Below are 57,671 nucleotides of genomic sequence, written 5' to 3'. Positions count from 1 at the left end.
CCATCTTCCCTTGGAAGGTCGCTCGTTCTGCGAGAGTTGTTCGCCAGGGCCACAGTTCGGTGCGAAGCCCCCCCTCCGTCGGTTTTCCCGTGGCGTAGTCATACGGAAAATAGATCTGCTCGTCGGGCGCCGCCGACCAATCACGGACGATGTCGCCAAGGACGAGCGGGCGGAGTTGGCCAAGCAGATGAGGAATTGGCGGTTTCCAAGTCATCGGCCTCATGTACGCCTCGTCGGCACCTGCACGAATTGACCCACCAATTGGCGTCTGAACTACGGCCGAGAGCCGACGCGTCGCCACCTCGATGAGATGGAGGAGCGGGGAGGCTGCCCCTCCTGCCAGGCTCCAGGGGTGCTTGGCGAGAGACGTGCGGCCAAGGTCTATGACGGAGATGTAGGCACCCTCATATTCGTCATCCTTGACATGGTTCACGATGGAGGACCAGACGAGCCCTCTTGCCGGATCGCTCGGCTGGCCAGGCTCTCCGCGGACGCCGAGCACCGCCCGAACCGACGCGCCCTCGGGCGACTGATTGCGACCAACGATGATGACCGTCGGTGTGCCATGCCCGGGGATGTAGGCGCCCGACGTGTCCGCGACGAGCCGAAGGTCTTTCCGGGCCAGGAATTTCTCGATCAGAGGCGCCCCGAACTCGCGCTTCATGAACGAGTTTGAGGTGATCTGCCCGGTCCAGCCGGCGGGAAAGTCGCCATCTCCGCGCTTCGCCAGTTGGAAGAAGCGCTCCATGAAAGGCACGGTGAGGGCATAGGTCCGATGGCAGGAGGCGTAGAGTTCGCGGTAAGTTGCGTTGAGCTTCTTGTCCTTGACGGTGATGTATGGCGGATTGCCGACGACCACGTCGTAGCGTCCGGGGGTCAGGATCGTGCGCAGTAGCGACAAGTCCTCACTGGCATAAGCGAATCCGCCGACTTCGGAGTCAAAGTCGAAGCCCTCGAACTCGAACGACCGCTGGTGTCCCCCGTGCAGGAGCGAGTCGCCCGCGGCAAGGTTTAGCTCGAAGGCTGGGGCGTTTTCGAGGGAGGTCTCACCGCACGCCTGGAGCGCGGCGACGATGAGTCGGAATCGCGCGATCGCGACGGCGAACGGGTTGAGGTCGACGCCGTGCACTGCCTTCAGCGCTTCGGCGACTCTCGCTCGCACGTTCAACCCGGGAGCGTGTGCCGCCCACCTGCGGTTGAGGCGGGCGAAGGCTCCGAGCAGGAAGTGTCCCGATCCGCAGGTGGGGTCGATCAGAGTGAACCCATCCAAGGGTCGCTCGGCCAGGGCAGGTTCCATCGTCTGGTCGAGGATGAACTCCTCGACAAACTCCGGGGTCTGCAGGAGCGCGTAGGTCTTCTTCGCGTAGTCCGAAAGATCCTGATAGAGGTCACCGAGGAAGCGCGTCGACAACTCGGCGTCGGTGAAATCCCAGATGAGCGCGCCGTCCTCGGAAGACTGACGCCAGAAGTTCACAAGTCGCTGCGCGGCCGGACCTGACGGGCTGACGCTCCACAGGGGTGAGTGCGACTCGACCAAGGAACGCGTGGCGTGCACCGTCCGCAGATGCTCGATCGCTTGCTCCAGCCACTCGCGGCTGGTGTGTTCGGGGTTCAACCGAAAATAGCTGAGCTCGGCATCGAGCGCTTCCTGTCGGCGGTCGGCTGGACCGCTGATCCACACCGGCTGAAGCAGGCGGTTGTCCTCACAGAACCGAATAAACACCGTGGTCAGCACCCACGCGACGGCGGCCTGGGTCACGCGATCGTCACGCCACGCCTGCCACGACATCGACGTTCGTTCCTGTTCGGTGGCCTGGCGGTGCTCGCGAGTCCACTTCGCGCGCACCTCGGGCTGGCTCTCCACACGAGCGCGGAGGTCGTCTTCTAACGACAGGACAACCTTTTTCAGCTCAGACGTCAGCGCTGACGAAACAGGCACGTGCTCTACTCCTTCGAGGCGGCGCTGACGCGCGACATGACTGCGTCGATCCACTCGTGGTCGACGCGAACGAACTGGGCAGGTGAGTCGAGGGGGATCGGGCGACCATCGAGCAATGCACCCCAATTCGCCGGCAGCTGCGGAACCACGAGCCACACCGCCCGATTGCGAGGAGCTGCGAGCTCAGTCCACCGGGTGAGCATCGCCAGGTTCCCGTAACGAGCCAGAGGGGCTGCCTCGGCAATGACGACAGGCCCATCCCCGCCAGCGGCGACCGCCTCTTGCACGGCACCTTCCACCGTGGGCCACACCCTGGTCATCAAAGCGGCGAGACCCTGGCGCTCCCTGCTGTCGGGCGTCGCGGCGTCAGCGGCGAGCACAGTCTCCCACGGGAGTCCAGCCCGCTCCGACTCTGCTCGGAGCGCTTCCAGCAGCACGTCGGTGAGGTCGACGATAGTCGCGGAGTATCGGTCCTCGGCCGTTCTGGTGAATCGCGACAGCGATTCACCGGCGGGCACCCCGACCGCCAAGAAGGATCGACTGCTGATCGACTGTTCGAGCCGACGATCTGCCTGGCCGATCGGAGCTGCGAGATTCGTTTGGGGCGTCACCCGGGTTGCCCGACGCGACTCCAAACCGGTTGTGTCGGACGTCGGAAGGGGCGTCCGGTAGGTGTTGAGCCGATCGTCGAAGACCAGGTGAAGCCCGGCCTCATGCAACAGCCGGTCGAGTTCCGGCCGCGAGGGAAGGGCGGCAAGCGCGGGAAAACGGACATTGACGCGTCGCCGTACTTCCTCGGGGGTCATTTCCCCGGCGGCGAACCCCTGGAAGGTCAAACGGACGGCCGTCACCGGGCTGAGGTCGCGGTGGTGGAGGTCTCCGGCCGCGGTTGTGGCGGCATAGGTGCTCGTGGCAGCTGCCAGTCGAGTCAACCGCTCTGGCGACGTCAGGGAAGCCGAATTGACGTTCTTGGAGACCGTCTCGAGTCGCTTCAACGCGCGCTCCGCCGGCACGACGCTGTTGTGGGTCGAATCCGCCGAAACCAGAGCGTCGGCCTCCCGGCCCAGCCCCTCGGCAACGTCAAGCAGTGCCTGCTCCGTTGCCAGCAGCGTCACCCGGCCGTCGCGGCGCCGAGTCACGACGGCGCTCAGGTCATCGTCGTCTGCCAGACGCCGAGCACGTACTCGTTCAAGCGTCCAGCGCAGCACCCCCGCAATGAGTTGCTCGTCAGGGGTGGGGTCGTCGGAAGGGTCAATGATCGACGCCACGACCTTCACGGCCTCGGCGTAGGTCAGGACGCCGCCGTGAGCGGCCAGTTCAGCCGTGAGGCCCTCGGCGAGCTCGTCGAGTAGCTCACGCGACTTGGCATCTTGGGCCCAAACGTGCTGAAGCTCAGCGAACAACTGGCTGATGCGCCCCGCCGTCACATCAAGCGTCGCGGCGAGCTGAGCATGTGTGGCAAACGCGTCCGATGGTTCACCAAACCCAAATACGAGACGCACCAGGGGTATTCGCGTCTTCGCACCAGGCCCATCCAGGGCATCTAGGAGTGTCTGAGCAGAGTCTTCCGCCGTGCGTGTGCTGGCGGTTCGCGACGGTCTGACCTGGGAGCCGAGGCGTTTACGCCAAGCCTTCACCCGACGACTGACCTGAAGGCGGGTGGCGTTGCGCACGCCCGGCATCCGCGAGATGACAACGCTGTCGAGCGCGAGCAGGTCTGCCACCGTCACGAGCGCATACGGCTCGACTGCGGACAGAGCCCGGGGGGTCAAGCCGGCTTCGGGGAGGGGTGTCGTGAGCTCTGCTGCCTCCGCCAGGGCATCTGCATTCTCGTCGGCTTCGGTCGTCGCCTCGTCGGTAAAGACGCCGCTCCAGGCCGCACGCATCTCCTGAGCAGTGTGGTGGCGCTTACTGACATCGCGGGCGAGGGCGACCCGGAAGAATGCTGTGAGTCCCCCTGCCAGGGACGGATCGAACATTTCGGGGCTGATCGTTGCCTCGTCGGGAATGGTTGCCGGGTCTGCCTGCCCGTCCCCGTAGGCAGGGGTGGCGCCGGTTGCCATTTCGAAGAGCACCACCGCCGCCGAGTAACGCTCGGCAGCGGAGTCGAAGCGATCGCGCTGCCCGCCCAGGAACGGGTCGAGGTAAGGCGGTGTGCCGGCCGAGGTGGCCGATGCTGCTGCGCGGGTCAGCGAAAAGTCAAACAGGACAAGGTGTTTCGTGCGGTCGCTACGAGATTCGAGGACGCCGAGGTTTGAGGGTTTGATGTCGCGATGGTCGATACCTGCATTGTCCAATGTGACGACCGCGTCGAGAAGGTCTTGGCCGAATCGCTGAAGCAGGTCGATGGAGAGCCGGTCACGGGCGCGCAACGCATCGGTGAGTGTTTCGGTGCCGGCACTTTCCAGCAACAACGCGCGTCGTTCACCCACTGAAAGCGGACCATCGACAAGCTTCACAAGGCGAGGGCTGCGTAGGCCACGCAACACCTCCGCCTCGTCCACCAGGCGCGCGGCGGCATCGTCGTTGAGCGCGACTTTCAGGACCCGCTCAGGCGTTCCTTCTGGTGCGAGGAGGTCTCGTACCAGAAGCCCTACCGCCGTCGAGCCCTTTCCGAGGCGCTGAATCAGTTCGAAGCGACCCGAGAGCACAGCCCCTGGAAGGGCATCCAGCGGGTCGTCATCGGAGTCATCGGGTGTTGCTGCGGCTCGTTCCGCCTGGGCAAGGAGCTGCAGAAAGGCGCTCACGTCGCCAAGCCGCTTGGTCGGTGAGGGGTTGGTCGCCCGAAGAATCGCGTTTCGCAGTTCGCTTGAAACATGGGAAAGTTCGACCGAAACGTCGAGTCCGTCCTGGGCCCGGAGCCGATCGCGCAGCCCGATGGCGCTGCTTGCCGCGCCACGTCCGGTAAGGATGTAGAACGCGAGGGCGCCGAGACCGAAGACGTCCAGCCGCACGCGATCGGCCGCGGCGTTCCAAACGCCCTCGGGAGCGCGGAACGACGAGGACGCCCACTGCTCGGCGTCGCTTTCGTCGCTCATGCCCGCGCTCGAGGCACCCGTCTGGGCACCCATGAGCGAGGTCACGCCCGGCCCAAGTGAGGTTCCGCCGTCGACAACGCCTGACCCATGCCAGTCGCTGACCTTGACCTTCACCTCGTCGTCGGTTGCCAGCTCGCGCACCCAAACAGCTCGGGGTGTAAGCGACCGGTGTACAACCTTGTTGGAGTGCGCGTACTGCAGCGCCTCGCCGATCTGCCGAACGACCGACAGCTGGGTGGTCAGAGGGAGCTGGCCTTCGCGGTCGGCCATCCACAGATCGAGGCGGCGCCACTGGTCGTCGTGGTCGTACACGAGACCGACGCCGAGGTCGGAGTCGACAATGTCGCGGGGGCAGACCAAGCCGTCGTGGTGAAGCCGCGACATGATGCGGAACTCGTGGTCGGCAAGCATTCGGACCCGTTGACGTTCGCTTTCCGCTGCGTCGGCGGGAGTCGTCTGGAAGCGGATGCGCGCCTGCTCCTGGTGGGCGACGCGGTGCGAAGCGAACCACTCCTGCCACCCGGATCCTTCATCAACGGCAGCCGAATCGGTGATGACCCAGGAGCCAGCCTCGCGCTCCCGGCGTTGAACGAGGCCGAGCCGTGCGATGAGCTGGGCGAGAATCTCCTCCTGGTTCGCGCCAATCGGCTTGTGCCGCGGTGGCGCCAACAGCAGCTCGGAGATGCCAGGCAGGTGCGAGTGGGTCGACCCATCAAGGCCGTAGAGCCCGAGCTTCGAGCTCTCCGAGAGCTCACACCGGAGGTTGGGGTGATGGAGGAAGACCGACTCCTTGACGAACGGAACGATCTCCCGAGGGTCGACGCCGTGCGCGCCGCGCTCCCGTGCCCAGTTGTCGAGTTCGGTGACCAGCTTGCTCTTGAAGTACTGCGCCTTGCGGCGAGCAAGCTTGAGCGGCGAATCCTCGGCACGTTTGCCGGCTCGCAACCAGCGATGATCGTCGCCGTGCAGCACGCCGGAGTAGTACTTCATCTCGACGAGATGCAGGGTGTCGCGGGTGAGGACGAGCAGATCGACCTCATGCCAGCGACCCTGGCCATCACGGAACTCAAAGTTGGACCACGCCCGGAACGGTGGCTCGTCGGGGAGCAGTCTGCGGACGATCTGGAGGCCCTCGGCCTCATGGGTGAACTGCGACGGACTGACCTCAGTCCAACGGTCACCCGCCATCGTGTCCCCCTTGCGGTGCTTGTCCTCGGGCGACCCTATCCGACGTGGTCCGTGGGCGTGCCGACCGCCACGAGGTGCCGTCTTTGGCTCTCAACCCGGGCCATACGACGTCGCAGGCTCATCCGGCACTAACCTCATCCGGTGCCAACCTGGCCAGTGCTGCACGTGCACCATCCTGGATCGAGCCGAGGCGCGATCGATGGTCGGACCGCGTCGAACGCGCGCCGTGGATGGCGTCTGCCATGGCATCGATGCGCTGAAACTCGGGGGAGAGCGTCTCATCCAAGCCTGCTCGCACGGTGCGCAGCGCATTCGCAGAGATGTCGTCGGCTTGGGCGAGGACTTCCTGGGTGATGTTGCGGCGACGCTCCGCCCGTGCCCGCTCCGTCGCGACGGCGTCACGCTCGCCGGCGTAGACGTCGTACAACTGGCTCCCGACTGCGATGACAGCGCCACCGACCTTGACGGCTCTTCCGATCGTGTTGGCGGTCCTCGCCGCTTCCCATGGCTTGAACTTCTTTCCGAATGTATGCCCGAGGCTTAAGACGATCTTGTGACCGTTGCTCTGCGAAGCTGCCTTCACCCCGTCGCCCGCGCCCCACATCTGATGGAACTTCTTGAGGTGTTCAGACAGATCACCTGCCCAGCGAGGGGCTGAGCGCTGGGACGTGGTGGAGCCAGCACGGACCGATACCTCGTCCATACCGAGAGCTTCCGCCTGCACGTCCCCGAGCCGAACGGCTACCCGTCCATACGGCGATGCCTCAATCTCGAGGACCTCGGATGCGAGGTCGTCAAACTGGGCCTGGAGGGTGTCTTGAACGGAGCTCTCGAAGCTCGTCAGCGCTGTCCTCAACTGCTTATTAAGGTCCGCCACTTCGTCCTGAACCTTCTCGTCGGTGACGGTGCCATGATCGTCGGCCGTCTCAATGGCGTCAGCGAAGCGGGTCGCAGCCCGCACCGCGTCACCGCGGAACTGCGCTACCTGCGCCTCTAGCTGGCCGTCGAGATGAATGCGCTTCTTCGAAAGCGCGGATCGTTGCCTTGCCAGCACTGTGAGGGACGCCTGCTCGTCAGGGTCGTCTACTAAGGATGCGGAGGCTTCGATCGAGATTGCCAGCAGCTGTTGCAATGGCTGGCTCACGCGCCCGATGGTCCCGTGATCTCGAGCGAAGCCGTTGATGCGGTCGGCCACCAAGGCGAGATTGGACGCTTCGATAAACGCAGCCGAGTCGGCGGGCGCAGAGGTGGCCAAGTCGAGGCCGTCGAGGTAGTACTGGGCATCGCACTCAACCCACGGAACTTTGTCGAATGGCCCGAGCGCTTCGAGGATCGCTTGCTCACGCACGCCGGGTGCCGGCGTTGGCATCGTTCCAGCCTTCGTGATCACCATCAGCGTCTGACGGGATTTTCCCAGCCGGCCAAGAACATCACGCAGGTGAGCGACAAGCGTGTCATCGAACAACTCGACCGGCACGGCAAACAACACGAGGTCCGCGGACTGCAAGGCTTGCTCGGCGAGCTCGTCATGGTGGGGGCGGCCGGCATGGACACCGGGTGTGTCAACGAGCCTCACATCGCCATCCCAGTCGTACTCAGTGACGGAATCTGTTGTCACCCCAGACCCAATGGGCACATTGAACGTCCGATCGGTGAGCGCCTCGATGAGGGTCGACTTGCCGCTGCTGTGGTAGCCGGTGAAGACAAGTAGCGGAACGGCGTGGTCTTCTACTGCGAGCCGATCGAGGAGAGGCTCCCCCTGGGCTGGGTCGATCTCCCTCAATAGCTGCCTGAGCTCGTCTCCAAGCATTCTCGTGGTCGCCGACGACTCCTTAAAGAGGTTGTCATTCATGCGATTCTGCGCCTTTCTTGGTCGTCGTGATCTGAACGCTCTTACCGATGTGTGTGGCGAGGGCATCTCCCCAAGTTTCGGCGATCGCGGGTGGGATATCAGTGTCAATGTGGACGTGCGCAGACTGGGCCGATGCCTCCAGCAAATTGACTGGGGCATCGATGAGGCTCAGGGTGTAGCTGAGCGCACTCGCTGCTTCACCACGGAGAGGTGGCGCTTTGCCGCCGCTGAGCTTCTCGCCGATGTCTGGTGGATACAGCCAGGCTTCGTGGAAGCCCGTCTCGGTCAGCTCGGTCAGGATGCATACGCCCGGCACCCGCGTCGACCGCCTCACTGAGTGAGCGAGCCGCTCGCGTCCGGCGATGCGGAGCAGTGCCTTCGTGGTCTGCAGGTCCAGTTCGGTGAGCGTTGCGTGTAACTTGTTGCGGTGGTCAGCCAGGCGGGCAGCAGCGTCGTCGAGGGCGCCGGCGTCTGACTCGGCTCGCCTCTGCTGATCGGTGAGGGTGTCGCTGAGCTTCCCGAGACTTTGGCCGATCGCTTCCACATAGGCCTTGGAAAACTGATCGAGGATTGGCCCGACTTTTTCTGCGAGCTGCTGGCGCCTCCTACGAAGTACTTCGGGCTTCCCGAGGACGGTTTGGTTGATGCGATCGTTTAGCCGACTCGCAGCGATCGAAATGACGGGCGTTGCGACGGTGCTGGTTATGGCTGCCGCCTTGACTCCGGCAGCAAGGCCGCCTGGCCCGGCGACAACGGCGCCGATGGCGCTGATGACTGCGACGCTGACCAGTGCCACCGTGGCTCGCAGGGCGCGGTTGCCCCAGACTGAGCCGAAGTCTGATAGGTCGATTGAGCCGAAATCGTTGAGCGGTACGCTCGCCCACTCGCTCTCTGCAGCTTCCGTCGCCGACCGAATATCGGCTGCAAGCTTGGCGGATCGCGTCTTGAGCAGCGGCTCGATCTCCTCCTTCAAGGTAGAAAGTTCTGCCTTCCACTCTCCCTCCAGTGTCGGACCGAAGTCTGTGGCCTGCAGGTGCCAGTCGCGTCTCTTGCCCACCGCTCTCTTGACGTCGGCCACCATCTCCTCGCCGGCGGTATGAACGACGCGTCGCAGACGGGAGTGAAGGTCTGCCGTCTTCTGGCGGTCGTGCTCTGCCTGTGCGCGGAGGGTCGCCATGTCGCTCCCGAGCGACCGCTCAAGTTCCGCAGCGCCTTGGCGCTGGGCGTCAACCAAGCGAAGTGCGCGGCGACTCTCGCTATGTGCGCGCTGTTCCTGCAGCAGGGCGTCCGTGAGGTCGTTGATCCGGCTCGCTGCGTGAAGCTCGACCCTCGCCTCCGGGTCAGCCAGCGCTGCTTCGGCCGCGAGCGCGTGCACGTAGACCACCCCAAGCGCGCGCACGCTCGCCTGAGCAAGATGTGCCTCGATCTCCACCACGAGGGCGTCCTTCTGGCCGAACACTCGTTCCGGGAAACGAAGCAGATTTAGCCGGCCCACGCCTTCCAACGCTTGTCTGCAGTTGAGGACAACAATGATCGGCTTGCCGATTAGGCCCAGCTGTCGCAACGCGACCGCCGATTCTTCCTGAACGGAGTCGCTGCTGTTGACCCACAGCACGACGTCCGCCTCGCGTGCGGCGTCGAGAGCCAAGGCCGTGTCGTCGACGCCCTCGTAGGCGCCGACCCCGGGGGTATCGACGATCTCGATCGCATCAGACACAGCCGCGGTGACCGCGAGAACATCCCGGGAGAACCGTTGCCGTCCGTCCCCGACGCGGTCGAAGTGAGAACCGGTGAGTGCAGCGAGCAGCGACGACTTGCCAGCCATCGTCCGGCCCATCAAGACCACCCGCATGGGCGTCGTCGGATCCCCGGACCGGTCCGTTGTCGGCGGACGGGCAGGTTCGTCCCCGCGAGTCACCTGTGGGGGCAGGCCGGCTTCCGCTCGGTCACGAACGGCTTGAATCTCAATCTCGTTTACGGTCCCTTGGAAATCGGCGACCGCATTCAGCAGGCCAGGCCACGGATCGGAGACTTCCGGCTCTTCGCCGAAGAGCATCGGGAGTGCGGACGGCATCCACTCATAACGAGACGGGGTGGCGGGCATGGACGCATCTTGGTGCACAGGTCAGACAATCGGGGTGTAGTTCGGAGAAGTACGCCAGGAATCGCGCTCGCTAGCCGCGACCAAACCAACTGCTGCACTTGGTGTTGTGCGCGCGCAGCCACTCGGCGTCTGGATGGGCCGCCTGGTCGTTTGGTAGCCGGAGCTGTTGGCCGTGTAGACCGGCGTATTCCTGCGACGCTCGAACCGCAGGCGCCAGGTGCACTCGATGCTCCGGGCCAATGGTTAGCAAGTGCAGATCGAACAGCGTGTGGATGTCCGACCTGAGCAGAAGAGCGTTCGTCACGACATTGGTGTGCGGCCCCTTGTACTCCATGATGTGCGCTGCCTCCAGGATCGGCAGCACGTCGGTGCCGGTTACCGCACATCGCTCGCCGTAGGCCCGGACCGCGTCGGCGCGGAACTTGCCGCTGCCTTGCCTGCGCACTACATCTGCCGGGACGCGGATGCGATTGTCGGACGCCATGTCCTCCACCGACACCAGCCCGGTCTCGTCGGTGCTCCACACCGGGTCGGCGTGGAGGGCGACACCAGCCCGGTCTCGTCGGTGCTCCACACCGGGTCGGCGTGGAGGGCGACACCAGCGACCTGAGACTCGAGCCATCGCATGGAATCGGGATCGGTGATGTGCGGCTTGGTGTGCAATGCCGGAGCACCCGCGTTCTTAGCAACTTCTTTCCCGGTCGGCTGCCCCGCGGACGTCGCGTGCTCGAGCACGAAGTTGAATCGGAACCGGTAGTTGCTCCGCTTCGCGTCGTCGATGTTCCAGGGCATTTCAGTGCCCGGCAGCGTTTCATGGAGGTCGTCGAGCACACGCACGCTCCCGACGAAGCTCTCGCCGGACTGCCAGAAGTAGACGACGTCCCCGGCGCGGATATCGCGCCGTGACGTCATGTCCCAGAACGAGTTCTCGCAGGCGATCCGCCAGTGCTCGGGGTTCTCCCGGTCGATGGCGACGATCCAAGCGGTAGACATGCTGCTCCTCGGAGAAGAGCGGGGAGGCATGTCCTAGGTCGAAAGCCTGTCGATCCGCGGTGTGGTGAATTTAGTTGTCAGACAAGAGATCTCATATAGAGCATCGTTTCGGCGTCGGTCGAGTAGATGCCCACCCCGCGCAAGCCGCGGGTGAGCAGCACTTTGTAGACGTGCCGCACGAGCCGGTCGAACTGCTGGTCGGGAACGCGGGTGCGGTTCTTGAAGTCCGGGTCACGGTTCGCCGACCGCACGGTCAGCCACCTGTCGTTGCGGCGCACCAGGTCGGGGCCGATGATTACGCCGGCATAGTCGTACTCAAAACCCTGCGCGGTGTAGATGCAGCCGACCTGGCCGAAGCCGGCCGGGTCGGTGGCCCACAGGGCGGCGGCGGGCGCGCCACCGACCGAGCGGTCGCCCTTCAGATTCCACGGACGTGCCCAATCACCGATCCGGACGTCGGGCACGAGGGTCTGGTCGGGCCGCGGATCGCTCCACGGCCAGCAGTAGCCGGCGGCGATCCGGGCGGAGTAGCCGGCGTCCTGCTTGCTCCGCAGCCACGCGTCGAGTTCCTCGGGCGACCCCATCGCGTGAACCTCGAACCGGTCGGTGCCCGGCCACGCCTGGTCACCCTGCTCGAGCTCGAGCAGGCGCTTCACCCAGGTGATGTACTCCTTCGACCCACCCGACCGGAACTGTCCGTCGAGATCGACCCGCAGCACGTCGATCCCGCGTGCGCGTGCCGCGTCCTCGATGTCCTCGACGGTTCCGAGCTCACCAGGACGCACCACTTGGTACTGGTCGAGGAGAAACACCGGAACCCGTGCGGCACTGAGCAGTTCGTCGACCTGAGGCCGCCCGGTCCGGAACTGCGCCTTCGTGAATCTGTTGGCGGACGTCTGCCGGATGCGGTGAGCCTCGTCGAGGATCAGGCAGTCGAGGTCGTTGGGTTCGGCAGCCATGAACGAGTTGAAGTACTGGAACGCCTTCTGCACGCGTGGTGCGCGCCGGCCGGCGACCTTGCGCAGCGTCTGGGTGAACGACCGCGAACCGGTGGCGTGCACCACCGTCCGGCCTTGTCGGGCGAGTTCGCCCATGAGCGAGAGGGCAATGACGCTCTTGCCGCTGCCGGGACCGCCCGAGACGATCACTGCGGTCTTGGTGTTGCGGCGGCGAGCGTCGTTCACGCAGTGGAGCACGTAGTTGTAGGCGTCGAGCTGCTCGTCCAGCAGCACGAACTGCTCGCGGTGCTGCACCTCGTCGGCAGCAAGCGCCATGAGCTGCTTCGACGGCGCGATGCCGCTGCCGCTCAGCCGGTCTGCAGCCTCGGCGCCGCTGGTCGGAGCAAAGGTCGAACGCAGCAACTCCTGGAACTCGCCGCGTCGCTGGCCGGTGATGAGGCGTCCGAAACCATCGGACGGCTTCGCGAGGAGATCATGCACGTCGGAGTCGGTCGCGTTGTGCAAGTATGCGATTCCGCGGACGCTCTGTTCCTTGCCGCGCAGTGTCATCACGAAGTCGGTCAGGTATTCACAGTAGCCGCGCACCTGATCGATCGGGTGGCTCACCGGTCGGGCGTAGCCGGGAACGCTCACGAGGTCATCGCTGTCCTCGAACATCGTGGCGTCGGTCCACTGCTTCAGTTCGACCACCAGGTAGGTCGGTTCGCCGTTCGAGTCCACCCCGGCGAGCACCACATCGGCGCGCTTGCTCGTCAGTGGCAGTTGGTACTCGATGAGCATCTCGACATCAGACCGACCTGCGCTCACGAGATCGGCCGCGAGCGCGGGGAGGCTCCGGCTCCACGACCTGCGCTCAGCGGGCGACGGCCACTGACCCGTTCGCGTCGCCAACTGCTCGGCCAGGCGCTCCTCCAGGTATTGCTCAGCGACGGAGAAGCTGCCAGCAGACTGGCGTAGCAGCGACGACATCTTTGGCTCCCGGGCAGCACGACAAAGGCGTGCGGGGGAGCGTGTCCATCAAGGAAGCTCGTCGATCCGCGTTGACGTGGGCACTCTATGACAAACGACTTCCTCGGAGATGACCTCGCCTCGGGTAAGGGTCAGTGGTGCCCGATAGCGTCTGCTTTGAACGACCGGGGACAAGGGGCACCATGGTTCGCAACTCGACAACGCACGCACAGCGCACCGACCTGACGACGGGGGCTCTTCCGAGTTGCGGTGGGGGTGAGAGGCGCGCCGGTATGAGCTTGGCTGCGGGGTGAGGGACGTCGAGGCCTTCAGGATCAGTGGCGACCAAGCACACCGTTCCGAAGGACCTCGACGTTGTCCGAGCCTACGGCGCACATCGCTGCGCGCTGCCATCGCGACACCCGCTACTGCTCGCGCTGCGATCTTTTGGTCGGGCTCGGTGAATTGCGCGTGACCGCCGTCGAGTACGACCACGACGTCGGGCTGCTGGTCGTTGGTGTGGAGTCGCCCCGGACGCCGATGGGCTGCCCGAGCTGCGGCGTGATTGCGCACAGCCACGGCCGCAGTGACGTCACGCTGGTCGACGCGCCGTGCTTCGACCGCCCGGTCCAAGTGGTGTGGCGCAAGCGGATCTGGCGTTGCCAGGAGGCAGCCTGCCCGAGGAAGGCGTTCACCGAGCAAGACGAGGACATCGCTCGACCGCGGGCGCTGCTGACTACGCGGGCCTGCTGGTGGGCGATCAATCAGATCCGCCGTGAGCACGGCTCGATCAGCGGGATCGCCCGACAGTTGGGGACGACGTGGAACACGGTGTGGTCCTCGATCCGGCCACTTCTGCAGGAGATGGCCGACGACGAGGATCGGTTCGCCGGCGTGACGCGACTCGGCGTGGACGAGCACGTGTGGCATCACGTGTCCGAGTTCCCGATCGCCGAGGGTGGCCGCGGTCCGAAGCAGCTGACCGGGATGGTCGACCTGACACCCGACGTTGACGGCAAGCCGCGGGCGCGGTTGCTGGACCTGGTGCCGGGCCGGTCCGGGAAGGTGTACAGCGACTGGCTTGCCGAACGTGGCCAGGAGTTCCGTGACGGTGTCGTGGTCGCCACACTGGACCCGTTCCACGGCTACAAGAACGCCATCGATGACCAGCTCGAGGACGCGGTCGCGGTCCTGGACGCGTTCCATGTCGTCAAGCTCGGTACCCAGGCCGTGGATGAGGTCCGCCGTCGGGTGCAGCAGGAGATCCATGGTCACCGTGGCCGCAAGAACGACCCGCTCTATGGCATCCGCACGATCCTGCGCTGCGGGCAGGAGAAGCTCACCGACCGGCAACGGGCACGGCTCGACCGTGCGATCGCTGCCGACGAACGTCACGACGAAGTGCTCGTCGCGTGGCTGTGCACCCAACAGCTCCGGTCGGCCTACCAGGCCAAGAGCACGGTCGAGGGCCGGCGGATCGCGGAGAAAATCCTGGCCTCGCTGCCGACCTGTCCGATCCCGGAGATCCGACGGCTCGGTAAGACCCTGAAGCAGTGGCGGGCAGCGTTCCTGGCCTACTTCGACACCAGCCGCGCCAACAACGGCGGCACGGAGGCGATCAACGGCCTGATCGAGCTCCACCGACGCGTCGCCCGAGGCTTCCGCAACCGCGAGCACTACCGGCTACGCATGCTGCTCATCGGCGGCGGGCTCACTCACCCCCACCTCAGGTAGGAAGGAGCCACGACGGGCCGGACGTCGTGATGCTGCCGATTGGCGTCGCAAACACCTACGACCGCCCGTACGCACTTGTCGACGTCGAGACAACCGGCCTGACAGCGAGTCGCGACCGCGTGGTCCAGATCGCAATCGCCCAGATGGAGCCGAACGGTGTCGTGACCGATCAATGGTCAACGCTGATCGATCCCGAGCGTGACCCCGGCCCTGTCGAGATTCATCGCATCACCCGGGCAAGGTTGCGCGGTGCACCCCGGTACGCCGAGGTCGCTCCGCGGATCCACGAGATGCTTAGCCGGCGCGTGGTCGTGGCGCACAACGCTCGGTTCGACTGGGACTTCCTTGCCCACGAAGCGCGCCCGAGCCGGGCACCTCTTTCCCGCCGACTTCAGACTGTGTACCTGCCAGTTGTCGCAGCGGTTCGACCTGCCCCTGGCCGATTTCAGGCTGGCGAGCCTGTGCGACTACCGGGGCATCAAGCAACACCGTGCCCACGATGCCGAGGACGACGTACGTGCGCTCGTCGAGCTCACCCGTCATTCGCTCGCGTTGGCACACCGGTTGGGACTGCCGTTGCCCTACGCGCGACCACGCCTCCTCGGTGGTTACCCGCCGGTTGCGCCGCGCACGCCCTGCATGTGGCGGTATCCCGGCCGGCACGTGCCTGGCCAACCGCTGCGCCAAGGCATGACGGTGGTGTTCACCGGTCAAACGCACCGTGACCGGGCGGTGCTGATCGAGACGGCAACCCGGTGCGGTCTCGACGTGATGAACTCGGTGAGTTCACGCACCAGCGTCCTCGTGTCGAACGGCGAACTCGGCACGCGCAAGGCGGATCTCGCGCTCAAGCACGGCACCAGCCTGATGACCGAGGAGCAGTTCATGGGGCTGCTCGACTCGGTCGAACCAGGTGACCCGAGAACGATGGCGCAGGTTGTCGTGCAGACGATGCCTGACGCGGTGCCCGTGCTCAGCCCACCGAGACCGCGTGCCAAAGTGGCTGCCCCCGGGCGGTTCTCGCGCAGGCGCGTGATCATCCTCGGCGGCTCGCACGATGAGGCGGCCGACGTGCGAACCCGTGTGCAGGAGGTTGGTGGCACCTGCGCGGTGAACCTCACCATGACCGTGACGGACTTTGTCGCGCTGGCGGACGCCGAGAAAGACGCGCGCATCTCGAAGGTCAAGGAACGTGCTCTGACCGAGCTCGACCCAGTGACACTCGAGCCTGTCGGTGCCTCGCAGCTCAGCGCGAATGACGAGGCGCAGCAACTCGATTCGGTGGACGTGGTGTCGCTCCCGCGAGGTGGCGTCACCGATATCGCGCACCTCGACTTCACCGTTACTGCCACCTGGGTCGCTGCCGAGGCGGTCGACGAAGTCGACGTCGTCGCATTCGTCACGGATCCGACGGGCAGCGTCGCGCGCGACGAGGACTTCTGTTTCTACAACCAACCGACCCATCCGACCGGCCTCGTCGACCTCGACCTCGCAACGCCCGACCAGGCGTCCGTCGACGTTCAGGCAGGGGCACTTCCGATCGATTCACGAATCACCCTTGCCGCCGCGATCGATGGTGATGGCACGTTCGGAGTCCTCGGCGCTATTGAGCTGAGCGTGCGATCGAGCGACGGCTCGTTGCTGGCGCGCGCGACGCTCGATGCGGCCGCCGACGAAACGAGCATGCTTCTCGCTGAGGTGTATTGGCGTAACGGGGCGCTTCGGTTCCGAGCGATCGGTCAGGGCTACCAACGGCGCCTGGCTGGGCTTGCCGTCGGCTACGGGGTCGACATCGAAGAGGACGTGGAGTAGCCGCGGAGGGTTAGGCGAGGCGCTGCTGCGTCGCCCACACTGCGATCCGGTTGCCACGTGCCGCAACGAAAGTCATGCACGCCTGGAGATAGTCCCGATAGTTGGACACAGACGTCGGCAGTGGGCTGGTGGTGAAGTCGGCAAAAGGCGTGTAGATGACAGATCCGTCCGGATTCACGGCGTCCTGCAAGAGGAAGAAGTCGACGTAGCCGGCGAAATCGCCGAAGGGCAAAGAAGTCGGCGTATCTGGCGAGGGGTTCAGTGAGCGGGCTATCGACGCCCGCGTAGTGCCGGCGGATGCACTCGAGCGTCAGGCCCGCTGCGGTCCTTGATGCGCGGGTGGAAGCCCTTCGCGCCGTTAATCGTCACCTTGCCGCCGATCCGGTTGGCAGGAAACACGAGGTGCCCGCCGATGGTTCGGTAACTCCGAGCAAATCGGTTGAGGAGCGAAGGGCGAATCTCGTTTGCCAGGGCAGCCTCCCCCCACCCCGGCGCGATGATGGCCTTCACCGCGCGCTGACTGTCGCACGCTACTGCACCTAGCGGCGTGCTGCGCCTCAGCCCAACTGCTCCTCCCAGAACTCCAGCGCCGCCTCCTCCAACCGCACCCCCATCGCCAGCGGAACCATCCGCCCGGCCCGGTCGGCGTCGGCGGCGAACCGGTCACTCGTGCGCTGGAACTCCGCCAATCGCTCGCGGTGCAACGTCACATGCTCCTCAGCCAGGACGCGGAGGTCTTCCTCGTCGGCGAGCTCGCCGCAGAAGAGTTTGAGCTCGGCGACGTTGCGCACCTGGAACGGTTCACCGACGGCCTCCTTCAGCCACGCCCGCAGCGCCATGCGGCCGGCGGGCGTGAGCGAATAGATCTGTCGCCGGCGGGAGTCGGTCTCCTGCTCCATCCGGAGCAGCTCGGCTTAGATGAGTCGTTTGGGTTCGGCATACAGCTGCGCATGCGGGAGCGGCCAGAAGTAGCCGACCGAGTGGCCGACCGCCGCTTGAGGTCGTACGACGTCGAGGGCCGCGCAGTGCGATGAGCCCCAGCACGACGTACGACTTGGTCGACAGCCGGACACCGGCGTGCTGTACCTCTAAGCGTCCCGACAGACCGCCTGGTCGGCGGGCGTCGATCGCGAAGGACGTCGCGACCGAGGCATTGTCATCGAATCGCGGATGACGCGCTGCAGGTGCACGGCGGTGCCGGCTACCTGCGCGAGTCGGAGATCGAACGGCGCTATCGGGACGCTCGGGTGCTGCGCATCTACGAGGGCACCTCTCAGATCCAGTTGATGACGATCGCCAAGGAGTTGCAGCGTAGGTATGGCGCGGGAGGCCCCGCGCACCATCCGGTGCGCGGGACCTCACGTGAAGTTACGCCTCGAGGCAGGCGTAGGTCAGCAGACTCCGCTTTGTTTCGCGCCGTATGTGGCCTGCGCACGGGTGTACTTATCGCCGTACTGCGAGGCCAGTTGGTCGATCAGCCCCTGGCAGGAGAAGCCGGTCATTTGCAGGTAATTCTTGGCGGCCTTCGCTGCCTGTGCATTCCAATCGACGGAGAGGCTGTCGACGGCGATCGTGGCGTCCTTCACCGGGTACTTGTCGCCGTACTGCGACGACAACTGATCGATGAGGCCCTGACGCGAGAACGCGCTGAACGAGAGGTAGTTCTGCGCCGACGTCACAGCGTTCTCCTGGGAGGGAGTGAGGTTCGGGTTCTTGGCCGGAGCCTCCGCGCTGGTGCTCGACGCTTCGGTGTCGCCACCTGACGCGGCGGCTTCCTCGGTCGGGCTCGGCGCCTCGGTGGAGGTCGACGACTCGCTTGCGCTGCTCGTTTCCGTCGAAGGCGACGCTTCAGGGCTGGAGCTGGTCTCGCTCGTGCTGCTCGTCGAGGTGCCGGACGTGGTTGTCGACGTGTCGGACGCGGTCGTCGACGCATCCGTGGAGTTGCCACCGCCGTTGGCCGCCGTGCCGATGATGAGCACTGCGACGACACCGAGCAGCCAGTAGCGCTTCTTCTTGAACCATGGCCGCGACGCCTTGGCCTGCGCCTTCGGGTCGAAGCCTGCGGGCGGCTGGGCCACGTGCGGCGGCAAGTTGTCGGGTTGCCGCCGGTCGGGCGTGCCGCAGTTCGGTGCACTGCCGTACTGCTGTGGGTTCTCCTGCCCGCCGGAAGGCGGTCCGAAATTGGTCAACTCGTCCCCTTGAGAAGTAGTGATGATGGGTGCTCATTGCGGGCGGTTGAGGCATCAACTAGTGAGCAGTCGCACGCTACAACTCATGACACACATCGCGCTGCGAGTTGGGGTGAGTCGTTACCGCCGGTTGCGAACCCGGCCGATAAGCGAGGAATCCGGTGGTGGCGGCGGTGGCTGCGGCTGTTGACACGAACAGGAGCCAGTCGATCGAAGTAGCCGGGCAGACCGCGTGGTGTGCGGCCGACGCCTGTGACGAGCGGGGCCCGGCGTGTCCGGGCTCGATCGCGAAACATGGCCAGTGAGACCCGCCACCGGGTGGTCGACGCCGCAGCCCTATGCGCTGGTCGCCACCCGTCAGCACGTCGATGCCTCATCGGCAGTCATCGCGGGTGTTGTGGCGATCTGCGTTGCGATCGACCCATCTGCGATACCGAGGAAATGGCCCGTGGTGGCGGCTCGTCATCGCAGCCCTGCCTCTTGCGCAAGCACGGTCGCGAGGCACGGCTCTGACGTGATGGCGTCGCTCCGCCGGGCTTTGCGGAAAGCTGAGACAAGCCTGGCCATGCCTGCTTAGACTCTGCCGACTTCGCAATGAACTCGGTGGCCGACACGGCCGCCGATCGTATGTTTAGGGGCACTTCATGGGGAATCCGGGACAACCAGGCTGGTATGACGATCCGCAGGGCGGGGGTCAACTGAGGTACTGGGATGGGCAGCAATGGACCGCTCACACCAGCCCAGTCGGCGCCGAACCGCAGGGAGTGAGCCAGACGCAGCCCATTCCGACTCGACCCGCGCCCGCGTGGCTTTCGGATCCCGGCCCTGCACCGAGGAAACGGCCGTGGTGGAAACACCCGATGGCGATCGTGGCCGGTGCGGTCGTGGGTTTGTTCGTTCTCATCGGCGTCATCGGGTCGATCGTTGCGCCGGCGAAGGACACGTCGGAGGCCGCGGTGTCCTCGACTACGACTGCGACTACGACGCCGCCTGCTTCGACCGCCGCGCCTTCAACCTCGTCCTCGTCGGAACCGGTCTCCGCGTCTGCCTCGACAAGCACCAGCGAATCTGCGACGCCAACCAGCCAAACTACGTCGACGACGAGTTCGGCACCGGCGGCTTCGACCGAATCCGCGACGTCCGGCGTCACGGCGGCACCGTTCATCATGCCCAATGAGGTCGGGCAGATCCTCCAGATCGCCCAGGACGACCTCCAGCGTGTGTCAGGTGACCCGCTCTACCTCTCATTCTCGACGGATGCGCTCGGAGCGAATCGCAGGCAGGTTCTCGACAGCAATTGGAAGGTTTGCTCGCAGACCCCGAGTGCCGGAACCACCGTGACCGCCACCACGATCGTTTCGTTCGACGTCGTGAAACTCACCGAGCAGTGCCCGTGAGGTCGACTTCGGCTCGGCGTGCGGTGCAGGGTGTAATCGCCTGTCTACTGATCGCGACCTCACATGCGGCATGCGGTGAAAAAGCTGCTGGTCCTGACGTCCGGGGGATGGTGCTGACCGATGCCCGTTCGGCGCTCAAGTCTGCGGGTGTCGAGGCTTCCGTTCACGCGAAGGATGCGATGTTCGGCGTGCTCGTCGAATCAAACTTCGTCGTGTGTGAGCAGGAACCGATCAACGAGCGCATGGTGCGGCTGGAGGTCGCCAAGCACGGTTGCCGCTGACGCGGTGACCGGCAGGTGCGCGCGGCGCAACGTCCTGTTAGACAGCACTCATGCCGGTGGGAGGGCCGCGGAGACGGCTCGACTCAGCTGGCTGACGTTCAACTCCGCGCTCGGGTCATCGCGAAGAAGGTCGTCGCGGAGGAGGTTGGTCAGTCGCTTCGGCCAGACCACACCTACACCCAGCGTGACGAACGCTCCGCCGGACCAACGGCCAATCGGCGTCGACAAAGCAGATCGAGCCGATGACGCGCATTACAACAGCGACCAGGACATGGATCGGACGCTCGCCTTCTGGAGCGAGGCCGGGGTCGTCACGGTCAAGAGCAACCGGGTGGAAGTGACGGCGCTCGGTGTCGACTTCGCACGTGAGCTTGTGGTGTTGGTCGGCCACGACTGACGCGCCGAGAGCACATTTTGTCGCGAGTCCGCTCCTCGTACGTGGTGCACTCCTGGACAAGTAGTGCCCTCTGTGGTTGGTCGGCCGGGCGAGTCCGCCGGCCGAGTTTCCGAGCCCAGAGAAGTCATGCCAATTGGGGTCTAGACCGCGCGTTGTATCAGGCCATAGATTCTCCTCAGCCGGACCAGGGGGTCCGGCCTCCGGAGAACCCTCGGGGGGTTCCTTCATGTTCAGGAGAATCATGGCTCTCTGTCGTACTGCTGCCCTCTCGGCCTGTGGCCTCGTTCTGGCCTCGGCCTCCACTCTGGCGGTCGCGCCCACGGCCTCGGCAGCCTGCGTCGATTACGGCACCTACTACTCCGTCAGTGCCACGTCGAGCTATATCCCTTTCAAGGGGATCCCGACCTTCAAGGACGGTCGAGGCGGTGAGATCGAGGTGAGCCGCTCCTACTCGGGCTCGGCCAGCTACCAGGTCACCGCCGGTGCCGAGAGTGAGGTCGGCGCCGTGCTCGCAAAGGCTAAGGTTTCGGTCTCGGCCAGTCTGACGAAGACGAACACCACGAGCACGACGCACACGTACCGTCACACGATCACGTCGACCAAGTACGGCCACGCTCAATATGTTGCGTGGAGCAAGAAGGTCACGTGGAAGAAGTACCAGATCTACACCGCTTCGGGCGGTGGATGCGCCGTCCGCAACCTGGCGTCCGGCACGATCAACTTCCCGACCTCGAGCGAGGGCTGGCGCTACTGGGAGACCACGAGCTGACCACCCGGAAATGGCTCCCGACCCGCGAGGGTCGGGAGCCATTCTTGTTTCCCGGCGATGTGCCCGACAATTACCCGGACGGCGACTGCCAACCGTCCGCGCGGAGCCGCTCGATCCCGACGATGAGCACATCGACCGCGAACTCCATCTCGAAGTCCTCGTCGCAACCGTCCGCTCCGGGTCGACGCGCCTGGGCGTCCGCCGAGATCGCGAGGATCGAGGGGTAGTCGGCCGGGTCGGGGGTGCGGCCGCGTCCGCGGGGAGCGCCGGCGTCCGAGGGGCTGCGTCCGTCGTGGTCGGTGAACAGCTCGGGGCCGCAGGTCTGGCAAGGATGGACCCATGACCGTGATCCGTCTCGCCGAACCGGGTCAAGTCCCTGGTAGCGGTGTAGCGGTGCGTGGTTCCTTCTCGATGGGCGGGCGGTCAGTGCGGGCAGGTCGTTGGCTCAGATCTGCGTCAGCGCCTCAGCGAAGACCCGACGATCGCGTCGGCGTGCTCGGTGGTGATGCAGCCTCGGACGCAGTTGATCTCGGGAGCCATGAACTCGCTCTGTCATCGACCAGGCGAAGTAGTCGTTCTCGACAGTCGTGACCGACGAGCCGGCGGGCGGATTCGGGCTGACTGTTGCAACCTGGGTCACACTGCGCGTGCAAGGGACATAGGCTCGGAGATGTTCGAATCCGAAGAACAGGGAGGGCCCTCGTGGTCAGGCAACTTAAGAACTTCATCGACGGAAAGTTCGTCGAGGCGCAGACCGACCAGACGCAGGACATCGTCAACCCGGTCGACGCCCAGCTGGTCGCCAAGGCGCCGATCTCGGGCGAAGCAGACGTCGACGCCGCGTACGAGTCGGCGAGCAAGGCGTTCGCGGGGGAGTGGGGCGAGACGACTCCGAGCGAACGGCAGCAGGCATTGCTCAAGTTCGCCGACGCCATCGAGAAGCGTGCGGACGAGTTCGTGAAGCTCGAAGCCGAGAACACCGGCAAGCCCTACGCGCTGACGACCTCCGAAGAGATCCCGCCGATGGTCGACCAGCTGCGCTTCTTCGCCGGCGCTGCACGGGTGCTCGAAGGTCGCGCGTCGGCTGAGTACATGAAGGGTCACACCAGCTGGATCCGCCGGGAACCGATCGGTGTCGTCGGCCAGGTGACGCCCTGGAACTACCCGATGATGATGGCGATGTGGAAGATCGCCCCGGCGCTCGCCGCAGGCAACACCGTCGTCCTCAAACCGAGTGACACCACACCCGAGACCACCCTCCTGCTGGCCGAGGTCGCGTCCGAGTTCCTGCCCGCCGGCACCTTCAACGTGGTCACCGGTGACCGGAACACCGGACGCCTGATCGTCGAACACGAGATCCCGCAGTTGGTCGCGATCACCGGATCGGTTCGTGCCGGTATGCAGGTCGCCGAGTCGGCGTCCAAGGACCTCAAGCGCGTTCACCTCGAACTCGGTGGAAAGGCGCCGGTCATCGTGTTCGACGACGCCGACATCGAGGCTGCGGTCGAAGGCATCGCGACCGCCGGTTACTTCAACGCCGGACAGGACTGCACCGCGGCAACCCGTGTGCTCGCGTCCCCGAAGATCCACAACGACTTCGTCGCGGCGCTCGCCGACTACGCCCGAAGCAACGCCAAGGTCGGTCTGCCCGACGACGAGGACGCTTTGTTCGGCCCGGTCAACAGTGCCGGCCACCTGGAGAAGATCACCGGCATGCTGTCCCGTCTGCCGGGCCACGCCAGCGTCGCCACCGGTGGTAGCCGTGTCTCTTCGCTCGGTGAGGGCTTCTTCCTCGAGCCGACGGTCGTATCCGGTCTGAGGCAGGACGACGAGGTCGTGCAGGACGAGATCTTCGGCCCGGTCATCACAGTCCAGCAGTTCGACGACGAGGCCGAGGCCATCGCCTGGGCGAACGGCGTGAAGTACGGGCTGGCGTCGTCGGTCTGGACCAAGGACTTCGGACGCGCGATGCGGGTCAGCAAGGCGCTCGACTTCGGCTGCGTGTGGATCAACACTCACATTCCGTTGGTCGCCGAGATGCCGCACGGTGGTTTCAAGCACTCCGGTTACGGCAAGGACCTGTCGATGTACGGGTTCGAGGACTACACCCGCGTCAAGCACGTGATGGCCAACCTCGATTCCTAGGCCAACCGAGCCCCATTACTTGCCACCGAACCCATTGCGCATGCGTAGTGGGTTCGGTGCATTTCAGTAGGTGCGGTGGATGTCGCGCGATGGCGATGCCGGACTGCGCTCGACAGCCCTCATCCGTCCGGTCGCGACAACACCCTGGATGTAAGCCGGCTCACTTCGGCGCAATACTGGATCCCATGAGCGAATCGGCAGTTTCCCAGGTCAGGAACCAACTCTTCATCGGTGGCGAGTGGCGCGACGCCGAAGGGGGACGAACGCTTGACGTGCACAACCCCGCCACCGAAGAAGTGCTTGCGAAGGTGGCGGACGCGTCCGTCGCCGATGGTGAGGCAGCGCTTGCGGCCGCCGCTGCGGCACAGTCCGATTGGGCCAAGACCGCGCCGCGTGATCGTAGTGAGATGCTGCGCAGGGCGTACGACCTGTTGGTCGAGCGCACCGACTACTTCGCCGAGCTGATGACGCTCGAAATGGGAAAGCCGCTCGCCGAGGCGAAGGGCGAGGTCGCGTACGGCTCGGAGTTCTTCCGCTGGTTCGCCGAAGAGGCCGTGCGGATCTCCGGGCGCTGGTCGACCGCGCCCAACGGCGCGACCCGCCTGGTGACGATGAAGCAGCCGGTCGGACCCTCGCTGATGATCACGCCGTGGAACTTCCCGCTCGCGATGGGCACCCGAAAGATCGGTCCGGCCCTCGCGGCGGGCTGCACGATGGTGATCAAACCCGCGTCCGAGACACCGCTGACGATGCTCGCGCTCGCGCAATTGATGCAGGAGGTCGGTGTGCCCGCCGGCGTCATCAATGTCATCACCACGTCCGACTCCAGTGGTGTGATGGAACCCCTGATCCGCGATTCGCGCGCCCGCAAGCTCACCTTTACCGGTTCCACGAACGTGGGACGCAAGCTGGTCGAACAGTCCGCCGAGCAGCTGCTGCGCGTCTCGATGGAGCTCGGTGGCAACGCCCCGTTCATCGTGTTCGAGGACGCCGACATCGACAAGGCCGTCGAGGGCGCGATGCTGGCCAAGATGCGCAACATCGGTGAGGCCTGCACCGCGGCCAACCGGTTCTTCGTGCACGAGTCGGTGGCGACGGAGTTCAGTGAGAAGTTCGCGGCCAAGATGGACGCGATGACCGTCGGCAACGGCATGGACGACGGCGTCACCGTGGGTCCGCTCATCACCGCGAAAGCCGTTGCGGGAGTTCAGGAACTGCTCGATGACGCCACGTCGCGCGGCGCCAAGGTGGTCACCGGTGGCAAGCCCGCCGAGGGCAAGGGCCACTTCTTCACGCCGACCGTGCTGACCGACGTGCCGGGTGACGCCCGGATGGCGGCCGAGGAGATCTTCGGTCCGGTCGCCGGTATCCAGACCTTCACCGACGAAGACGACGTCGTCCGCCGCGCCAACGAGACAGAGTTCGGACTCGTCGCCTACTTCTTCACCCAGGACTTCTCCCGAGCGATCCGCATGAGTGAGGCGCTCGAATACGGGATGGTCGGGGTCAACCAGGGCATCGTGTCCAACCCAGCCGCGCCCTTCGGCGGCGTCAAGGCGTCCGGTTTCGGTCGTGAGGGCGGCTTCGAAGGCATCGAGGAGTACCTGGAGACCAAGTACGTCGGCCTGGCTCTGTGAGCCTGCGCTCGATCGTACGTGGGATCGGGCGAGATTCTCGCTCGCGGGCCGCCGTCGCGGCCGCCGGCTTGGTGGCGGGCCTGCATTTGGTCTCGCAACTGGTCGTGCCCGACAGCTTGGTCAGCGACATCACCCAGGTGCTGCTGATGCCTGCGCTGGCCGCAGTGCTGCTCACCAGCACGACCGACCGGGGACCGTTGGTTCGTGGTGTGAGCGTCGCGCTCTTCTTCTCCTGGCTCGGTGACACGCTGCCGCGGTTCGTGGACGGTGACCCTGCCTTCCTCTGCCTCGTCGCAGCCTTTCTGGTGGCCCAGGGCGCCTACATCCGCGCGTTCTGGCCGCATCGGGATAACGCGCCGCCGTGGCGGCGGTGCTGGCCGCGTTTGCCGTACCTGGCTGCGTTCGCCGTGCTCGTCGTGTGGTGCGCCCCCGGCGCCGGCGTGATGCTTGCTCCGGTGATCGTCTACGGGCTAGCGCTCGCGGTGATGGGGATGCTCTCGACCGGACTCGGCGCTCTCGCGGGCGTCGGTGGTGCGATCTTCATGTTGTCCGATTCGCTCATTGCGCTGGACGCGTTCGCTGACTTCGACCTGCTCCACCGCAGCTTCTGGGTGATGCTCACCTACATCGCTGCGCAGGCGCTGATCGTCGCGGCCGTGATCGATCGTTCCGACCGTCCGAGTGCGCCCCTGGGGATAACCGAAACGCGTCAGGCGTAATCGTCCTAGCCTCCCTCTCGTCGACGGACGAAAGGGACGTTCATGAAGTTCTCGGTCGATCCGCTTGACCTGCAAGCGAGTTCACGTCAGTTGCGACACGCCACAAACCAGGTGCTGCAGGTGCCCGGCGGTGTGCGCAACGCGTTGATCGCGGTCGACGGTGCCTGTGGGGACGAGGGATGCTCCAGCCTCTCGTTCAACCTCGCCACGAAATGGGAGCTGGCACTGGGGATGCTCGTCGACGGTGGCGGCTGCCTCGCTGACAGCCTCGCGACGGCGGGTGGTGCGTACAGCCGCAACGAAGCACTCGTCCTCGCCGCGATGCGATCGGTGCAGTGATGCGGCGTCCGATCGAGGGTGATCCCGGCGTTCTGCGCAAGGCGGCAACCGCATTGACCGGGCGGGCGGACGAACTGAGCGTGCAACGAGGCAATCAGCGCAACGCGGTGCACGCCGGGCTGGCGAACTGGGACGGGAGTGGGTCCATGTCGTTCGCGGGTACGTTCGTGACCTACGGCAAGGACGTCGATCGAGCGGTTGCTGCGCTGCGTGTCGTCGCGGGTGTGGTGCGTACGTATGCCGACACCCTCGACCGCCATCAGGCCGAGGACAGGGAACTGCGTCGGAAGATCGTCGCCGCCGAGTTCGACGTGCGGGTGTTGCGGTCCGAGATCCGGGTTGCCACGGATCCGTTGAGCACGGCCCAAGCACAGAAGGAACTGACGAAGGCGCAGGGCGCCGTCGGTGATCTCACGCGACAGCACGACGATCTGTGGCTGAGGCATCGCCGTGCTGTGTCGACCTTCCGTACCGGGCTCGAACGCGCTGACCCGCCGGAAGCGTTGTGGCACTTGGGTGCTCGCCGCCTCGGTCTGGCGAAGGCATCCATCGCGGCACTCACAAAAGGCCGTGCCGCCGTCACCGTCATCCACCTCGAACGCAAGCCGACCCTCACGCCGAACCAGACCGCCGCGCACACGCAAGCCACCCAGAAACTGCAGAAGGGTTTCATCACCGGCAACCTCGACCGGGTGCCGGGTGGTGGACGAGTGGTGCGACTGCTCGGGCCGCTGGCTCCGGTCGTCGGGATCCTCGACGCAGCGCGACCGGGCATCAAGGACGTGAAGACCGGTGGTGGCTACACCGGGTGGCGCGACGCCGGTACCCGCCTGGCGGGATTGGCACAGATCGGCGGCGTCATCGCGATGCGTACCTCTGCTCGGCTGCCCGGTGCCATCGCGATCGGGACGTGGGTGGTGTGGAAGGGCGCGAATGCCAGTTACGACAACGAGGATTGGCTCACCGAGGAGCTTCCACCCATTCTGCTCAAGCACGTCGAGCAGGACGTTCCTGCCGCCATGCTGATCAAATACCTGGCGGCCAGGCCACCGCACCCCGATGCGGCAAGGCGTCGCCCACCCGCCCCGTTGCGTCCTGCGCCGCCGCCCATGGGTCCGCCCGCTCCGCCACCTGCCGGGTTCCGCGGTCTGAAGTGGTATCCGCCGCCCCCAGCCGAGGTAGGCGTGCCGCGATGACCGAGTCACCCCCGCTGCGGTTGACCGACGAGGAGCTCGTGCTGCTCGGCGGCGACCATCACGTCGTCGCACTTCCGTTCCTCGACGTACTGGAGCCCGACGCCCGGTCGGTCGCGATGACCGTCGCTCAGCGTGCCCTCTTCGCTCACGGGGCGATGGCCGAGGACGGGTCCATCGGCGTCCCGGAGCAGATCCTCGACCTGCTGCGCTGCAGACGAGAGGCGGACGTGTCGCTCGTCCTGATCGCAGCCGACCTGCGTCGTGACCTGTGGGCTGCTCGCTACCTGCATTGCTGCGACGGCTTCTTCGTGGTCGAGGATGTCAGCGCGGACGGCGTCCATGAGTTCGGGCTCGCCGCTCCCGCCGCGGTGGACGACGTTGTGCGGGACTGGATCATCCCGCTCGAACCGCTTGCCGGACAAGAGAATCCGATGCGCGTGGTCGACGCGGCCGAACCGTGGGGTGACTGCCAGTTCCGTCTCGACGCAACCCTTCACCTGCGGGGTGGGCCCCGCGGACGTCTCATCGGTGTGCTCGGCGGCACCCGTGGCAGTTGGCTCACCGATGTGGCACCGCAGCAGCCGGGGGAGGTGGAACTCGAACCCGTCGACCTCGACCGCATTGTGCACCGCATCGTGACGCTTCTGCCGACCGTCGGCGACGATGCTTCTGCGGGGCCGGCAGGTCCAGGCGGCACAATGACCGCGTGACTTCTCCTCGCACCGTGGCCTTGCTCGGTTCCACCGGTTCGATCGGTACCCAGGCGTGCCGGATCGTCCGCGACAACCCCGACCGGTTCCGCATCGTCGCGCTCAGTGCCGGCGGATCGGATCTCGACCTCATCGCGAAGCAGGCAGCGGAGTTCGAGGTGCCGCTGGTGGGTGTGGCTCGCCAGGGAACCGACCTGGACGAGCGCATCATCGCGGCCTGTCGAGCGATGGGTAAGCAGCCCGGGGCGACGCAGGTGCTGCAGGGCGACCAGGCGGCGTCCATCGTTGCCGGTTGCGGCGCCGACGTGGTCGTCAACGGCATCACCGGCTCGATCGGTCTCGTCCCGACCATCGCTGCGCTGCAAGCGAATTCGACCCTGGCGTTGGCCAACAAGGAATCGCTCATCGTCGGGGGCCCGGTGGTGAAGTCCCTGGCCAAGCCCGAGCAGATCGTCCCCGTCGACAGTGAACACTCGGCCATCGCGCAGTCGCTGCTGGCCGGACGGCGCGACGAGGCGCGCAAGCTCGTCGTCACCGCCAGTGGCGGGCCGTTCCGTGGCATGAGCCGCGAGCAACTGCAGGACGTCACGCCGGAGCAAGCCCTCAAGCACCCGAACTTCGCGATGGGCAAGGTCATCACCACCAACTCGGCGACGCTGGTCAACAAGGGGCTTGAGGTCATCGAGGCGCACCTGCTGTTCGACGTGCCGATCGACGACATCGACGTCGTGGTGCACCCGCAGCAGTACATCCACTCGATGGTGGAGTTCGTCGACGGTGCGGTCGTCGCACAGATCGGACTGCCGACCATGATGGTGCCCATCGCGCTCGGCATGGGATGGCCCGACCGTGTGGCCGACGTCGAGACCGCGATCGACTGGACGAAGGCCAGCACCTGGGAGTTCGCCCCGCTCGATGACGAGGCGTTCCCCGCGGTGCAACTGGCCCGCCAGGTCGGACGCGCGGGCTCGACCTACCCGGCCGTCTACAACGCAGCCAACGAGGAATGCGTCGAGGCCTTCCACGACCGACGGATCAGCTTCACCGACATCGTCGACACTGTCGCCCGCGTCGTCGGGGAGCACGACGCACAGACCGAGCGCGAACTCAGCGTCGAGCAGGTGTTGGACGCCGAGACCTGGGCCCGCGCCCGTGCGAACGAACTTCTCGACCGACGACCGGCATGAACTGTGCAAACCCGCGGTTCGGCGTAACCCAGCTGTGCAAATCGCGGCAGTGGCGCCGCGGTTTGCACAGGCAGGGACTCACAAACCGCGGTTTGCGCAGTTGAGGCTCCACGTTCGCGACGGCGGTGCACATGAACGCGTGAGAGACTTCCGCGCGTGATGTTCCTGCTCGGCGTTCTGTTCATGATCCTCGGTGTCGGGGCGTCGATCGCCTTGCACGAGATCGGCCACCTCACCCCGGCCAAGAAGTTCGGGGTGAAGGTCACCCAGTACATGGTCGGCTTCGGTCCGACCATCTGGTCCAAGCGCAAGGGTGAGACCGAGTACGGCGTCAAGGCCATCCCGCTCGGCGGTTACATCCGGATGATCGGCATGTTCCCGCCGCGGCCCGAGGACGAAGTGCTCCCCGACGGCACCATCCGCGTCCGCGCATCCTCCACCGGACGCTTCAGCCAGCTGGTCGACGAGGCGCGCAACGCCGCGCACGAGGAAGTCTCGCCCGCCGACCAGCACCGCGTCTTCTACGACCTGCCGACGCACAAGAAGCTGATCATCATGTTCGGCGGACCGTTCATGAACCTGGTCATCGCCGGCGTACTGCTCACGATCGTCGCGTGCGGCATCGGCCTGCCGACGGAGAAGGCCGCCAAGATCTACACCGTTCAGCAGTGCCAGGACGCCGCAGTGAAAACCTGCGCGCCGGCCGAGCGAGCACCCGCGTCCGTCGCGGGACTCAAGGATGACGACGAACTGGTCTCCATCGGCGGACGCCGGATCACCGGTGGCACCGAGGCCATCAACACCATCCGCGCGCACGCCGGGAAGCCGGTCGAGATCGTGGTGCTGCGCGACGGTCGGCAACAGGCGATCACCGTCACTCCCGTCGCCCGGACGATGGACAAGATCGACGCCGACGGCGCTCCCGTCCTGGATTGGAAGGGTCAGCGCGAGCGGGCCGAGGTCGGCGTGATCGGCGCCTCCATCGGCGCGGCGAAGATCGTCGACGAACGACGTCCGCTGACCGCCGCGCCCGGCATCGTGTGGGACACCCTGGCCAAGACCGCGTCCATCTTCGTCAAGATCCCGCAGAAGATGGTCGGCGTGTTCTACGCCGCGTTCGGCAGCGGTGAACGCGACGTCAACGGACCGGTCTCCGTCGTGGGCGTCGGCCGCATCGCCGGCGAGGTGGCCGACATCCAGCAGATCACGCTGATGGACAAGTTCGCGATGCTGTTGATGATGCTCGCCGCGCTGAACATGGCGCTGTTCGTGTTCAACCTGGTGCCCCTCCTGCCGCTGGACGGCGGCCACATCGCGACCGCGATCTGGGAGGCGATCAAGCGCCCGGTCCTGCGCGCCCGCGGAGTGAAGGGGCGCATCTACGCCGACGCCGCGAAGGGCATGCCGGTCGCGTACGGCGTCTCGCTGGTGCTGATCGTGATGTTCGTGCTGCTCGCGTACGCCGACATCGTCAACCCGGTGAAACTCGGCAACTGAGGTTTTCGGTAACTACCGGCGCCTGGCGCGACCGAGGTTTCGGTTGATGGCGGAAGGAGACGCCGCTGTTGACAGTGACCTCGCCTCCGCTCATTATCAGTACACAATTTTTGACAACGGGTCGGGGAGTGAGCGATGCGGAGAAGGTTGGGTACGAGTCTAGTTGCGGTGGTGGTTGCAGTCTTGGGTCTGCTGGTTGGCGGGCCCTCGGCGTCCTACGCCTCCGGACCCTCGGTTCACGCGATCCAGTTGGTGGAGCAGGGACCTCAACCTCAGTGGTATCCGTGGGGCTATTACGCGTCGCAGTCGTCGTGTCTGAGCGCTGGAGCGGCCTACCAGGCGGACCCGAACATCATCTCGTACAAGTGTCTCAAGCTTACGAGCGGTGCGAACGCAGGAAAGTGGCAGCTGTGGTTGCAGGAGAAGGGGTAATCGTTACGGGGTGGCTTCTAGGGCCCCGCATCATCTCCTCGTCGCCTGCGGAAACGCGAGGTGAATCGTCAACCGTAATGATTCGCGACTCCCTTGTGGACTTGGCCGATGTCGGCAACGGTGCGGTGCGGCTCACCGGACACCTGGACGAGCAGGGGCTCTTTGTCGAGAGGGTTGACCATCCGGAGACGTCGGCATGGGACGCTCAACCGGGAAAAGGCACCGACTTAGATGTCGCTAGTGCGAGTGCGATGCAGGTGCCCACGGAAGCCGCGAAAGAGATAGAGAGCGTCGGAGTTTCGCCTGCCGAGGATGGATTTGTCGCCGTCGTCCAGTTGCGGCGTCCGGTGCCGGCCGTCGAGCGATGGGCGGCAGACCAGGGACCGACGAAGGTGCGGCTCTACGTGTTCATCCGCGAGTCGGCGGACGCCTGATACACGGATCGCCGGGCCGCGCGGCGCGCGGATTCGGTTCGTGACCAGCGCGGGTTGATAATGGGCGTCATGACCTCTATCCCGATCTCGCTCGGCATGCCTTCCGCCCCGGCCCCGGTGCTCGCGCCGCGTCGCAAGACCCGCCAGATCCAGGTCGGTTCGGTTGGCGTCGGTTCCGATCACACGATCTCGGTGCAGTCGATGACCACGACACCGACCACCGATGTTAACGCGACCCTGCAGCAGATCGCCGAGCTCACGGCCACCGGATGCGACATCGTGCGGGTCGCCTGCCCGAGCCAGGACGACGCCGACGCGCTGCCGATGATCGCGAAGAAGTCGCAGATCCCGGTGATCGCCGACATCCACTTCCAACCGAAGTACGTCTTCGCCGCGATCGACGCCGGCTGCGCGGCGGTGCGCGTCAACCCGGGCAACATCCGGCAGTTCGACGACAAGGTCAAGGAGATCGCCGACGCCGCGAAGGCGGCCGGGGTCTCGATCCGCATCGGCGTCAACGCCGGCTCGCTCGACAAGCGCCTGTTGGAGAAGTACGGCAAGCCCACCCCGGAAGCGCTCGTCGAGTCGGCCGTCTGGGAGGCGTCGCTGTTCGAAGAGCACGACTTCCACGACTTCAAGATCTCGGTCAAGCACAACGACCCGGTCGTGATGGTGAAGGCCTACGAGATGCTCGCCGAGCGGGGCGACTGGCCGCTGCACCTCGGCGTCACCGAGGCGGGCCCGGCCTTCCAGGGCACGATCAAGAGTTCGGTCGCTTTCGGTACGCTGCTGTCCAAGGGCATCGGCGACACCATTCGCGTCTCGCTGTCCGCGCCCCCGGTCGAGGAGGTCAAGGTCGGCAACCAGATCCTGCAGAGCCTGAACCTCAAGCCGCGCAAGCTCGAGATCGTCTCCTGCCCGTCGTGTGGGCGTGCGCAGGTCGACGTCTACACGCTGGCGGACGAGGTCACCGCCGGCCTGGAGGGCCTGACCGTCCCGTTGCGCGTCGCCGTGATGGGTTGCGTCGTCAACGGCCCGGGTGAGGCTCGCGAGGCCGACCTCGGTGTCGCCTCCGGCAACGGCAAGGGTCAGATTTTCGTCAAGGGCGAGGTCATCAAGACCGTTCCGGAGAGCCAGATCGTGGAGACCCTCATCGAAGAAGCGATGCGGATCGCCGAGGAGATGGGCGAACCGATCGACGAGGACGGCGCGGGTGCGCCGACCGTCACGGTGGGCTGACGTACGCCCGACACCGAGAAGGCCGGTCGCTCTCGGGCGACCGGCCTTCGCGTGTCAGCGGGCGATGCGCCGAAGCTGACGAGTCAGCGCCCAACCGCCCAGCAACCCGACCGCGCCGCGAGCAGCGGCATACACGACAACCGTCCTGGGAGTGTCTGCGGGCACCAGGTCGTTCGGCACGATGGTGACCACCGCCTGGAACAGGCCCCAGGCGAACAGGGCGCCGGTGCCGGTGAAGGCGGCGAGCACCGGCACCCAGGCCTTGACCTGGGTACGGCCGGTCGCCAGCACCGCGTCCCGACGGTTCCCCCGATCAGGGTGAGCGGCACGAACAGCAGGATCTGACCGAGCAAGCCATAACCCACCCACATCGGGAAGGTGACCAGCGCCGCCGGAACTGTTCCTCGGCCTGGAAACAGTCAAGGCCTATGTGGCGTCCGCGCTGGCCGAACTCGGTGTGCGCGACCGGACGCAGGCGGTGGTGTTCGCCTACGAATCAGGGTTCGTCAGCCCGGGAGATCGTTGATCCGCTCCAGCCACGCTTCACCGGTGCCGTCGAAGGGCGGCCGGTGATCGCGGACCGCGCCGAAGACCTCGTCCGCCGTACGTCTGGTCGCGGCGACCAGCTCCGGCGGGTAGCTCAATGCGACTGTGTGCGCTTCGAATTCGTCCTCGTCGTCGATGAACACCTCGCCGGTGAAACGCTCGATCACGTCCAGGTCGATGTCGGCGAGAGTCGCCCGGAAACCTTCGCCGGTGCGCGTCCAACTGACCGGCGTGGTGATGTCGACGTAGGTGCGGGACCGCAGTTGTCCGGTCGGGTCGGGTGCGTTGTAGCAGGCGGCCCAGAGCGCCTGGTGGGGCAGGAGTCGCACCGTGTCGGTGCGTGCCGTGACGTCCACGCCGGGCCGTGCGAAGGCGGTGCCTGCGCGCATGCCCAACCAGGTCCCGATCTCGTCCACGCCGAGCAGAAAGTAGTGCTCCTGCCAGTGCTCACGACCGTCGTACTTACGGAAGTCGACGTGGACCGGCGTACCGACCGGCGTGTTGGCGTCTGGCTGATCGGTCGTCATGCGCGCCACGGTATCGGCAAGGCAACATCGGCGTTCGCGCCCGTCGGCGGCGCCGGGCTGGCAGGCTGAGGGGGTGCTTCGTACGTTCCGGCCACCCGCCACGCTTCGGTCCGAGGACCTGGACGCCGCGCTGCGCCTGGCCGCGACCGATCCGGTGGCCAACGTGTTCGTCGCCGCGCGCCTGGCCTCGGGTGGGGAGTACGCGGCCCAGAACGTGATCGCCATGGGCGGCGGCGGCGACGACCTGAGGTCGATGTGCTGGACGTCGGCCAACGTGGTGCCGATCAATCTCGACGAAGGCGAGCTGGACGCCTACGCCGGCAAACTGCGCCGCTACCGGCGACGCAGCAGTTCGGTCTTCGGGCTCGCGTCGCAGGTGCTGCCACTCTGGGACCGGCTCGAGAAACACTGGGGCACACCGCGTTCCGTGCGTGAGCAGCAGCCGCTGATGGCGCTGACCGCTGATGATCTCAACGTTGAGGTGGCCGCCGACCAGCGCGTCCGCCCGGCGACCATGAGCGAACTCGACCTGGTCGTTCCGGCTGCGGCGCACATGTTCACCAGCGAGATCGGTTACCCGCCGTTCTACGGCTCCGATCGCGAGTACCGACGGATGGTCGCCTCGCTGATCCGCCAAGGCCACACCTACGTGATCGTCGAGGGCAAACGCGTCGTCTTCAAGGCGGACGTCGGGTCGCTCGCGCTCGGCGTTGCGCAGATACAGGGCGTGTGGGTCACGCCCGAACTGCGCGGGCACGGCATGGCCGCACCGGCAATGAAAGCCGTGGTGGAACAGGTACTCGGCGAGCACGCGACGACGGCCTCGCTCTACGTGAACGACTTCAACACCTCAGCTGTCCGCACCTACGAACGCGTCGGCTTCCAGCATCGCGACACGTTCGCGACCGTCATCCTCTGACATGACTCGGACGCTCGGATGCCCCGGCGAGTGACGCGTGACTGGGTGCTCCGGCGTCGGCTGGCCACCCAACGGCTGTCCGGCGCAGAGCTTCGAACCGGTTCGGACGCGGTGCGCCTGCTGGTTTGCGTGCAGGCCCAGGACGCTCCACTGACAGCGCACTCACTGGCGATGCGGACGCGTTCGTCCACCTACGACGCCGTGCTGGACGAACAGCGCGCCGGAAGTTGGGTGCGTACGCACATCCTGCGACCGACCTGGCATTTCGTCGCACCCGAGGACCTGCGCTGGATCCAGGCCCTGACCGGGCCGAAGGTCGAGTCGAGTCTCGCCGCTCGCCACCGTGGACTCGGCCTGGACACACGGCGCCTGAGCCGAGCTTCGGAAGCACTCAGCAACCTGCTGGCCGGAGGGAATGCGCTGACCCGCAAAGAGATTCAGCAACACTTCGCACGGAATGGTTTACCAGCGTCCGGCGAACAGATCGGGCACCAACTGCTCGTCGCCGAGGTGCGTTCCGTCATCTGTTCGGGTCCGCCGCGTGGCACCGAACACACGTATCAACTGGTCGAGGACGTCGTCGCGCACGACAAGGAGCTCGATCCGGACGAAGCGGCCCGGCGCCTCGCACAGCGGTTCTATGCCGGACACGGGCCCGCGTCCGAGCGGGACCTGCAGCGTTGGAGCGGTCTGACCCTCACGCAGATCAGGGCGGCCATCGTCGACCTCGGTGAGCGGTTGGCTGCGGTCGAATGCGAGGGGGAGACGCTCCACTTCGACCCGTCGGTCAGTGCTCGCACCACGCGAGCTCAGGACGCCTACCTGTTGTCCACCTTCGACGAGGCGCAACTGACCTACCCCACAACGGGTTTTGTTCGGCGAGGTCCCGACGCGGACCGGACCAGGCAGGTGTCAGAAGCCGGCGGCGGGGTGGTGATCGCCGGACTCGACGATGTCGGCACCTTCAAGCGGAAGGTCGCGCCGAAACACGTGATCGTGTCGGTGACAGCCGATGTTCGGCTCTCATCGCAGGAGCGCACGGCCGTGCACGACGCAGCCGAACGACTGGCAGCCTTCCACCAGCGCGAACTCGAACTGCAATGGTCCTGAAATCGTGGGGGACGCCGGCCGGTACTGTCGGCGAATGAGCGAACTGTCCCGTGGAGCCCGCAGTATCGCGATCGCCTTCACCGCCTCGGGTGTGACCCATCTGGTGCGGCCGCAGGTCTTCGAGCCGATCGTGCCGCGCTTCTTGGGCAACCCGAGGACGCTCGTGCATCTGTCCGGTGTCGCGGAACTCACGTGTGCCGCAGCACTTGTCGTGCCTCGCACTCGGGCAGTCGGAGCTGTCGCGTCTGCGGCGTTGCTGGCGGCGGTCTTTCCCGCCAACGTGAAGATGGCAGCCGATGCTGTATCTGCGGCTCGTCGTCGTCCGAGTCCTACCCGGAACGCGCTGGCTGCCGCGACGATCGCGCGCCTGCCGCTGCAGTGGCCGATGATCCGCTGGGTGTGGTCAGAGCGGCACTAGCGAAGCCGAACCCCTGGGCCACCGGGTGATTCGCCGCGCCGGGCAACGGAAGGCGGGCGATCACCGCGGATCGAAGCCACCATGTCGACCACGCGTCGGGTGGCTCGGACGTCGTGGGCGCGGAACACGGTCGCGCCGAGCCAGGTGGCGACTGCAGTCGCCGCGAGAGTTCCCTCCAAGCGGTCATCAGCGGGAAGATCGAGCGTCTCGCCCACGAAGTCCTTGCGCGAAAGCGCCTGCAGCACAGGGAAACCAAGGGCGACAATCTCAGCAGTGGCACGCAGCACGGCCAACGAATGGTGGGTGGTCTTGCCGAAATCGAGCGTCGGATCGATCAGCACCCGTTCAGGTGCGACGCCTTCGGCGACCGCGCGTTCGGCGCCTTCACGCAAGGTGCGGACGACCGAAGTGACCACGGCAGCGTCCTCCTGCTCCCGTGAGACACCTTCGTCGGCGTACCGGATCGCGACGGGATCGGTGCGCGGCGGGAGACCACCGGTGTGCGAGACCACGTAACCGGCACCGAGTTCGGCTGCGACGCAAACGAGTTCGGGATCGTGTCCGGCCCACGTATCGTTGATCAGATCGACGTTCCCCGCGGCGGCGCGTGCGACGGATGATCGCCAGGTGTCGAGCGAGAGGACGAGATCGGGGTGTCGTTCGCGGGCAGCGCGCAGGAACGGTACGACGCGCTCGATCTCCTCGGCGTCATCCACCCAATCGCCGTCCTGGCCGGCACGCACCCCGCCCACATCCACGATGTCTGCGCCGGCAGCGACGGCGGCGTCCAGGGCGTGCAGGGCTGACTCGAGGCAGGAGTGCCGGTTGCCCGACCAGAACGAGTCCGACGTGCGGTTGACGATCGCCATCACCGCCGGGCGGGACGCGTCGAAGGTGTGGCCGCGCAGGCGCAAGGGGGCGGGGGAGTGGGAAGTCATCGCCGGATCAACCTACCCGGACACAGCGAACGCCCACCCGAAGACCGAGTGGGCGTTCGCTGGCACCGCTTCAGCCGTCCAGCAAGGCCTGTTGACCGAACATCTCGGCCGCCTGGCGGGCGGTCGGGGTGCCGGCGTCGAGGTCGCTGCCGGCCTCGACGAGCAGACGCACGATCTCGCGCTCGCCCTTGAACAACGCGCCGGCCACGACCGACTGGTCACGTCCGTTGCGCAGGTTCGGGTCGGCGCCCGCCGTCAACAACCGGCGGACGGTGTCGGAGTGACCGTGGTACGCCGCGAGCATCAGCAGGGTGTTGCCGTCGCCGTCGACGACGTCGATCGGCAGGCCGTGGTCGACGAACTCCAGGAGTTCGTCACCGCGTCCGGCACGCGCCAGGTCGAGCGCGAGCGCAACGACGCGCTCGCGATCTTCCGGCGTGAGTTCCCGCTGGCTCAGAGCAGGTCTCCGTCGAACTCCGGGCCGTACTCGAGGTCGTCGGTGCCGGCCTTCGGGGCCTCACCGGCGTTGAGCGCGTCGATCGCCGCGCGGACACCGTCACCGTAGGCCTGGTCGGCCTTGGTGCAGTTGCCGATGTGGCGCTCGATGGTCTCGGCCGAGGCACCGCTGATCGCACGGGCGGTGTTCTCGAACAGGCGCTGCTTCTGCGCGTCGGTGAAGCTGCGGAACAGCTGGCCCGGCTGGCTGAAGTAGTCGGCGTCGTCCTGGCGGAAGTCGAACCGGTCGGCGAGCGGGTCGATCTTCAGAGCCGGCTCGCGGAACTGCGGCTGCTCCTCCCACCGGCCGTAGCTGTTCGGGTTGATGCCCGGGGTCGGCTCGGCCGACAGGCGCATCGCACCGTCACGGTGGTAGGAGTTGACCTGCGGCGCACCCTTGGGGGAGTTGACCGGGATCTGGTGGTGGTTGACGCCGAGGCGGTAGCGCTGGGCGTCACCGTAGGAGAACAGACGTCCCTGCAGCATGCGGTCGGGCGAGAAGCCGATGCCGGGCACGACGTTGGCCGGGCTGAACGCGGCCTGCTCGACGTCGGTGTGGTAGTTCTCCGCGTTGCGGTTGAGCTCCCACTCGCCGACCTCGATCAGCGGGTAGTCGGCCTTCGGCCACACCTTGGTGAGGTCGAACGGGTGGTAGGGCACCTTCTCCGCGTCGGCCTCCGGCATGATCTGCACGAACAGCTTCCACTTGGGGAAGTCGCCCTGCTCGATCGCCTCGAACAGGTCGCGCTGGCTCGATTCGCGGTCGGCCGCGACGATCTCACCGGCGGCGGCGTCGGTGAGGTTCTTCAGGCCCTGCTGGCTGCGGTGGTGGAACTTCACCCAGAAGCGCTCACCCTCCTTGTTGTAGAAGGAGTAGGTGTGGCTGCCGAAGCCGTTCATGTGGCGGTAGCCGTCCGGGATGCCGCGGTCGGACATCACGATCGTCACCTGGTGCAGCGCCTCGGGCAGGTTGGTCCAGAAGTCCCAGTTGTTCTCGGCGTTGCGCATGTTGGTCTTCGGGTCGCGCTTGACCGCGTGGTTGAGGTCGGGGAACTTCAGCGCGTCGCGGAAGAAGAACACCGGGGTGTTGTTGCCGACGAGGTCCCAGTTGCCCTGGTCGGTGTAGAACTTCAGCGCGAAGCCGCGGATGTCGCGCTCGGCGTCGGCCGCGCCGCGCTCGCCGGCGACGGTCGAGAAACGGGCGAACATCTCGGTCTTCTTGCCGACCTCGGCGAAGATGCTCGCGCCGGTGTACTTGGTGATGTCGTTGGTCACGGTGAAGGTGCCGTAGGCGCCCGAACCCTTGGCGTGCATACGACGCTCCGGGATGACCTCACGGTCGAAGTGGGCGAGCTTCTCCAGGAACCACACGTCCTGCAGCAGCATCGGGCCGCGGGCGCCCGCGGTGAGGCTGTTCTGGTTCTCCCACACCGGTGCACCGGCGACGGTGGTCAACGGCTTGGTGTTACCGGCGTCCTGCCGGGGTCCTTCGACGGTCATTCCATCTCTCCTTCGTTGCGCAATCTTGTTGCGTCGGTGGATAGCTCGAACGGATCAGGGGTCAAGCGACTTGCACTCGGGGCACAGGCCCCAATAGGTCACCTCGGTCTCGTCGATGGCGAAACCGTGGTCGTCAGGGGCGTCCATGCACGGGCGGATGCCGGTGCCGCACTCGACGTCGGTGATCGTGCCGCAGCGGCGGCAGACCAGGTGGTGGTGGTTGTCGTGTGCCTGCAACTCGTAACGCGCACTCGATCCGGCCGGCTCGAACCGGCGGATGAGTGACGCGCTCTCCAGCGCGTGCAGGACGTCGTAGACGGCCTGTGTCGAGACCGTCCCGATCGCCGCGCGCACCTGTTGTGCGACGGCGTCCGCGCTGGCGTGCGGATGGTCGCGCAGCACCTCGAGCACGGTCACCCGCGGACGGGTGACGCGCAACTGCGCATCGCGCAGCAGCTCGGTCGGGGTGGTCATGACTCGAACCTTTCAAGTTTTCTGGAATGAGTCAAGAATAAGTCCCGAGGCGTGGACGGCGCGGCGGGCAAATTACCCTTCGAAGGGTGAGCACCGATGTCTTCCAGCGCAACCCGATCAACCAGCCGCGCCCGCTCGTCGGGCACAACGCCGTCCGAGGCGATGCCGGTCTCGTCGCCGCGGTGCGCGCCCAGGCGGGCGATCACGCCGACGCGCTACTCGATTCGCTCGACGAACTCGGCCTCGAGGCGGGGTCGGCCGAAACCCGCGAGCACGGGATGCTCGCCAACGAGCACCCGCCCGCGTTGCGCCCGGTCGACCGGTTCGGCACCCGCATCGACGAGGTGGAGTTCCACCCCAGCTGGCACCACATGATGAGTCGCGGCATCGCCCACGGTCTCGGCGCGACGCCGTGGGTGAGCGACGAGCCGCTGCCGCACCTGCGCCGCGCGGCCGGCTACATCGCCTGGACCCCGCTCGAGCCGGGCCACGGGTGCCCGATCACGATGACGTACGCCTCGGTGCCGGCGCTGCGCTCCGACGACGCGCTGGCCAAGGAATGGACCGACCTCCTGGCGTCGACCAGCTACGACTTCGGGCTGCGCGAACCGCACACCAAGCGCGGCCTGCTCGCCGGCATGGGCATGACCGAGAAGCAGGGCGGGTCCGACGTGCGCACCAACGTGACACGCGCCGACCGCCAGGACGACGGGTCGTACCGGCTCACCGGGCACAAGTGGTTCACCTCGGCGCCGATGAACGATCTCTTCCTCGTGCTCGCACAGGCACCCGACGGGTTGAGCTGCTTCGTCGTGCCCCGCATCTGCCCGGACGGCACCCGCAACCCGGTGCACATCGTCCGCCTGAAGGAGAAGCTCGGCAACCGGTCGAACGCGTCCAGCGAGTTGGAGTTCCACGGCGCGTATGCCCAGCGCCTGGGGGACGAAGGCAACGGCGTCCGGACGATCCTCGAGATGGTCGCGGCGACACGGCTCGACTGCGTGCTCGGTTCCGCGGCGTTGATGCGACGGGCGGTCGCGGAGGCGAGTTGGCACGTCTCCCAGCGGGCTGCCTTCGGAGCCACCCTCATCGACCAGCCGGCGATGACCAACGTGATCGCCGATCTCGCGCTGGAGTCGGAGGCCGCGACGCACCTGGCCCTGCGTCTGGCGCGCGCCGTCGAGCAGCCGCACGACGAGCACGAGATGGCGCTACGTCGCATGGCGCTACCGCTGGCGAAGTTCTGGGTCTGCAAGCGCACGCCGACCGTCACCGTCGAGGCGATGGAGTGCCTGGGCGGCAACGGCTACGCCGAAGAGTCGGGCATGCCGCTGCTCGTGCGGGAGTCGCCGCTGAACTCCATCTGGGAAGGCAGCGGCAACGTCAACGCACTGGATCTGCTGCGTGTGCTCGCGAAATCACCGGACGCGGTCGAGGCATGGCGGCGCGAAATGGCTTGTGTGGCAGGGGAGTACGAGGTGCTCGATCGCGCTGTCGACAGCGCGCTTTCTGATCTGCAGGCCGCGTCGTCCGATCTGGTCACCGCTCAGGGCCGTGCCCGTTCGCTCACCGCCCGGCTCGCCGTGCTCCTCCAGGCATCCCTGCTGGTGCAGCACTCCACCGGCGAGGTGGCGGACGCCTTCGTCGCCAGTCGCGTCGCGGGGGAGTGGGACGGCGTGTACGGCACCCTGCCGGCGTCCGCCGACGTCCGCTCGATCGCGCGACGAGCCCTCCCCGCCTGACCGATACTACGGATTCGGCAGAGGCGGGGGACGGATAGGCTGGTGGACGGCCCGAGAGCCACCACGAACAACACCCACGAACATCTGGAGATCCGCCCGTGGCACTGCGCATGTCGACCTTGTTCCTGCGAACCCTGCGCGAGGACCCGGCCGACGCCGAACTGCCGGGCCACAAGCTGCTGGTGCGCGCCGGCTACATCCGCCGCGCGGCCCCCGGCATCTACACCTGGCTGCCGCTGGGTCTGAAGGTGCGCGCCAAGGTCGAGGCGATCATCCGCGAGGAGATGGACGCGATCGGCGCCCAGGAGGTGCAGTTCCCCGCGCTCCTGCCGCGCGAGCCTTACGAGGCGTCGAACCGCTGGACCGAGTACGGCCCGAACCTGTTCCGCCTGAAGGACCGGCGCGACAACGACATGCTGCTGGGTCCGACGCACGAGGAGATGTTCTGCCTCACGGTCAAGGACATGTACTCCTCGTACAAGGACCTGCCGCTGTCGCTCTACCAGATCCAGAACAAGTACCGCGACGAAGCGCGTCCGCGGGCGGGCATCCTGCGTGGTCGTGAATTCATCATGAAGGACTCCTACTCCTTCGACATCAACGAAGCGGGCCTGCAGAAGTCCTACGACGCGCACCGCGACGCGTACACCAAGATTTTCAACCGGCTCGGCTTCGAGTACGTCATCGTGCACGCCGATGCCGGCGCGATGGGTGGCTCGGCGTCCGAGGAGTTCCTTGCGGTCAGCGACCTGGGCGAGGACACCTTCGTCCGGGACGACGCCGGCTACGCTGCGAACGTCGAGGCGGTCGAGGTGCCGCAGGCCCCGGCCGTCGAGGTCACCGCCGGTCCGGCCCACGTCGAGGACACCCCCGACACCCCGACCATCGAGACGCTCGTCGCCGCGCTCAACGCGAACCACCCCCGCGAGGACGGCCGGTCCTGGACCGCCGCTGACACCCTCAAGAACGTGCTGGTCATGCTCGCGCACCCGGACGGCACCCGCGAGCCGTTGGCTGTCGGGTTGCCCGGTGACCGGGAGGTCGACCCGAAGCGGCTGGAGACCAAGGTCGCCCCGGCCGAGATCGAGCCCTTCGAGGAGAGCGACTTCAAGCGCTACCCGATGCTGGCGAAGGGCTACATCGGTCCCGGGGTGCTCGGTGAGGAGAAGGCGAGCGGGATCCGTTACCTGCTCGACCCGAGTGTCGCCGAGGGTTCGGCGTGGGTGACCGGCGCCGACGAGCACGGCAAGCACGTGCTCGACCTGGTGTACGGCCGCGACTTCACCGCCGACGGCACTGTGCAGGCGGCTCAGCTGCGAGAAGGTGACCTCGGCCCGAACGGGCGTGCCCTCACCCTGGCCCGCGGCGTCGAGATGGGTCACATCTTCCAGTTGGGCACCAAGTACGCCGAGGCCCTCGGGCTGAAGGTGCTGGACGAGAACGGCAAGTTGGTCACCGTGACGATGGGGTCGTACGGGGTGGGTGTCACTCGCGCGGTCGGAATGATCGCCGAGGACAACTTGGACGACATCGGTCTGGTCTGGCCCCGCGAGGTCGCGCCGGCCGACGTCCATGTCGTCGCGACCGGCAAGGACGATGCCGTCTTCCTCAAGGCCGCCGAGATCGTGAACGAACTCGAAGCCCAGGGTCTGGAGGTGCTGTACGACGATCGCCTCAAGGTGTCGCCCGGTGTGAAGTTCAAGGACGCCGAACTCATCGGTGTGCCGACGATCCTGGTCTTGGGCAAGGGCTTGGCCGACGGAACGGTCGAACTCAAGGACCGTCGCAGTGGCGAGCGACGTGACGTGCCGGTCGAGGGCGCGGTCACCGAGGTGCTGCGCGAGGTCAAGGGCGAGGTCGCGGGCGCGTGATCCGCGCCGTCATCTTCGACTGGGGCGGCACGCTCACCCCGTGGCACGGCGACATCGACTACGAACGTGAGTGGCTCGGCTACGCGCAGGCGTGGGGTGTGCCCGACCCGCAGGAGATGGTCGGACGCATCGTGACCGCCGGACAGGCAGCGTGGGCGCGTGCCCGTGAGCAACATACGAGCGCGAGCGTCGAGAGCATCCTGCGGGACGCCGGCGTCGACCCCACCGACGCTCGGCACGAGGCCGGACTCGCCGCGCACCTGGCGTTCTGGGACGAGCACACCTACACCGACCCGTTGGTGCGTCCGATGTGGGAACGTCTGCGCGACATGGACATTCGCATCGGGGTGCTGTCGAACACCATCTGGTCGCGAGAGCACCACCGCGGCATCTTCGAACGCGACGGCGTGCTCGACCTGATCGACGGTGACGTCTACTCGTCCGAGATCCCGTGGGCCAAACCGCATCCGGACGCCTTCCGGGCAGCTGCGGACGCCGTAGGTGTCGCTCCCGAACACTGCGCGTACGTCGGTGACCGACCCTTCGAGGACGTGCACGGCAGCAAGCAGGTCGGGATGAAGGCGATCCTGGTGCCGCACAGCGATATCCCGAGGGAGCAGCAGGTGCCGGTCGAGGTCGAGCCGGACGCCGTCGTCCAGACCATCGACGAGGTCGCCGACCACGTCGAGCGGTGGCGTTGATGGACGACATCTCCACCACTGTCTTCATCCTGCTGGTCGTTGCAGCCCTCGCGGCCGGGTGGATCGACTCGGTCGTCGGCGGGGGAGGGCTCGTGCAACTGCCCGCGCTGCTGATCGCCTTCCCGCACGCTGCGCCGGTGCACCTGCTCGCCACCAACAAGATGGCCTCCATCGCCGGCACGACCGTCAGCAGTGTCACCTACTGGCGACGGGTCAGACCCGATCCGAAAACGGCTCTGGCACTGGCGATTCCTGCGTTCGCCGGATCGTTGATCGGTGCGCTGATCGCCTCGCACCTGCCGCGCAGTTCGTTCAACCCGATCATCCTGATCGCGCTCGTCGCAGTGATGATCTACACCGTGGCCAAGCCGGCGTTGGGTCAGACGACGATGCTTCGGCACACCGGCCGCAAGCACACCGTGCTCGCTGCCGGTGCCGGGTTCACGATCGGCATGTACGACGGCGCGCTCGGGCCGGGCACCGGCTCGTTCCTGGTGTTCGCGTTGGTCGGTCTGCTGGGATACGCCTTCCTGGAGGCGTCGGCGAAGGCGAAGATCGCCAACTTCGCCACGAACCTCGCCTCTCTGGTGATCTTCATCCCGCAGGGTGCCGGGTTCTGGAAGCTGGGCCTGGCGATGGCCGCAGCCAACATGACCGGTGGCTACCTCGGTGCGCGGACGGCAGTCGCGAAGGGCGCGAGGTTCGTCCGGTTGGTGTTCGTCGTCGTCGTGAGCGCGTTCATCCTCCGGATCGGCTACGACGTGCTGAGTCAGTTCGATCTGGTCTGAGCGGGCTCAGGAGCCGGTTCGCGCAGGATCTCGCCGAGTACCACGACGATCGCGAGCACGAACGTGATCACGTGAACAGCGGTGCACCACAGGCAGATCGCACCGATCCACATGAACTCGGCCCAGATGAGATAACCCACCATCAGCACGCCGACGGCCAGCGCGGCCAGCCGCGTCAGGTCGGCGGCACGCGGAGCACGACGCCAGACCTGCGGTAGGCACAACACGACCATCGCGACGAAGAAAAGCAGCCCCAGCAGTGACACCGGCAGGCCGAACAGCGACGACCACTTGCTCGTGGTGACCGTCTGGCAGTTGACCGTCGAGGATTCGGCGCAGAACAACGAATCAGAGCCGGTGTAGTGCTCGTAGGTCAGGTACGCCGAGATCAGCAACCCGAGCACGCTGAGTGCGAACGAGGTGGTCGGTACCCAGCCGGGCACCGACCCCCGCGTCGCGCGGACGTCGGTCACTTCACCTCGAGCTTCGCTGCGGCCGCCTTCACTCCCGCGGAGTTGCAGACGTTCGCCGGCTGCTGCCCGGTGAGCGTGCAGATCTGCGCCGAGTAGACATTTGCCGCGCCGACGGCTCCCTTGGAGATCGCGCTGTTCGGGTCGGCCATCTGCTCGGCGATCTCTGTATTGGTCATGCCCGGCAGGCTGCGTCCGTCCCAGGTCGCGCCCTGCGTGGTCGACTTGCCGCCTATCAGAACGAACGGGATGGATCCCCGGTCGTTGTACTTGCTCACCAGGGTCGAGTCGGCGTCCGACATCGTCTGCAGCGGTTCGCCCATCCGGTCCTTGGTCTCCCACCCCTTGAACGCGATGTACTTGCTGGTGTAGGTCGCGTCCTTGAAGGTGACAGTCTGGATGTTCGACATCGCACCCTCGTTCGGGCTGGACACAGCGCCGCCCAGACCGTCCCAGGTGCCGAAGCGCGACAGGGCCGACACCAGCGACCACCGCTCGACCGCACAGAACGGGCAGAACTCGGCACCGACGTACAGGACGCGTGGTTTGTCCCCGACCTTGTCCTGCGGACCGTCGGTCGCACTCGGGACGCCGGTCGCCGCGCCGAACCCGACCTTGTCGTAGGTGGCAGCCGGAATGGTGGTGAGCGTCTTGATGAACTGGGAGTTGCGGGCCTGCTGCTCGGCGGACTCGCTCTCCTTCTTCTTGTTGCCCTGCGACACGAACCACAAGATCGCCACGCCCAGCACCGCAATGGTCACGACACCGGCCACCAGGGCGAGCATCCTGCGTTGCTTGGCCTGCCTGGCTTCAAGTTCCTTGACCTCAGCGAGCCGCTCACGGCCGGTCTTGCCGGGGGTCGAGGGAATGCTCACGGTGTTCCTTCCGACGTGCGTTCGCTCGGGCGGACGTACGTCCCCCCTTGAGCCTCGTGGTCCGAGCCTAATCCGCCGTTCGTCGAACGGGAGAGCGGGACCTACGCAGCGTAGTAGGTCAGTCGGTCATCGCCTTGGCGATCGTGATCATCCGCGTCACCCACTCCTTGGAGTCCGACCCCCACAGGGCGTTCACGATCACCCGGACGAAGGTCCATGCGGCGGCGCGGTCCTCGTCCAGACCGGCCGCCTCGCAGACGACTCCCAGGCGCAGCCGAAGGTGTGACCGGACGTGGTGCGCGGCTGCCGTGACGTCGTCGCGGTTCCAGAGCACCGGCGCCACGGCGAATTCCCATTCGCCGGCGAGCGCCTTGGGGTCGATGGCCAGCCAAGAGGTCCGCCCCGCAGCAAGGACATTCATGAAGTGCAGGTCCTGGTGGATCAGCGAGGCGTCGACATCGTCGTGCTGCAGATCGCGCACCATGGATGCGGCCTGCTCGGTGAAGCGTCGTGGAACGGCTGCAGACCCGTTGCTGCACAACGTGATCCATTGACTGCTCAGGTCGCTGAGTGTGATGAGCTGTGGGAGAGCGGGCCGGTCCAGTCGACGCATCAGGTCGCCGATGACCTCGCATCCCTCGAGCACCGGGACGCTGGTGAGGTCGGTGGGGTCGAGGCGTTCCAACTGCATGGCCCATCGCCGCGGATCGGCGCGCAGCAGCCGCACCGCACCGTCGCCGTCCCAGGCCCGCAGCGCCAGATGTTCGGTAGACGCTTCGAGGTGGGGCCAAGTCACTTTGAGTACGGACTGTTCGCCGGCGCCCGCAACGGGAAGGACGAGTGCGCACTCACCGAACATCGGTTCGCCGTCCACCATCAGCTGCCAGTCGTCGAGCAGGCTGTCGAGCGTCGCGGGCAGGGTGCGCAACCAGGCATCGCCGCCGACGTACGGCTGCGGTTCACGTCCGGCGATCGAAGAAGCGAAGGCTTCCGGGATCAGACTCATTTCAGCCCGAGGAAGGTGGTCGGCGCCGTGCCCCAGGTCCAGGCTGCGGCCGCCAGGTCGCCCCACAGCTCCAGCGTGCGCCGTGCCCCGCCAGGGTCGCGCTCCTCACCGCTGACGCTCGCCGCCGCGACGACGCACGATCCCAGCAGGTGGGCCATCGTCGTCCGGGCGCGGGTCGGGTCGTCCGAGCCCGCGGGCAGCGCGTAACTCAGCTGCTCGGCGGGTGCTCGTGACCCTGCCTCGGAGCCCAGCCGCATCCGCTCGGCGTACAGGAAGGAAAGGAGACCGGCCAGATCGCCGCGCTGCTTCACCTGGGTCTTGGCGATGAGCACCTCGGCGGCGTAGGTGGCTGTGCGCACCGGTCCGAGTACCGTGGCGGCGGACGTGGCGGACAAGCCGGTGATCGCGGGCGAGTCGACCGCTGCGAGCAGACGCGCCCCCATGCGGTGCCCGGCAAGCACCGCCAGGAGTACCGGCCGGTGCTGCGCGCTCGCACGGATCACCGCGCCGAAGCGTCCGGGCTTGATCTCGTCTGCCTCCAGGACTCCGGCGGGGTGGACGGTGATCGTCGAACTGCTCGTGGTCGCCGAACCGGGGGAGGATGTGGGCGCGGGGCGGGTGGTCACCGGCGTGATCGTCGAACTGTTCGTGGTGGTGACACCGGTCGAGGAAGCGACGGGTGATGGTTCGACGGTGATCCCGGCAGACGCCGCGATGCGGGTGAGCTCGTCGGCCTGCTTGCTGTGCAGCGCAGCCAGACGACCGGTCCACGGGGCAGGTTCCTGACCGGACAGCGCGCGGCTGAGCACGCGCAGACGGGCGATGGTCTCCTGCATGACCGCGATGTCGGCGGGTGGGGTCGCCGTCGGTACTCCGGGGATCTGCGGGGCGTCGCGCTCGAGACGAACGCCGCACGCCGCCAAGGGAAGGGCAATGGTCGCGAGGAGTACGGAGCGCCGCGTGGCAAAGACGGTCCGCGAGTCGTCACCTGAGGCTGCGGGACCGGACATGCGCGCCAGTGTCGCACGGCTCGGCTGTGCGCAGTCGCATGCTCGCAGCCGGCGGCGTCTCGCCGTCCGAGATCCCGGCATGCATCATTTGAAGTTTGGGGTCGCCAAATGGGAAGTTATGGAACGTGACAGTCGTGACGACGAAGAACGAGGGGCAGTGGGCGCTCGATCAGCGCGAGCCGCTGAACCACAACGAGCAGTTCAAGGCGCAGGACGACGGCCTGAACGTGCGTCGCCGGATCGAGGAGGTCTACTCCAAGCAGGGGTTCGCCTCGATCCATCCCGACGATCTGCGTGGCCGGATGCGTTGGTGGGGGCTGTACACCCAGCGCCGCCAGGGGATCTCCGGCGGCCGGACGGCGTCGATGGAGCCGGAGGAACTCGACGACGAGTTCTTCATGCTTCGGATCCGCTGCGACGGCGGCGCGCTCAGCACCGAGCAGTTGCGGGTGATCGCGCAGATCTCGACCGAGTTCGGCCGGGATACGGCCGACATCACCGATCGACAGAACATCCAGTTGCACTGGGTGCGGGTCGAGGACGTCCCGGAGATCTGGCGGCGCCTCGAAGCCGTCGGGCTCTCGACCACCGAGGCGTGCGGCGACTGCCCGCGTGTGGTGCTCGGTTCGCCCGTGGCCGGTGTCAGCTCGGCAGAGGTGCTGGATGCAACGCCCGCGATCGACGAGATCAGCCGCCGGTACATCGGTGACCCGACCGTCAGCAACCTGCCGCGCAAGTTCAAGACCGCCATCTCGTGGCTGCCCGACACCGCGCCGGAGATCAACGATGTCTCGTTCGTCGGCGTCGTCCACCCCGAACTCGGTCCTGGCTTCGACCTCCTCGTCGGTGGCGGCCTGTCGACCAACCCCAAGTTGGCGGTCCGCCTCGGCGCCTTCGTCACCCTCGAACAGGTGCCGGACGTCTGGTACGGCGTCGTGCAGTTGTTCCGCGATTACGGCTACCGGCGTCTGCGTCACCGTGCTCGCATCAAGTTCCTGGTCTCCGACTGGGGACCGGAGAAGTTCCGTGACGTGCTGCAGCGGGAGTTTCTCGGATTCGACCTGCCGGACGGTCCGCCGGCGCCGGTCGACGAGACCCCGCTGGATCACATCGGCATCCACAAGCAGGTCGACGGCAACGCCTACATCGGCTTCGCGCCGGTTGTCGGACGCGTGTCCGGCACGATCCTGTCGCAGGTCGCCGACGCCGCCGAGCGGGCCGGCAGTGGACGCGTCCGGCTCACTCCGCACCAGAAACTCCTGGTGCTCGACGTGCCGCCTGAGCAGATCCAGCCGCTCGTGGCCGAGATGAAGACCGTCGGCCTGGAGGCGAATCCGTCGCGCTGGCGTCGTTCGACGATGGCGTGCACCGGTCTGGAGTTCTGCAAGCTGGCGATCGTCGACACCAAGCAGCGCGCGATCGACCTCGTCGCGGAACTGGATGCGCGCCTGGAGCACCTCGACCTCGACGTGCCGATCGCGATCCACCTCAACGGCTGTCCGAACTCGTGCGCCCGCATCCAGACCGCCGACATCGGTCTGAAGGGGCAGATCGTCACCACTGCCGACGGAGAACAGGTCGAGGGATTCCAGGTGCACCTCGGCGGGGGCCTCGGCCTCGACGCCGGGTTCGGCCGCAAGCTGCGCGCACACAAGGTGACCTCCGCCGAACTCGGCGACTACGTCGAGCGCCTTGCCACCAACTTCGCGCAGCAGCGCACCGACGGCGAGCGGTTCGCGGAGTGGGTCGGCCGGGCCGACGAGGAGCACCTGCGATGAGTGACCTCTCGGCGCTCGCAGAAACCGCGTCCCGCGAGCTTGCCGACGCCCCGGCGCAGGAGATCCTGCGCTGGGCGGGTGAGCGGTTCGGGGACGATCTGGTGGTCGCCGCTTCGATGCAGGACACCGTGCTGGTGCACCTCGCCTCGAAGGCCGTCCCCGGCATCCAGGTCGTCTTCCTCGACACCGGCTATCACTTCGCCGAGACGATCCAGACCCGCGACCGCGTCGCCCGCGAGTACGACGTCCGGCTGATCGATGCCAAGCCGCGCCAGACCGTCGCCGAGCAGGACGCCGAGTACAGCCCGCGGTTGCACGACAGCGACCCCGACCTGTGCTGCGCGTTACGAAAGACACATCCGCTCGACGAGGCGCTCGACGGGAAGGCCGCCTGGGCGACAGGTCTGCGGCGCGCGGAGTCGCCGTCGCGGGCCGGGACGCCGGTCGTCTCCTACGACGATCGCCGTGAGCTGCTCAAGCTCGCGCCGCTCGCCGCGTGGACCGACGCGGACGTGGAGCGGTACGTCGCCGAGCACGACGTGATCATGAATCCGCTTCTGTCCCAGGGCTTTCCGTCGATCGGCTGCGCGCCCTGCACGCGCAAGGTGCTTGCCGGCGAGGACGCCCGCGCCGGACGCTGGTCCGGCACCGGGAAGACCGAGTGCGGGATCCACACGTCGCAGGAGACGCTCCGGGCACGCTGACCGTGTGCCCGGACGAGTCGGGATCGAAGACGACCGGCTCGCCGGTCGGACAACCCCGCTTTCGATTGGTGCAGCGGCAGCCGTCCTGATTAGAGTGGTTAATCCCACTCGAGAACACAGGAGTCAGGCGATGAGCACCAGCCCGACGGATCGGCACCAGCAGATCCTTGCCGACCTGACCTGCGCGTTGGCCCCCCTGGGCGCACGCGTCGAGGACCTCACCGTCACCCCCGCCGGCAAGCGCCGCGTCGTCCGCGTGCTCGTCGACCGCGACCTGTCCGATCTCGACCTCGCCGACGACACCTCAGCCATCGAGCCGCTCGATCTCGACACCGTCGGTGAACTCACCCGCGTCATCAGCGACCGTCTCGACGAGACCGACGCGATGGGCGAACAGCCCTACGTACTCGAGGTCTCCTCGCCCGGAATCGACCGCCCGCTCACCGAGCCGCGGCACTACCGGCGCAACGTCGGCCGGCTGATCACGGTCGCCCGCACCGAGGGTGGCGAACTCACCGGACGCGTGATGCGCGCCGGTGCCGACGATTTCGACCTGTTGGTCCAACCCGCCAAGGGCGAACCTGCGCTGACGACGCTGGCCTACGCCGACACGACGAAGAGCAAGGTGAACGTGGAGTTCAACCGGGCCGAGGAAGGAGAGCTCTGATGGACATCGACATGGCTGCACTGCGCGCGCTCGAACGGGAGCGCGAGATCCCGATGGATGTCATCGTGCCTGCGATCGAGCAGGCGCTGCTCACCGCCTACCACCGCGTGGAGGGATCCCTGCGGCACGCCCGCGTCGAACTCGACCGCAAGAGCGGCCATGTCGTTGTGTGGGCCCGTGAGGACGGCGAGATCGACGACGAAGGCGTCCGCAGCGACCCCGGCCCGGAGTTCGACGACACCCCCGACAACTTCGGACGCGTCGCCGCGGCGACCGCCCGACAGGTCATCGTCCAGCGCATGCGTGACGTCGAGGACGAGGCGATCCTCGGCGACTTCAAGGGCCGCGAGGGCGACATCGTCGCCGGCATCATCCAACAGTCCAGTGACCCGCGCACCGTCCGTGTTGACTTCGGCACGGTCGAGGGATTCCTGCCGTCCGCCGAGCAGGTGCCGGGCGAGACCTACAAGCACGGTGAGCGGCTGCGCTGCTATGTCGTGAGCGTCAAGCGCGGACCGAAGGGCCCGCAGATCGGTCTGTCGCGCACCCACCCCAACCTGGTGCGCAAGCTGTTCGCGCTCGAGGTGCCCGAGATCGCCGACGGCACCGTGCAGATCGCGGCTCTTGCCCGCGAGGCCGGCCACCGCACCAAACTCGCGGTGCACTCCAAGACTCCCGGCGTGAACGCGAAGGGTGCCTGCATCGGCCCGATGGGCTCGCGGGTGCGGGCCGTCATGACCGAACTGCACGGCGAGAAGATCGACATCGTCGACTACTCCGAGGACCCGGCCGAGTTCGTTGCCGCTGCGCTGTCGCCCTCGCGGGTCTCCGCAGTGGAGATCACCGACCGGGCCGGCAAGGCTGCGCGCGTCATCGTGCCCGACTACCAGCTTTCGCTGGCGATCGGCAAGGAGGGTCAGAACGCCCGACTCGCGGCCAAACTGACCGGCTGGCGCATCGACATCCGTCCCGACACAGCGCCCGGTGGACCGGCTGTTGCGTCCGGCTCGCCGACCGCCGCGGGACCCGCCGGAAACGGCGGGGAGTGAACGCTGCGCTAGACTTGCTCGCGGACAGTTCGCCAGAACGTAGCCACAAACCTGCACACACCGGTCTCCGGACGTGTGTCGGTTGCCGGCAGCGGGACGAACGGTCCGAGTTGGTACACCTCGTCGCGATCGCCGATCGTGAGCGGCCGTCTCGGTGGCAGGTCATGGTCGACGAGCGAGGCCGGTTGCCCGGCAGGGGAGCCTGGTTGCATCCGCGAGTCGCATGTGTCGAACGGGCTTTGGCCCGTCAGGCACTCGGACGCGCGTTGCGAGTACCGGCGCAGGTGGACACCACACCCGTCCAGGAGTGGTGGGCCATGCACGACGCCGCTGCATCGACCGATGCCGCGGACAAGGAAGAGAACCGAAAGCGGGTTTGACGCTGATGAGCACCCGATGAGTACTCAGCGATGAGCAACACCCTCTGATTGACGGTTCGCTCGCGATTCTTTCGCGCTCGGACCGTCGCAATCCATAAAGGAGAAGCGTGGCAAAGGTCCGAGTTCACGAGCTCGCAAAAGAGCTCGGGATCGAGAGCAAAGAACTTCTTGCGTACCTGAAGGAGCAGGGGGAGTTCGTCAAGACGGCGAGCTCCACCATCGAGGCTCCGGTCGTCCGCAAGATCAAGGAGAACCCGCCGCCCTCGGCGGGTAAGGCTGAGGAGAAGGCCGACAAGCCGGCCGCGAAGTCGGCTGCGCCGAAGCCCGGCGCAAAGAGGGCTGCACCGTCCCCGTCCAGCACACCGAGCACCCCGTCGAGCACCCCGTCGAGCACCTCCGCTCGTCCGGGTCCGTCACCGGCCAAGCCCGCTGCAGAGCCGAAGGCTCCGCAGGCTCCGGCCGCGGCTGTCAAGCCCACAGTCGAGCCCGCAGCCGCGCCCGAGGTGAAGGCCGCCCCGAAGCCGGCGACCGAATCGGCACCCGCTGCCGAGTCCGCGCCGTCCGCGCCGTCCGCCGCCCCGGCGGCCCGCGAGACGTCGAACCGTCCGGGTCCGGCAGCACCGAAGCCCGGTGCTCGTCCGGCACCGGCCGCTCGTGAAGAGCGTCCGGCGCGTGACCAGGGTCGCGATCAAGGTCGCGATCAGGGTCGTGGTGACTCGCGCCCGGGTCGTCCCGGTGGAGCCGGCGCGTCCGGTGGTGGCCGCTCCGGCGCGCCGCGTCCGGGCAACAACCCGTTCAGTTCCAGCCAGGGCATGCGCTCGGGTCAGCCGGCGCGTCCGGGCAACAACCCGTTCGCTCCCAGCCAGGGCATGCCCCGTCCGGCCTCGGCTCGCGGCGCCGGTGGCGCAGCGGGTCCGCGTCCGGCAGGTCCGCGTCCCGGTGGCGCTCCCGCCGGTGGTGCCCCGCGCCCGGGTGGATCCCGTCCCAGCCCCGGCATGATGCCGGAGCGCTCCTCGATCGGTCGTCCCGGTGACCGTCCCGCCCGTGGTGGGGGCCCCGGTCGTCCCGGTGGCGGCCCCGGCGGTGCGCCCGGTCGTCCGGGCGGCGGCGGTTTCGCCGGTCGTCCCGGTGGCGGCGGTAACCGTCCCGGTGGTCGTGGTGGCACGCAGGGTGCGTTCGGACGAGGCGGCGGAAAGGTCCGCGGTCGCAAGTCCAAGCGCGCGAAGCGTCAGGAATTCGAGCAGATGCAGGCTCCGTCGATCGGTGGCGTCAGCGTTCCCCGTGGCGACGGCAAGACCGTCGTGCGGGTGCGTCGCGGTTCGTCGCTGACCGACTTCGCCGACCGCATCGACGCGAACCCCGCGTCGCTGGTGACCGTGCTGATCCACCTCGGTGAGATGGCCACGGCGACCCAGTCGCTCGACGAGGACACCTTCAAGCTGCTCGGTGCCGAGCTGGGCTACGACGTCCAGGTCGTCTCGCCGGAGGACGAGGAGAAGGAGCTGTTCGGCGCCTTCAACATCGACCTCGAGGCAGAGGCCGATGCCGAGTCCGACGAGGACCTGCAGGCCCGTCCGCCGGTCGTGACCGTCATGGGTCACGTCGACCACGGTAAGACGCGACTGCTGGACGCCATCCGTAACGCCGACGTCCAGGCGTCGGAGGCCGGTGGCATCACCCAGCACATCGGTGCCTACCAGGTGCACAAGGAGCACGAGGGCAACGACCGTCCGATCACCTTCATCGACACCCCGGGTCACGAGGCGTTCACCGCCATGCGTGCACGTGGTGCGAAGGTCACCGACGTCGCGATCCTCGTGGTCGCGGCCGACGACGGTGTCATGCCGCAGACGATCGAGGCCTTGAACCACGCACAGGCGGCCGATGTGCCGATCGTCGTCGCGGTCAACAAGATCGACGTCGACGGTGCGAACCCGGCCAAGGTGCGTCAGCAGCTGACCGAGTACAACCTGATCGCGGAGGAGTACGGCGGCGACACCATGTTCGTCGACGTGTCGGCTCGCCAGGGTCAGAACATCGACGAGCTGCTCGAGGCCGTCCTGCTCACCGCAGACGCCGCCCTCGACCTGCGCGCCAACCCGGACAAGGACGCTCGCGGCGTCGCGATCGAGGCCAACCTCGACCGTGGACGCGGTGCGATCGCCACCGTCCTGGTGCAGTCGGGCACGCTGCGTGTCGGTGACGCGATCGTCGCCGGAACGGCCCACGGCCGCGTCCGCGCGATGCTCGACGAGCACGGCAACAACGTGTACGAGGCGACCCCGTCCCGTCCGGTCCAGGTGACCGGTCTGGCCTCGGTGCCGCGTGCAGGTGACACGTTCATCGTGGCTCCGGACGACCGCACGGCTCGCCAGATCGCCGAGAAGCGTGAAGCTGCCGACCGTCAGGCCAGCCTGGCCAAGGCGCGCAAGCGGATCAGCCTGGAGGACCTCAACGAGCACCTCGCCGCCGGCAAGGTCGAGACCCTCAACCTCATCCTCAAGGGTGACGTGTCGGGTTCGGTCGAAGCGCTCGAGGACGCCCTCATGCAGATCGATGTGGGCGAAGAGGTCGACCTGCGCATCATCGACCGAGGCGTCGGCTCGATCACGATGAACAACATCAACCTCGCGGTGGCCTCCAACGCGGTGATCATCGGCTTCAACGTGCGAGCCGAGGGTCAGAACGCGGAGTACGCCGACAAGGAAGGTGTGGAGATCCGGTACTACTCGGTGATCTACAGCGCCATCGAGGAGATCGAGGCGGCCCTGAAGGGCATGCTCAAGCCGGAGTACGAAGAGGTCGAGCTCGGTACCGCGGAGATCCGCGAGATCTTCCGCTCGTCCAAGTTCGGCAACATCGCCGGCTCGATCGTCCGCTCGGGTGAGATCAAGCGCGGCACCAAGGCGCGCATCACCCGCAACGGCGTCGTCGTGGCCGAGAACGTCGAGATCGCCGGTCTGCGCCGGTTCAAGGACGACGTCACCGAGGTCCGTGAGGGCTTCGAGTGCGGTATCAACCTCGGGTCGTACAACGACCTGCAGTTGGGCGACCTCATCGCGACGTACGAGATGCGGGAGAAGCCGCGGGCCTGATCCCGCTGCTCTTCATGGAGCCCCCGGTGCGAGTTCGCTCGCACCGGGGGCTTCCTGCGTCCCTGATCGCGTCCTGGCAGGAACAGGGAGGGATTTTCCCGCGAGAAGGGAAAGTTCGCTGCCGGTGGACAAACGCCTCCCCGAAATGCCGGCGCCGTCCGCCCGGTAGCGTGACCGGTCGTGAGTGAGTACCTGGTGCTGGTCGCACCGTCGAGCAATCGTGTCTATGCGGACGCTGCCCCGCGCCTGGCCGCGGCCGAGATCGAGACCGTGCTGGCGGCCTTCGGATCGACTCCCGACGTCGCGCCGATCGACTTGGCGGGGGTCGATTACCTGACCATTTCCGCCTCCGGTGACGAGGTCGTGCCGGCTCTGTCGAATCTCTCGGCGACGTTCGCGCTGTTCGAGCGCGAGGGCGAGTTGCTGCGGCCGATTCCGTTGCAGCGCAGGCAGTTCTACCCCAGCGATCTGGTGACGATTCAGAAGTACCAGGGGAAGACCAACGAACAGTGGACGCGGTTGCTGCTCAACGTCACTGCGGCTGCGACCAAGCGTCCGAGCAAGTGGCTGGACGGCGGCCTGGACGTCATGGACCCGATGTGCGGACGCGGGACGACCCTCAACATCGCTCTGCTGGCGGGGTACAGCGTCACCGGCGTCGACGTCGACCGCAAGGACTACGACACCTACGCCGCGTTCCTGAAGACGTGGGTGCAGGCGCACCGGCTCAAACACACGATGGACCGGGGCGCGAGCACGACCGGCGGACGGGCCCGCGGTCGCGAGTTCACTCTCGAGGTGGCACCGACCAAGGACGCGTTCAAAACCGGAGACACGCAGACGGTGCGCTATCTGTCGACCGACACCACCGACCTCGGTGGCCTCGTCCGTGCGGCGAGCATCGACGTCATCGTCACCGACACCCCGTACGGCGTGCAGCACGGATCACACGGAGACCGTCTCTCGCGCCGTCCGCTCGAACTGCTCGACCGTGCGATGCCCGCATGGATCCGGACGCTGCGCACCGGAGGAACGGTCGGTCTGTCCTACAACCGACACGTGGCTCCTGCCGAGAACCTGGCGCTGATGTTGGAACAACACGGTCTCATCGTGGTCACCGACTGGCGGGACAGCCCTTTCCGCCACCGGGTCGACGCCTCCATCGACCGCGACCTCATCGTCGCTCGCAAGGAGTCCTGACAACACGGGCCACGCCCTCACGCCGGTCGAGTAGTGAGGCAGGGTTACCGACCGAGCCTCGACCGTGCTCACCTGTCTGCGCGGCATCCCGTCAGCCCGCCCGCGATCGAGACCACGTGAGGTCCCCGTGAGCGCAGCCAACTAAGTTGCCGCTCGGCGATGTTCACGCGGTCCCGATCGCGCAGATGCTCAGCGACCGACTCAGACGGTCGGCGTCCAGCTGGACTGCGCCGTCCCCGAGGGCGACGTTGTGGACGAGCCTGCCGAGGAGTC

Annotated in this window: 52 protein-coding genes and 4 pseudogenes (2 of these 56 only partly in view); 33 read left to right on the top strand and 23 right to left on the bottom strand. The window is 66.6% G+C overall.

Annotated features, from left to right (window positions below; translation table 11 throughout):
* The 7 genes from pglX to FB459_RS13750 form a co-directional block, all read right to left on the bottom strand.
* Window positions 1-1,939: the 5' portion of a BREX-2 system adenine-specific DNA-methyltransferase PglX gene (gene pglX / locus FB459_RS13780; protein ID WP_141928902.1), read on the bottom strand. The gene continues 1,616 nt to the left of window position 1, outside the view; 1,939 of the gene's 3,555 nt are visible here — the first part of the coding sequence; its start codon is at window positions 1,937-1,939; its stop codon lies beyond the left edge, outside the window.
* 5 nt (window positions 1,940-1,944) lie between these two features.
* Entirely contained in the window at window positions 1,945-6,165 is a 4,221-nt protein-coding gene (gene pglW / locus FB459_RS13775; protein WP_141928901.1) for a BREX system serine/threonine kinase PglW, read from the bottom strand.
* A 118-nt stretch (window positions 6,166-6,283) separates the two neighbouring features.
* Window positions 6,284-8,017, bottom strand: coding sequence for a GTPase (locus tag FB459_RS13770; RefSeq protein ID WP_170221934.1), 1,734 nt, complete (start codon window positions 8,015-8,017; stop codon window positions 6,284-6,286).
* Window positions 8,010-10,121: a GTPase domain-containing protein gene (locus FB459_RS13765; RefSeq protein ID WP_141928899.1), complete on the bottom strand. Its 2,112-nt coding sequence runs from the start codon at window positions 10,119-10,121 to the stop codon at window positions 8,010-8,012. The genes FB459_RS13770 and FB459_RS13765 overlap by 8 nt, the downstream gene beginning before the upstream one ends.
* A 70-nt stretch (window positions 10,122-10,191) precedes the next feature.
* Window positions 10,192-10,605, bottom strand: coding sequence for an HNH endonuclease (locus tag FB459_RS13760; protein WP_170221933.1), 414 nt, complete (start codon window positions 10,603-10,605; stop codon window positions 10,192-10,194).
* Window positions 10,566-11,114 carry a hypothetical protein gene (locus FB459_RS17415; protein WP_170221931.1) on the bottom strand — a complete coding sequence of 183 codons (549 nt, stop codon included), beginning with the start codon at window positions 11,112-11,114 and terminating at the stop codon, window positions 10,566-10,568. The genes FB459_RS13760 and FB459_RS17415 overlap by 40 nt, the downstream gene beginning before the upstream one ends.
* Before the next feature lie 77 nt (window positions 11,115-11,191).
* Window positions 11,192-13,042, bottom strand: coding sequence for a DUF2075 domain-containing protein (locus FB459_RS13750; protein WP_141928896.1), 1,851 nt, complete (start codon window positions 13,040-13,042; stop codon window positions 11,192-11,194).
* 354 nt (window positions 13,043-13,396) lie between these two features.
* On the opposite strand from FB459_RS13750, the gene FB459_RS13745 reads away from it, so the two are divergent.
* From FB459_RS13745 to FB459_RS13735, 3 genes and pseudogenes are all read left to right on the top strand, one after another.
* Window positions 13,397-14,755 (top strand): ISL3 family transposase, encoded by a 1,359-nt coding sequence (locus FB459_RS13745; protein ID WP_425472349.1) that lies wholly within the window; start codon window positions 13,397-13,399, stop codon window positions 14,753-14,755.
* A gap of 29 nt (window positions 14,756-14,784) precedes the next feature.
* A pseudogene (locus FB459_RS18275) lies at window positions 14,785-15,105 on the top strand (exonuclease domain-containing protein); the annotation flags it as partial.
* A gap of 61 nt (window positions 15,106-15,166) precedes the next feature.
* The gene (locus tag FB459_RS13735; protein ID WP_246092455.1) at window positions 15,167-16,567 is read left to right on the top strand and encodes a TerD family protein; all 1,401 of its coding nucleotides are present in this window, start codon (window positions 15,167-15,169) and stop codon (window positions 16,565-16,567) included.
* A 10-nt stretch (window positions 16,568-16,577) separates the two neighbouring features.
* Here the strand turns inward: FB459_RS13735 and FB459_RS13730 are convergent.
* The 3 genes and pseudogenes from FB459_RS13730 to FB459_RS17585 form a co-directional block, all read right to left on the bottom strand.
* Window positions 16,578-16,866 (bottom strand): annotated as a pseudogene (locus tag FB459_RS13730) (DUF6994 family protein).
* Window positions 16,838-17,077 carry a DUF6994 family protein gene (locus FB459_RS18270; protein WP_425472358.1) on the bottom strand — a complete coding sequence of 80 codons (240 nt, stop codon included), beginning with the start codon at window positions 17,075-17,077 and terminating at the stop codon, window positions 16,838-16,840. The pseudogene FB459_RS13730 and the gene FB459_RS18270 overlap by 29 nt, the downstream one beginning before the upstream one ends.
* 47 nt (window positions 17,078-17,124) lie before the next feature.
* Entirely contained in the window at window positions 17,125-17,466 is a 342-nt protein-coding gene (locus FB459_RS17585) for a hypothetical protein (protein WP_211345198.1), read from the bottom strand.
* Window positions 17,467-17,676: 210 nt separating this feature from the next.
* On the opposite strand from FB459_RS17585, the pseudogene FB459_RS18070 reads away from it, so the two are divergent.
* Window positions 17,677-17,862 (top strand): annotated as a pseudogene (locus tag FB459_RS18070) (acyl-CoA dehydrogenase family protein); the annotation flags it as partial.
* A 96-nt stretch (window positions 17,863-17,958) separates the two neighbouring features.
* Here FB459_RS18070 and FB459_RS13715 read toward each other — a convergent pair.
* On the bottom strand, window positions 17,959-18,756 hold the full coding sequence (locus FB459_RS13715; RefSeq protein ID WP_211345197.1) for an Ltp family lipoprotein: 798 nt from the start codon (window positions 18,754-18,756) through the stop codon (window positions 17,959-17,961).
* Between the two features lie 644 nt (window positions 18,757-19,400).
* Here FB459_RS13715 and FB459_RS18265 point away from each other — a divergent pair.
* Window positions 19,401-19,469, top strand: a pseudogene (locus FB459_RS18265) (hypothetical protein); the annotation flags it as partial.
* Window positions 19,470-19,486: 17 nt separating this feature from the next.
* On the opposite strand, the gene FB459_RS17900 reads toward FB459_RS18265, so the two are convergent.
* Window positions 19,487-19,906, bottom strand: coding sequence for a hypothetical protein (locus FB459_RS17900; protein ID WP_246092454.1), 420 nt, complete (start codon window positions 19,904-19,906; stop codon window positions 19,487-19,489).
* Window positions 19,907-19,922: 16 nt separating this feature from the next.
* Between FB459_RS17900 and FB459_RS17895 the strand changes: the two genes are divergently transcribed.
* From FB459_RS17895 to ispG, 14 genes are all read left to right on the top strand, one after another.
* Window positions 19,923-20,153, top strand: coding sequence for a hypothetical protein (locus FB459_RS17895; protein WP_246092453.1), 231 nt, complete (start codon window positions 19,923-19,925; stop codon window positions 20,151-20,153).
* A gap of 107 nt (window positions 20,154-20,260) precedes the next feature.
* Complete coding sequence (locus tag FB459_RS17410; protein WP_170221927.1) at window positions 20,261-20,434, top strand: hypothetical protein; 174 nt, start codon at window positions 20,261-20,263, stop codon at window positions 20,432-20,434.
* A 184-nt stretch (window positions 20,435-20,618) separates the two neighbouring features.
* Window positions 20,619-20,831: a hypothetical protein gene (locus FB459_RS13705; RefSeq protein WP_141928891.1), complete on the top strand. Its 213-nt coding sequence runs from the start codon at window positions 20,619-20,621 to the stop codon at window positions 20,829-20,831.
* A 241-nt stretch (window positions 20,832-21,072) separates the two neighbouring features.
* Entirely contained in the window at window positions 21,073-21,600 is a 528-nt protein-coding gene (locus FB459_RS13700) for a hypothetical protein (protein ID WP_141928890.1), read from the top strand.
* 702 nt (window positions 21,601-22,302) lie between these two features.
* Window positions 22,303-23,745 carry a gamma-aminobutyraldehyde dehydrogenase gene (locus FB459_RS13695; protein WP_141928889.1) on the top strand — a complete coding sequence of 481 codons (1,443 nt, stop codon included), beginning with the start codon at window positions 22,303-22,305 and terminating at the stop codon, window positions 23,743-23,745.
* Between the two features lie 185 nt (window positions 23,746-23,930).
* Window positions 23,931-25,382, top strand: coding sequence for an NAD-dependent succinate-semialdehyde dehydrogenase (locus FB459_RS13690; protein ID WP_141928888.1), 1,452 nt, complete (start codon window positions 23,931-23,933; stop codon window positions 25,380-25,382).
* 104 nt (window positions 25,383-25,486) lie between these two features.
* Window positions 25,487-26,101, top strand: coding sequence for a lysoplasmalogenase (locus FB459_RS13685; RefSeq protein ID WP_211345196.1), 615 nt, complete (start codon window positions 25,487-25,489; stop codon window positions 26,099-26,101).
* 42 nt (window positions 26,102-26,143) lie between these two features.
* Window positions 26,144-26,440, top strand: a complete 297-nt coding sequence (locus FB459_RS13680; RefSeq protein WP_141928887.1) for a hypothetical protein — start codon at window positions 26,144-26,146, stop codon at window positions 26,438-26,440.
* Window positions 26,440-27,636 (top strand): WXG100 family type VII secretion target, encoded by a 1,197-nt coding sequence (locus tag FB459_RS13675; protein WP_141928886.1) that lies wholly within the window; start codon window positions 26,440-26,442, stop codon window positions 27,634-27,636. Before FB459_RS13680 ends, FB459_RS13675 begins: the two co-directional genes overlap by 1 nt.
* On the top strand, window positions 27,633-28,346 hold the full coding sequence (locus FB459_RS13670) for a hypothetical protein (RefSeq protein ID WP_141928885.1): 714 nt from the start codon (window positions 27,633-27,635) through the stop codon (window positions 28,344-28,346). Before FB459_RS13675 ends, FB459_RS13670 begins: the two co-directional genes overlap by 4 nt.
* Entirely contained in the window at window positions 28,343-29,533 is a 1,191-nt protein-coding gene (dxr, locus tag FB459_RS13665) for a 1-deoxy-D-xylulose-5-phosphate reductoisomerase (RefSeq protein ID WP_141928884.1), read from the top strand. The genes FB459_RS13670 and dxr overlap by 4 nt, the downstream gene beginning before the upstream one ends.
* A gap of 159 nt (window positions 29,534-29,692) precedes the next feature.
* Window positions 29,693-31,030 (top strand): M50 family metallopeptidase, encoded by a 1,338-nt coding sequence (locus tag FB459_RS13660; protein WP_141929546.1) that lies wholly within the window; start codon window positions 29,693-29,695, stop codon window positions 31,028-31,030.
* Window positions 31,031-31,539: 509 nt separating this feature from the next.
* A complete protein-coding gene (locus FB459_RS13655; protein ID WP_141928883.1) occupies window positions 31,540-31,896 on the top strand; it encodes a hypothetical protein in 357 nt (118 codons plus the stop codon).
* Window positions 31,897-31,992: 96 nt separating this feature from the next.
* A complete protein-coding gene (ispG, locus tag FB459_RS13650) occupies window positions 31,993-33,135 on the top strand; it encodes a flavodoxin-dependent (E)-4-hydroxy-3-methylbut-2-enyl-diphosphate synthase (RefSeq protein ID WP_211345263.1) in 1,143 nt (380 codons plus the stop codon).
* Between the two features lie 54 nt (window positions 33,136-33,189).
* Here ispG and FB459_RS13645 read toward each other — a convergent pair whose 3' ends face one another.
* Entirely contained in the window at window positions 33,190-33,426 is a 237-nt protein-coding gene (locus tag FB459_RS13645; RefSeq protein WP_141928882.1) for a hypothetical protein, read from the bottom strand.
* Window positions 33,427-33,641: 215 nt separating this feature from the next.
* Window positions 33,642-34,208 (bottom strand): DUF402 domain-containing protein, encoded by a 567-nt coding sequence (locus FB459_RS13635; RefSeq protein WP_141928881.1) that lies wholly within the window; start codon window positions 34,206-34,208, stop codon window positions 33,642-33,644.
* 73 nt (window positions 34,209-34,281) lie between these two features.
* Between FB459_RS13635 and FB459_RS13630 the strand changes: the two genes are divergently transcribed.
* From FB459_RS13630 to FB459_RS13620, 3 genes are read left to right on the top strand one after another with little or no spacing between them, the layout of a single operon-like run.
* Complete coding sequence (locus FB459_RS13630) at window positions 34,282-35,127, top strand: GNAT family N-acetyltransferase (RefSeq protein ID WP_246092452.1); 846 nt, start codon at window positions 34,282-34,284, stop codon at window positions 35,125-35,127.
* 18 nt (window positions 35,128-35,145) lie between these two features.
* Entirely contained in the window at window positions 35,146-36,237 is a 1,092-nt protein-coding gene (locus tag FB459_RS13625; protein WP_141928879.1) for a winged helix DNA-binding domain-containing protein, read from the top strand.
* A 34-nt stretch (window positions 36,238-36,271) separates the two neighbouring features.
* Window positions 36,272-36,655, top strand: a complete 384-nt coding sequence (locus tag FB459_RS13620; protein ID WP_129625589.1) for a DoxX family protein — start codon at window positions 36,272-36,274, stop codon at window positions 36,653-36,655.
* Here the strand turns inward: FB459_RS13620 and folP are convergent.
* The 4 genes from folP to FB459_RS13600 form a co-directional block, all read right to left on the bottom strand.
* Entirely contained in the window at window positions 36,652-37,593 is a 942-nt protein-coding gene (gene folP, locus FB459_RS13615) for a dihydropteroate synthase (protein WP_141928878.1), read from the bottom strand. The genes FB459_RS13620 and folP overlap by 4 nt on opposite strands.
* 70 nt (window positions 37,594-37,663) lie before the next feature.
* Window positions 37,664-37,990: an ankyrin repeat domain-containing protein gene (locus FB459_RS17885; RefSeq protein WP_342771369.1), complete on the bottom strand. Its 327-nt coding sequence runs from the start codon at window positions 37,988-37,990 to the stop codon at window positions 37,664-37,666.
* Between the two features lie 56 nt (window positions 37,991-38,046).
* Window positions 38,047-39,588 carry a catalase gene (locus FB459_RS13605; protein ID WP_141928876.1) on the bottom strand — a complete coding sequence of 514 codons (1,542 nt, stop codon included), beginning with the start codon at window positions 39,586-39,588 and terminating at the stop codon, window positions 38,047-38,049.
* A gap of 54 nt (window positions 39,589-39,642) precedes the next feature.
* Window positions 39,643-40,062, bottom strand: coding sequence for a Fur family transcriptional regulator (locus tag FB459_RS13600; RefSeq protein ID WP_141928875.1), 420 nt, complete (start codon window positions 40,060-40,062; stop codon window positions 39,643-39,645).
* An 86-nt stretch (window positions 40,063-40,148) separates the two neighbouring features.
* On the opposite strand from FB459_RS13600, the gene FB459_RS13595 reads away from it, so the two are divergent.
* The 4 genes from FB459_RS13595 to FB459_RS13580 all read left to right on the top strand — a co-directional run bounded on the left by FB459_RS13595 (window position 40,149) and on the right by FB459_RS13580 (window position 45,164).
* On the top strand, window positions 40,149-41,804 hold the full coding sequence (locus tag FB459_RS13595) for an acyl-CoA dehydrogenase family protein (RefSeq protein WP_141928874.1): 1,656 nt from the start codon (window positions 40,149-40,151) through the stop codon (window positions 41,802-41,804).
* A 98-nt stretch (window positions 41,805-41,902) separates the two neighbouring features.
* Complete coding sequence (locus tag FB459_RS13590; protein WP_211345195.1) at window positions 41,903-43,675, top strand: proline--tRNA ligase; 1,773 nt, start codon at window positions 41,903-41,905, stop codon at window positions 43,673-43,675.
* Window positions 43,672-44,376, top strand: coding sequence for an HAD family hydrolase (locus FB459_RS13585; protein ID WP_141928873.1), 705 nt, complete (start codon window positions 43,672-43,674; stop codon window positions 44,374-44,376). The genes FB459_RS13590 and FB459_RS13585 overlap by 4 nt, the downstream gene beginning before the upstream one ends.
* Window positions 44,376-45,164 carry a sulfite exporter TauE/SafE family protein gene (locus FB459_RS13580; RefSeq protein ID WP_141928872.1) on the top strand — a complete coding sequence of 263 codons (789 nt, stop codon included), beginning with the start codon at window positions 44,376-44,378 and terminating at the stop codon, window positions 45,162-45,164. Before FB459_RS13585 ends, FB459_RS13580 begins: the two co-directional genes overlap by 1 nt.
* Here the strand turns inward: FB459_RS13580 and FB459_RS13575 are convergent.
* The 4 genes from FB459_RS13575 to FB459_RS13560 all read right to left on the bottom strand — a co-directional run bounded on the left by FB459_RS13575 (window position 45,146) and on the right by FB459_RS13560 (window position 48,525).
* The gene (locus FB459_RS13575; protein WP_141928871.1) at window positions 45,146-45,637 is read right to left on the bottom strand and encodes a vitamin K epoxide reductase family protein; all 492 of its coding nucleotides are present in this window, start codon (window positions 45,635-45,637) and stop codon (window positions 45,146-45,148) included. The genes FB459_RS13580 and FB459_RS13575 overlap by 19 nt on opposite strands.
* The gene (locus FB459_RS13570; RefSeq protein WP_141928870.1) at window positions 45,634-46,509 is read right to left on the bottom strand and encodes a DUF929 family protein; all 876 of its coding nucleotides are present in this window, start codon (window positions 46,507-46,509) and stop codon (window positions 45,634-45,636) included. The genes FB459_RS13575 and FB459_RS13570 overlap by 4 nt, the downstream gene beginning before the upstream one ends.
* A gap of 118 nt (window positions 46,510-46,627) precedes the next feature.
* On the bottom strand, window positions 46,628-47,515 hold the full coding sequence (locus FB459_RS13565; protein WP_141928869.1) for an aminoglycoside phosphotransferase family protein: 888 nt from the start codon (window positions 47,513-47,515) through the stop codon (window positions 46,628-46,630).
* Window positions 47,512-48,525, bottom strand: coding sequence for a hypothetical protein (locus FB459_RS13560; RefSeq protein ID WP_141928868.1), 1,014 nt, complete (start codon window positions 48,523-48,525; stop codon window positions 47,512-47,514). The genes FB459_RS13565 and FB459_RS13560 overlap by 4 nt, the downstream gene beginning before the upstream one ends.
* Before the next feature lie 134 nt (window positions 48,526-48,659).
* On the opposite strand from FB459_RS13560, the gene FB459_RS13555 reads away from it, so the two are divergent.
* The 7 genes from FB459_RS13555 to FB459_RS13525 all read left to right on the top strand — a co-directional run bounded on the left by FB459_RS13555 (window position 48,660) and on the right by FB459_RS13525 (window position 57,398).
* Window positions 48,660-50,303, top strand: coding sequence for a nitrite/sulfite reductase (locus FB459_RS13555; protein WP_240795992.1), 1,644 nt, complete (start codon window positions 48,660-48,662; stop codon window positions 50,301-50,303).
* Window positions 50,300-51,007 (top strand): phosphoadenylyl-sulfate reductase, encoded by a 708-nt coding sequence (locus FB459_RS13550; protein ID WP_141928867.1) that lies wholly within the window; start codon window positions 50,300-50,302, stop codon window positions 51,005-51,007. The genes FB459_RS13555 and FB459_RS13550 overlap by 4 nt, the downstream gene beginning before the upstream one ends.
* A 130-nt stretch (window positions 51,008-51,137) precedes the next feature.
* Window positions 51,138-51,674, top strand: a complete 537-nt coding sequence (rimP, locus tag FB459_RS13545) for a ribosome maturation factor RimP (RefSeq protein ID WP_141928866.1) — start codon at window positions 51,138-51,140, stop codon at window positions 51,672-51,674.
* Complete coding sequence (gene nusA / locus FB459_RS13540; protein ID WP_129625604.1) at window positions 51,674-52,723, top strand: transcription termination factor NusA; 1,050 nt, start codon at window positions 51,674-51,676, stop codon at window positions 52,721-52,723. Before rimP ends, nusA begins: the two co-directional genes overlap by 1 nt.
* Complete coding sequence (locus FB459_RS13535) at window positions 52,720-53,103, top strand: YlxR family protein (RefSeq protein WP_211345194.1); 384 nt, start codon at window positions 52,720-52,722, stop codon at window positions 53,101-53,103. Before nusA ends, FB459_RS13535 begins: the two co-directional genes overlap by 4 nt.
* 107 nt (window positions 53,104-53,210) lie before the next feature.
* Window positions 53,211-56,198, top strand: a complete 2,988-nt coding sequence (infB, locus tag FB459_RS13530; protein ID WP_141928865.1) for a translation initiation factor IF-2 — start codon at window positions 53,211-53,213, stop codon at window positions 56,196-56,198.
* A gap of 180 nt (window positions 56,199-56,378) precedes the next feature.
* Window positions 56,379-57,398: a TRM11 family SAM-dependent methyltransferase gene (locus FB459_RS13525; protein WP_141928864.1), complete on the top strand. Its 1,020-nt coding sequence runs from the start codon at window positions 56,379-56,381 to the stop codon at window positions 57,396-57,398.
* A gap of 201 nt (window positions 57,399-57,599) precedes the next feature.
* Here the strand turns inward: FB459_RS13525 and FB459_RS13520 are convergent, their stop codons facing one another.
* On the bottom strand, window positions 57,600-57,671 hold the final stretch of the coding sequence (locus FB459_RS13520; protein ID WP_141928863.1) for a hypothetical protein. Its footprint extends 489 nt past the window's final position; only the last 72 of its 561 coding nucleotides appear in the window; its start codon lies off the right edge, out of view; its stop codon occupies window positions 57,600-57,602.

Source organism: Yimella lutea, from assembly GCF_006715095.1.
In the GTDB taxonomy this organism is placed as follows: domain Bacteria; phylum Actinomycetota; class Actinomycetes; order Actinomycetales; family Dermatophilaceae; genus Yimella; species Yimella lutea.
This window is presented reverse-complemented; position numbering and strand designations above follow the sequence as displayed.

Coding starts and splice junctions, on each gene's coding strand:
- pglW (WP_141928901.1), bottom strand. CDS start 6,165: ATGGCGGGTGACCGTTGGACTGAGGTCAGTCCGTCGCAGTTCACCCAT.
- FB459_RS13680 (WP_141928887.1), top strand. CDS start 26,144: ATGAAGTTCTCGGTCGATCCGCTTGACCTGCAAGCGAGTTCACGTCAG.
- nusA (WP_129625604.1), top strand. CDS start 51,674: ATGGACATCGACATGGCTGCACTGCGCGCGCTCGAACGGGAGCGCGAG.
- FB459_RS13760 (WP_170221933.1), bottom strand. CDS start 10,605: ATGGCGTCCGACAATCGCATCCGCGTCCCGGCAGATGTAGTGCGCAGG.
- FB459_RS13770 (WP_170221934.1), bottom strand. CDS start 8,017: ATGAATGACAACCTCTTTAAGGAGTCGTCGGCGACCACGAGAATGCTT.
- FB459_RS13620 (WP_129625589.1), top strand. CDS start 36,272: ATGAGCGAACTGTCCCGTGGAGCCCGCAGTATCGCGATCGCCTTCACC.
- FB459_RS17895 (WP_246092453.1), top strand. CDS start 19,923: ATGCCCAATGAGGTCGGGCAGATCCTCCAGATCGCCCAGGACGACCTC.
- FB459_RS17585 (WP_211345198.1), bottom strand. CDS start 17,466: ATGGAGCAGGAGACCGACTCCCGCCGGCGACAGATCTATTCGCTCACG.
- FB459_RS13670 (WP_141928885.1), top strand. CDS start 27,633: ATGACCGAGTCACCCCCGCTGCGGTTGACCGACGAGGAGCTCGTGCTG.
- FB459_RS13565 (WP_141928869.1), bottom strand. CDS start 47,515: ATGAGTCTGATCCCGGAAGCCTTCGCTTCTTCGATCGCCGGACGTGAA.
- FB459_RS13580 (WP_141928872.1), top strand. CDS start 44,376: ATGGACGACATCTCCACCACTGTCTTCATCCTGCTGGTCGTTGCAGCC.
- rimP (WP_141928866.1), top strand. CDS start 51,138: ATGAGCACCAGCCCGACGGATCGGCACCAGCAGATCCTTGCCGACCTG.
- FB459_RS13560 (WP_141928868.1), bottom strand. CDS start 48,525: ATGTCCGGTCCCGCAGCCTCAGGTGACGACTCGCGGACCGTCTTTGCC.
- FB459_RS13750 (WP_141928896.1), bottom strand. CDS start 13,042: ATGTCGTCGCTGCTACGCCAGTCTGCTGGCAGCTTCTCCGTCGCTGAG.
- FB459_RS13605 (WP_141928876.1), bottom strand. CDS start 39,588: ATGACCGTCGAAGGACCCCGGCAGGACGCCGGTAACACCAAGCCGTTG.
- FB459_RS13600 (WP_141928875.1), bottom strand. CDS start 40,062: ATGACCACCCCGACCGAGCTGCTGCGCGATGCGCAGTTGCGCGTCACC.
- FB459_RS13660 (WP_141929546.1), top strand. CDS start 29,693: ATGTTCCTGCTCGGCGTTCTGTTCATGATCCTCGGTGTCGGGGCGTCG.
- ispG (WP_211345263.1), top strand. CDS start 31,993: ATGCCTTCCGCCCCGGCCCCGGTGCTCGCGCCGCGTCGCAAGACCCGC.
- FB459_RS13765 (WP_141928899.1), bottom strand. CDS start 10,121: ATGCCCGCCACCCCGTCTCGTTATGAGTGGATGCCGTCCGCACTCCCG.
- FB459_RS17415 (WP_170221931.1), bottom strand. CDS start 11,114: ATGTCTACCGCTTGGATCGTCGCCATCGACCGGGAGAACCCCGAGCAC.
- folP (WP_141928878.1), bottom strand. CDS start 37,593: ATGACTTCCCACTCCCCCGCCCCCTTGCGCCTGCGCGGCCACACCTTC.
- FB459_RS17410 (WP_170221927.1), top strand. CDS start 20,261: ATGGTGCTGACCGATGCCCGTTCGGCGCTCAAGTCTGCGGGTGTCGAG.
- FB459_RS13690 (WP_141928888.1), top strand. CDS start 23,931: ATGAGCGAATCGGCAGTTTCCCAGGTCAGGAACCAACTCTTCATCGGT.
- FB459_RS13625 (WP_141928879.1), top strand. CDS start 35,146: ATGCCCCGGCGAGTGACGCGTGACTGGGTGCTCCGGCGTCGGCTGGCC.
- FB459_RS13700 (WP_141928890.1), top strand. CDS start 21,073: ATGGCTCTCTGTCGTACTGCTGCCCTCTCGGCCTGTGGCCTCGTTCTG.
- FB459_RS13655 (WP_141928883.1), top strand. CDS start 31,540: ATGATTCGCGACTCCCTTGTGGACTTGGCCGATGTCGGCAACGGTGCG.
- FB459_RS13675 (WP_141928886.1), top strand. CDS start 26,440: ATGCGGCGTCCGATCGAGGGTGATCCCGGCGTTCTGCGCAAGGCGGCA.
- FB459_RS13635 (WP_141928881.1), bottom strand. CDS start 34,208: ATGACGACCGATCAGCCAGACGCCAACACGCCGGTCGGTACGCCGGTC.
- FB459_RS13550 (WP_141928867.1), top strand. CDS start 50,300: ATGAGTGACCTCTCGGCGCTCGCAGAAACCGCGTCCCGCGAGCTTGCC.